Origin of the sequence: Flexivirga oryzae (genome assembly GCF_014190805.1) — a bacterium.
Classification (GTDB): Bacteria; Actinomycetota; Actinomycetes; order Actinomycetales; family Dermatophilaceae; genus Flexivirga; species Flexivirga oryzae.
Genome location: NZ_JACHVQ010000003.1, coordinates 1 through 57671, shown reverse-complemented (window position 1 = coordinate 57671; position 57671 = coordinate 1). Strand labels below are relative to the sequence as shown.

Here is a 57671-nt window from a genome sequence, read left to right as displayed (position 1 = left end):
AGGTGTCGTTCGCCGACCGGTCGATGCAGTACTGCGCGACCTGCCAGACCGGCGGGAAGCCGCTGGCCGACCGGCGGATGTCGCGGCTGCTCAAGTGACGGCGCCACGCCTCTCTGCATTGACCGGATACCGGCCGCGCCCCCAGATTGACCGGCATACCCCGGCATCGAGCGGCGCACTGATTTCGTCCAATTTGATACGCCGGTCAATGCATGGGTATGCCGCTCGATCACGAAGCTTGCGGCATGGGCGAGGATGGACCCATGAGTGACACCACCACCCCCGAGCAGTTGGCCGATGACGCGGTCGTGGTCGACGTCCGCGAGCAGGACGAATGGGACGCCGGGCACGCGCCGGGCGCCATACACATCCCGCTGGGTGAGCTGCCTGCGCGGCTCGACGAGTTGCCCGAAGCCGACGAGCGCGACCCGCTGCCGATCATCTGCCGCTCCGGCAACCGGTCCGGCAAGGCGGTCGCCTGGCTGACCCAGCAGGGTTTCGACGCCGCGAACGTCGAGGGCGGCATGAAGCAGTGGGCGTTCGCCGGCAAGCCCGTCGTCACCGACTCCGGCGCCGACCCCCAGGTCATCTGACGCCCCTCTCACCTCCCGCGGGTGCCGGCTCGCCGGCCGTCACCCGGCGGTCGGGGTCGCCGCCAGCCCGGTGAGGAGTATGGCGAGCTGACGCTCGAAACGCGTGTCGCCCGCCTCGAAGATCACCCGCCCGGCCTCCCGGGTGAGCGGCGCGTCGGCGAGGGCGGCGTCGCGCTCGGCCAGTGAGTAGCGCTGCTCGCTGGACTGCGCCCGCTCCTGTTCCTCGATCACGAAGCCGACCACGAAGTTGGTGATCAGCTGCGCGGCGGTCACCATCTGCTCCAGCGTCAACCCGGCGTCCATGCCGGCCTGCAGCCACGGCTCCTGCGCGGTCAGCAGCGCCGGATCGGTCAGCCGCGTGCCGCTGAAGGTCCGCGCGCCGTCCCGGTGCCGGCTGTACTCCTCGCGCACCACCTGCGCGAACTCGCGCAGACTCCACGGCCAATCCTGTGCGCTGCCAGTGAAATCCAGCCGCCGGCTGATGCGGCGTTGGATCTCGGTGCCCATCTCGTCGAGCAGATCCTGCTTGCCCTTGACATGCCAGTAGAGCGCCGGCGGCTTGACGCCGAGGACGTCGGCGACGGCGCGCACCGTCAGCCCGTCGATGCCGCGCTCGTCGAGCACCTGGAGTGCCGCTTCGACCAGGTTCGCCCGGGATACACCTTTACTCATCACTTGACAGCTTAACGGCATTAAGGGAGTCTTTGGACATTCCTAATTTAACGTCGTTAAGGAGATCGACATGAAGGCGGCACTCGTGACCGAGCCCGGCGCTACGCCGGTGTGCGGCGACTTCCCTGATCCCGAACCCTTCGAGGGCTCCGCCGAGTTCGAGCTCGTCGGCGCCGGCATCCACCAGGTGGTGCGGTCGCTCGCCGCCGGGCGGCACTACGGCAGCGCCGGCAGCTACCCGCAGGTGGTCGGGGTCGACGCGGTGGCGCGGCGGGCCGACGGCGCGCTCGTCTACACGGGTTTCACCCGCGCGCCGTGGGGCACCATGGCCGAGCGGCTGGCAACACCCGGCGGGTTCGAGCTGCCGGACGGGGCGGACCCGCTGGCGGTGGCCGCCGGCGCCAATCCCGGCATGGCCGGCTACCTGCCGCTGCGGGCACGTCGCGCGGAGCTGGGGGCGTTGGGCACCGTGCTGGTGCTCGGCGCCACCGGTATGTCGGGTCGTATGGCGGTGCAGGCCGCGCGTCAGCTCGGCGCAGCCCGGGTGGTCGGCGTCGGTCGTGACCGGGAGCGGCTGGAGCAGGTGGCGTCGTACGGCGCGGTCCCGGTCGTGCTCGGCGACGACCCGGCGGGCGCGATCAGGGCCGGACTGGACGGCGCGGCACCGGACCTGGTGCTCGACTTCGTGTGGGGCGGTGTCGCCGAGGCGGCGTTCGACGCGCTCGGTCGCACCGGCCTGGACGAGGACAGCGCCGACATCACCTACACCCAGATCGGCGCGCTTGCCGGCCCGGACGCCGCCGTGCCGTCAACCCTGTTGCGCAGCAGGCGGATCCGCATCGTCGGCAGCGGCGCAGGTTCGGCCACCCAAGAAGCGATCATGACGGCATTGCCGGAGGTGATCGGCCTCATCGCGTCCGGTGTGCTGACGGTGCCCTACCGCAGCTTCTCCCTCGGTGAGGTCGACCGGGCCTGGGCGCACGCGGGCGGCGAGCGTGCGGTGGTGGTGCCCGGCTGAACCGTTGACTCGGCTGGTTGTCGCCTTCGTGTGCGGGGGCTGGCGCCATACACTGCCGCGGTGAACATTCTGTCGATTCAGTCCTCCGTTGCCTACGGTCACGCGGGCAACAGCTCGGCGGTGTTCCCGTTGCAGCGCCTCGGTTTCGAGGTGTGGCCGGTCTACACGGTGTACTTCTCCAACCACACCGGGTATGGCGAATGGCGTGGCCCGGTGTTCGAGCCGGAGACCGTCGCCGACGTGATCACCGGTATCGAGGAGCGCGGCGTGCTCGGCGAGTGCGATGCGGTGCTGTCCGGGTATCAGGGCGGCGAGCAGGTCGGTGCGGTCATCCTGGACGCGGTCGCCCGGGTGAAGGCGGCGAACCCGAAGGCGATCTATTGCGCGGACCCGGTGATGGGCGACGTGGAGCGCGGCTTCTTCGTGCGGCCGGGCATCCCGGAATTCATGCGTGACAAGGTGATTCCCGCCGCGGACATCGTCACGCCCAACCAGTTCGAGCTGGACTACCTGAGCGGAACCGAGGTGCGCACGGTCGACGGGCTGCTCGAGGCGGTCGACGCGCTGCGCGCTCGCGGCCCGCGCACCGTGCTGGTCACGTCGGTACAGACCGACCAGACCCCGGCCGACTCAGTGCAGCTCGCGGTCGTGACCGACGACGGTGCGTGGCTGGTGACGACACCGCTGCTGCCGATGTACGTGTCAGGTGCGGGTGACGCGACCGCGGCCATCTTCCTGGCCCGCTGGCTCACCGAGGACCCGGCCAAAGCCCTTGCCGACACGGCGGATTCGGTGTTCTCGATCATGGAACGCACCCACCAGGCGGGGAGCCGGGAGATCCAGCTGATCCAGTCGCAGGACGCGATCGCGCACCCGCAGGACCGCTTCGAGGTCGTGCGCCTGCGCTGACCCGCGCTTGGCCCATGCCAGAGGTGAGCCATGGCGCACCTCTGGCATGGGACGGTGACGACGTCAGTGGGTGTGGCGCAACATCTGCCAGGTCGACGCGACCGCGACGACGATGATCAGCGTGGCGAAGCTGACGACCAGGGTGACTGTCGGCACCCAGCTGAGCAGCACGCCGCAGGCGATGACCGGCAGGGTGATGCCTGCGTATGCCGCGAGGAACATCCCCGCGACCGTCTCGCCGCGGGCGGCCGGGTCCGCCATGCGGTTGGCGGCGGCGATGCTGGACGCGAAGATCAGCCCGATGCCGGCCCCGGCGATCACGCCGCCGACGGTGAAGACGGCCAGCGACGCGGCCACCGCACCGACCGCCACCAGGACCAGCCCGGCGACGATGAGGACGATGCCGGTCTGCAGCTTGGGGCGTGGGCGCAGCCCGTACAGCGCTACCTGGGAGACCGACGACGCACCCATGGCGCCGAAGACGACCGCGCCGGTGACGAACCGCGAGTCCTGGCGCATCACCTCCCCGAGCACGCTGCCGGTCAGCGAGGTGAAGAACCCCAGCACGGCGAACGACCCTGCCGCCGCCAGCCCAGTCGCGATGAATTCGCTTCGTACCTCTGGCGATACGCTCACGCGTTGCGGTCGGTATGCCGGCCGTGGCGTGGGCGAGTCAACGGTCTCCGGGGCAACGAACGCGATCGCGGCCACCAGCGCCAGCGCGACCAGGAAGGCGACGAACGGCAGCGTCAGCGGATCCGGCAGCCACTGGGTGAGTATGCCGCCGACCAGCGGTCCCAGTGCCAGTCCGCCGGTGTTGACCGCGCTCGCGACCAGGCTCGCGCGGCCACCGTCCTCGCCCGGAGCACCGATTCCGCGCAGCTCGGCGAGGTGTGCGGTCGCCGTCGACGTCAGTGCGCCGATGCCGGCACCACAGATGAATCGCGCGGTCAGCAGGCTGCCGACGTCCTTGAAGAACACGAAGATCAGACAGGAGACGAGCTCGGTGAGCACCGCGCCCAGCAGCACGCGGCGGCGCCCGAGGTAGTCCGAGACGTGCCCGCCGAAGTAGAGCCCTGCCATGACGCCGAAGCCGTAGGCCGCGAAGATCACTGTGATCATCAGGGTCGGGAAACCGTCGCGGGCCTGGTAGAGCCCGTACATCGGTGTCGGCACGGTTGTGAAGGACATGGTGGCCGCGAAGGCGACGGCGATCAGCCAGAACGCGCGCCGGTGACGGGCGCGGCCTCCCGGGGTGAGCGCAGTGTCGGGAGCGGCTGTCGTCATACCTCCATCGTGGTCTGCCAACGGGTTGAAGCTTTCAGCGGCCCGAGCGGTAGCCGCCCTGGAAGCCGTCCTCGCCCTCGTCGAGGATCTGTTTGGCCGAGCCGACGACCTTGGGGTCGGGGTAGCCGATCACGGCGCGATCCTTGCCCGGGTAGGGGAGGGTGTCGAGCACGTACCGGATCGCCTCGATGCGACCGCGCTTCTTGTCGTTGGACTTGATCACGGTCCACGGTGCCCACGCGGTGTCGGTGTGCTCGAACATCGCCTCCTTGGCCTGGGTGTAGGCGTTCCACTTGTCCAGGCTGGCGAGGTCGGTCGGGCTGAGTTTCCACTGTTTGACCGGGTCGGTGGCGCGGCGGTCGAACCGGGTGATCTGCTCCTGGCGGCCGACGGAGAACCAGAACTTGATCAGCCGGATGCCGCTGTTGACCCACATCTGCTCCAGGTGCGGGCAGGAGCGCATGAATTCGTCGTACTGACTGTTGGTGCAGTAGCCCATGACGCGCTCGACGCCGGCCCGGTTGTACCAGGAGCGGTCGAAGAAGACGATCTCACCGGCTGACGGCAGGTGGGTGACGTACCGCTGGAAGTACCACGCGGACTGCTCGCGTTCGGTGGGCTTTTCGAGCGCGACGACCGTGGCACCGCGAGGGTTGAGGTGCTCGGTGAAGCGTTTGATCGCGCCGCCCTTGCCGGCCGCGTCACGTCCCTCGAAGACGACGACGACCTTCTGACCGGTCTCCTTCACCCACGCCTGCATCTTGAGCAGCTCGATCTGCAGATCGCGTTTGAGCCGCTCGTACTCCTTGCGGGTCATCTTGGTGTCGTAGGGGTAGCCAGCCTTCCACGCATCGCCGCGCACAGCCGGCAGCTCGATCTCGGTTTCGCTCACCGGAAGAGTCTGGCAAATGAACGAGTATGCCGCGAGCGCCGCCCGCGAAGTTCACCTGCCGGTTACCTCCGCCCACCGCGCCGGCCAAGTCGAAACCCTGCGGGTCGAGCGGGGGAGTCCTGCGGGTCGAGTAGGGAAGCCCGCGGGTCGAGTAGGGCGAGCTTGCGAGCCGGTATCGAGACCCAGCCACCCGCGCGTCGATGCCCGCTTCTACCGCTGTCTAGTGTGAACGCCAGAACGCGACATACACACCGATGGAGGAGCTGCAATGCGTGGAGTGGTGCTGCACGGCCCGGGCGACGTGCGGGTCGAGGATCGCGACGACCCGACGATCGAACTGCCGACGGACGCGATCATCCGGCTCGCGGCGACGTGCGTGTGCGGGTCGGACCTGTGGTCCTACCGGGGTGTCAACGACATCAAGCGCCCGATCCCGATGGGCCATGAGTATGTCGGCGTGGTCGAGGAAGTCGGTGACGAGGTGTCGACGGTCGCGCCGGGCGACTTCGTGATCGGCTCGTTCATGGCGTCCGACGGGACGTGCGAGATCTGCCAGGCGGGATACCAATCCCGTTGTGTGCACGTGAAATCGGTGGGCGCGATCGGCACGCAGGCGGAGCGCGCTCGCATCCCGTGGGCCGACGGCACGCTCGTTGCCACACCCGGTGTGCCGGACCCGGATCTCGTCCCGTCGCTGCTCGCGGCGTCCGATGTGCTGGGCACCGGCTGGTTCGGGGCGGACGCGGCGGCGGTGGGGCCGGGCAAGACGGTCGCGGTCGTCGGTGACGGTGCGGTCGGGCTGCTCGGCATCCTGGCCGCCCGGGAGCTGGGCGCCGAGCGGATCATCGCGATGAGCCGGCACGAGCCGCGCCAGGCGCTCGCGAAGGAGTTCGGTGCGACCGACATCGTCGTCGAGCGCGGCGACGAGGGCGTCGGACGCATCAAGGAGCTCACGAACGGGTACGGAGCCCATTCGGTGATCGAAGCCGTCGGCACCCAGGAGTCGATGATGCAGGCGATCCGGTCGACCCGGCACGGCGGGCACGTCGGCTTCGTGGGTGTCTCGCACGGGGTGTCCCTGCCGGGCCAGGACCTGTTCTATTCCACCGTGCACCTGCACGGCGGCCCGGCGCCGGTGCGGCGCTACCTGCCGGACCTCATCGACCGCATCTGGAGCCGGAAGATCAACCCCGGCAAGGTTTTCGACCTCACCCTGCCGCTGGACGAGGCCGCCGAGGGGTATGCCGCGATGGACGAGCGGCGCGCCATCAAGACCCTCCTGACAGTCTGACCAACCGAAACGAGACTTCCCGCGGTGGTTGAGCGTGCCCTGAGTAGTCCGAGGCGCTAGCCGAGGACGTATCGAAGGGTAGGCCGGGGGAGCGAAGCGGAGGAGGACGTATCGAAAACCCCGCGGCCCACTCCGTGCAGCGTAACGAGATCCAGTCCGGGACAACGGAAGGAGCAAATCAATGACAACCGTCACACGCTTCGCGGACGCAACGACGATGCCCTGGCTCGGCGGTGGCGGCATTACCCACGAGCTGGCGCGCCACCCGGAGCACGGCGATTTCGGCTGGCGGCTGAGCGTCGCGGAGGTGCAGCAGGACGGCGCGTTCTCCCGGCTGGATGGCGTCGACCGGGTGATCGTGCTGTGCTCACCGCGCCGGATGACGTTGCACACCCCGGAAACGGTGGAGCTGGAACGCTTTTCGCCATACAGCTTCGACGGCGGACTCCAGGTCAGCTGCACAGTGCCGGACGGTCCGACGCAGGACTTCAACGTGATGACGCGCCGCGGTGTGTATGTCGCCGACGTCCGGACCATCGTCGCGGATCGATCGGAGGTGACCGCACCGACCGGAGCGCAGCTGTTCGTGGTGTGCCTCGACGGCAGGGTGCGCTGTGGTGACGAGCTGGGTGCCTTCGACCTGGCGCGACTCGAGGAGGGCGAGCCGGTGACGGTCGACGCCACCGAGGGCGCGGCTGCGCTCATCACCCTGAAGGCGATACCGGTCGGGTAACCGAAGGCTCAGCGGAGCGGCTTGCCCGCGATGAGGTTCGCGAGCGTGGTTGCAACACGCTGTTCCCGGGTCTCCGGCCGCTTCGCGCTGTTGATCCAGGTCACGTATTCGTTCTGCTTCGTGTACGAGAGAGTCGCGAAATAGCGTCCGGCTTCGGGGTGTTCGGCGAGTCCGGCTGCGACTTCGGGCGGAAGTTCAACCTCGCGCGGCGCTGTGTCGAGCGCAAGCTGCACGGTGAGCCGGTCGCCGGCGTGCACTCCCGCCTCGGCGCGGTGCGCCTTGTTGATGCCGAAGAGGAACTGGCCGCCCATCCGCGCGATCGACGTGCGGTAGGTGTAGCCGTTCAGGGTGACCACGACTTTCGGCCGTTTGCCACCGCCGAGCGCCTCCACGATGTCGTCGGGCACCGTGATGCCGAGGTTGTCCTTGCCGTGCAGTTCGACGGTGGCTGCAAACTCCATGCTCGATCCTTCGGTTCGCGAGGCTGTTCCGGCGATCCTGCCAGGTATGACGGACCGCTGTGCGAACTCGATGCGACACGCTAACGATGTATCGGACAATCCCTAGATTCCCGCATACAGTCCTCGCGTGGACCCGATACGCAACCCTTACGCGCCCGGTGCCGGGCAGCGCCCACCGGAGCTCGCCGGCCGTGACGACGAGCTGCGCACGTTCGACGTGGTGCTGGAGCGCATCGCCCGCGGTCGCCCGGAGCGCTCGATCGTACTCACCGGGCTGCGCGGCGTCGGCAAGACGGTGCTGCTGAATGCGTTGCGGTCTGCGGCTGTTCGGGCGAAGTGGGGCACCGGCAAACTGGAGGCGCGTCCGGACCAGCGGCTGCGCCGGCCGCTGTCGTCCGCGCTGCACCAGGCGGTGCGCGAGCTCGGGCACTCCCAGCAGGGCGATGTCGACCAGGTGCTCGGAGTTATCAAGTCGTTCGCGCAGCGGGACGCGGGGGCCAATGCGAAGCTGCGGGACCGGTGGAACCCGGGCATCGACGCACCGGCGGTCACCGGTCGTGCCGACTCGGGTGACATCGAGATCGACCTGGTCGAGTTGCTGTCGGACGCAGGCGGATTGGCTGCGGACATGGGTCGCGGCATCGCGATCTTCATCGACGAGATGCAGGACCTGGACCCCGAGGACGTGTCGGCGCTGTGCGCGGCATGCCACGAGATCAGCCAGGCGTCGCTGCCGGTGATCGTGGTCGGCGCCGGCCTGCCGCACCTGCCGGCGGTGCTGTCAGCGTCGAAGTCGTACAGCGAGCGCCTCTTTCGCTATGCCCGCATCGACCGCCTCCCGCGGGAGGCGGCGGACCGGGCACTGCAGTCGCCGGCGCAGGAGGAGGACGCGGAGTTCGACACGGCCGCGCTCGATGCCATGTATGCCGCCACGGGCGGCTATCCCTACTTCATCCAGGCCTACGGCAAGGTCGCGTGGGATGTCGCGCCCGGCACTCCGGTGACGGCCGCCGACATCGACGTCGCCGCCCCCGCAGCCGAGGCAGAGCTCGCCGTCGGCTTCTTCGGATCCCGTTACGAGAGAGCCACTCCCGGCGAACGCGAGTACCTGCGGGCCATGGCGGACGCCGCGAGCGGCATACCCGACGAGGAGCGGGACGACGTCGAGTCCGTCCCCACTGCAGCAGTGGCCAAGGTGCTCGACCGCAAGCCTCAGTCGCTCTCTCCCGCGCGCGACGCACTGTTGAAGAAGGGGCTGATCTACTCCGGCGAGCGTGGCCGCATCGCCTTCACTGTTCCCCACTTCGGGAAGTATTTGCGCAGCGTCAGTTGAGGCTCGCTAGCTAACGAGTCGCTGTCGCCGCGGGCCCCGACCGATCCTGCTATGTCGAAGTCGAGACCGAAAAGCACTCGCTCAGCGTCGACCGGCTGTGGGCCATCGCGGACGCACTCGGAGTGACCACGTCGGACCTCGTCTCGACTCGCAGTTCGTCGGAATTGTCCGCCCAGGGCAGACGGAGTTGGTACAACGTGACGGGCTGAATGGACTTCGGTCATCCTCGGCCACGGTCGTGAGGTTAGATGTGGACAAGCGGCCGTCGGCATCGCTGGAATGGAGGAGGCTCGTGGGACCAGATCGTGAATCATCGGCACTCGACATCTTTGTCGACGCTTTGGAGGCGAAGAGTGATCAGGAGTACTTCCGCCAACTTGTGACGAGGACTGACGTTCCTGAGGGCCTTGTCGTGGTCTCGCGTCCTCTTGGGTCGGCAGGTCCGGAGGAGAGCTTGCCGGGTGGTCCCGATTACTTTCCCGGTCTTGGCGGCAGCTTCCACAGCTGGTACGTCGGTCCAGGCGACGAGGCGGTGTTTCGGCTGGGTGGCGCCGAACGGGTTGTTGCCAGCCCGGACCGATGACCTATGTGGTGAACCGTCCAAGGACTATGGATACCCGAGCAGATGCCAGCGGTGCTGACCGGTGAACCACATGCCGGTGCGGCGTGATTTGCGGTACTGACCAAGCCATCCGAATGGCCGGACTATGACATCGACTCGCCAAGAGCGCGTGGTCGCTGGCAGCGTCTCACCACCATGCACGAGGTCGGCGTACCACCCGGGGTATTGGCTCGTGATGATGGTCGCGGTGGCCGGATTCGAAGTGGAGTCGATGATCCATCGCGGAGGCTCAGTGGACCGCCCTCCAAGGAAGTCGGGCAGCACAGGCACGGCCGCGTGAAGGGATGAATGGAAGGGGTCCGATCCACCGAGGCAATGCTTCTGGATCCACGGGTGCTCTTCGAGCGTTGTGTTGCGCCGAAGTTGCTGGAAGGGCTGCGACGGCAGGCCGCAGGCTTCGGTCACTTGCTTGTCGAGGTGGTAGAAGGCTGAGCAGTCGGGGTGTCCGGCCCATGTCGTGATGAGTGCGATGTCTTCGCCCCACCAATCGTCGAAGAGCGCGAGTATCGGGTGATCTGTTGGGCGACCGAGCTCGATCCATGCAGCCAGTCCGATGTCTGGCCGGCGCCACCCGAGGCCAAAGATCGCGAGTTCCAAGACGCTGACAACAGCAGCTGCCTGCTCGATGTGGCCCGCCGTCTCCCGAAGACGGGCGCTCCAACGTGGGTATTCTCCGTCCGGGTCTGCCAGCGAACGCCAGGCGGCACTGTTCCAACGGACCCATTCCTCATCACGACCGAGAAAGGCAGCCTGCGAAGGCTGCGTGCAGCCGCGGTCAGCTGGGTTGACTGCCATCAGACTGCCCTCACGCCCGGTGCCAGACAAGGCGCCACGGTCATACCTCCATGCCGTCGATCAGATACGACGCGTCGTCGTCGAGGTCGTCCAGCACGGAAGCCACATCACCGGCTGTTGATGAGGTGTACGGATCCGTGTCCTCGAACGTCACCGACAGGAGTAGCTCTCGCAGTACGGCACCGGTCACCACGGACTTCATCTCCGCAACGTTGTACCGCGTGGGTGTCATCTTGCCCTCCTGAGCAAGCTGGAACGTCCCGTAGAGGAGGTCCGTCGCCGGACCCGTCAGGCCGTTGTGGAATGACAGCAGCCTGTCGCCCTCGGCGGTCTCGACGTAGAAATCGACAGTTGTCACAGTGTGTTGCCCTCCCTGGTGTCCGCAGCATCTCGGAGTATGCCGCAACGTCTCACGGCCCGTCGCCAAGATGATGCTGACCGGTTCGGTGTCTTGCCGGGCGGTGCCGATGGCCACCGACTAACCTCACGAGGGTGTCAGGAGTCGAGGGTTTCAGCGACAAGGTTTCGTTCATCTGGTCCGTGGCGGACCTGCTGCGTGGGGACATCCGCCAGCACGAGTACGGCCAGTTCATCTTGCCGTTCGTGGTGTTGCGCCGGCTGGATTGCGCGTTGGAGGCGACCAAGCCGGAGGTGATCGCGAAGGCGAAGGCGCTGGCCGGGAAGGTCGACAACGTCGACCCGATCCTGGAGCGGGTCACCAATCAGCCCTACTACAACATCTCCCCGCTGACCTTCACTGAGCTGTTGAATGACCCGCCCAACGTGGGCAAGAACCTGCGCTCGTATGTCGCGGGCTTCTCCCGGGACGCGGCGGATGTGCTGGAGAAGTACCGGCTCGCGGAGCGGATCGACACCCTGGACAAGGCGGGCCTGCTCTATCAGGTGGTGGCGAAATTCGCCGACATCAACCTGCACCCGAAGCTGGTCCCGAACGAGGCAATGGGTTACATCTTCGAGGAGTTGTTGCGGCGTTTCTCGGAGATGCAGAACGAGACCGCCGGTGAGCACTTCACCCCGCGTGAGGTGATCAAGCTGATGGTCAACATCCTCTTCAGCGAGGATGAGGAGGCGTTGTCCGGGCCGGCGCCGGTGCGGATGATGCTCGACCCGGCCTGCGGCACCGGCGGCATGCTGTCCACCGCCCAGGAGCACCTGAAGACCCTGAACCCAGACGCACACCTGGAGGTCTACGGGCAGGAGCTGAACCCGGAGACGTGGGCGATCTGCCGATCCGACATGCTCATCAAGGGCGAGGACCCGGACAACATCGTGCTGGGCAATAGCTTCACCGCCGACGGGTTCCCCACGACACGGTTTGACTACCTGTTGGCGAACCCGCCGTTCGGGGTGGACTGGAAGAAGTATGCCGACCCGATTGTCGCCGAGGCCGAGAACGAAGGCGTGGACGGGCGTTTCGGTGCCGGACTGCCGCGGGTGAGTGACGGGTCGTTCCTGTTCCTGCAGCACATGATCGGGCACATGAAACCGGTCGTCGGCTCCGGCGGCGGATCCCGGCTGGCGATCGTCTTCTCCGGCAGCCCGCTGTTCTCCGGGGCGGCCGGGTCGGGTGAGTCGAACATCCGGCGCTGGATCATCGAGAACGACTGGCTCGAAGCCATCATCGCGCTACCGGACCAGCTGTTCTACAACACTGGCATCTCGACGTATTTCTGGGTGTTGACCAACCGCAAGAGCGCCGACCGGAAAGGCAAGATCGCCCTGATCGACGCCCGTGGCGCTGCGTCGAAGATGCGCAAGAGTCTTGGCAACAAACGCCATTACCTCACCGACGAGACAATCGCCGAGCTGACTCGATTGTATGCCGACGCGCCCCAACTGGCCGACTCCGACGACGAACCGCGGGTGAAGGTGCTCCCGAACGAAGCCTTCGGGTTCCAGCGCATCGCCGTCGAGCAACCACTCCGTCGCCGCTGGCAGATCACCGACGAAGTCCTCGAAGCTCTGGCTGAGTCCAAGCAATGGCAGAAGCATGTTGCCGGTCGACCAAGCGAACCTGGCGCTGGCCGAGTAGGCGGAGGAGCGCAGCGGGGGAGCCGTATCGAGGTCGCGCCTCCCACGTCCACCGCCGCGGCAGAGCTATCCCCAGCGGCGGTTGAGCGACCTCCGGCGGTTGAGCTTGTCGAAACCCTCGCCGCCTACCTCGGCAAGGACTACGCATCCGAGAAGGACCTCATCGCCGAGCTCAGCCCGGTCATCTCCGCACCCGTCGCCAAGCACCTCGCCAAGCTCGCCGCGGTCCCCGACCCGGATGCGCCGATCATCACCGACCGCAAGGGCAACCCGCTGCCCGACCCGGACCTCCGTGACTACGAGAACGTGCCACTCGGCGAAGACGTCGACCTCTATCTGAAGCGCGAGGTGCACCCGTACGCTCCCGAAGCCTGGATCGACCACAGCAAGACCAAGATCGGCTACGAGATACCGCTTACCCGGCACTTTTACGCCTACACCCCGCCGCGGCCAGTTGCCGAGATCGACAAGGAGATCTCCGAACGTGAAACGCGGATCCGGGAGCTGCTTCGAGGACTCGCATGACCGAAATAGTCGCGTTGCGTCGAGTTGCTGACATTGTCGCGGGTCAGTCTGCACCCTCCGACGCCGTAACCGACCTGTCCGGTGGTCTGCCGTTCCTGCAGGGAAACGCAGAGTTCGGCAGGGAGTACCCGACGCCGAAGTACGAGTGCGCAACAGCGCCGAAGAGGTGTCAACGTGGCGACCTGCTTCTGTCGGTCCGAGCACCGGTTGGGGCAATGAACTTCGCAGACCGCGCCTATGGGATAGGCCGTGGCCTGGCTGCACTGCGGGCTCGGACGGGCGATTCGAGATACTTGCATTACGCGCTAACAGCCAGTAGTCAGGAACTCCGCGCCGCATCCTCGGGAAGCACGTTTGACGCAGTAACTGGCGACGACCTACGAGAGCTCTCTATCTGCTGGCAGCCAGATGCACTACAGCGGCGCATCGCAGATTTCCTGGACGACCAGGTCGCCCGTATCGACGAGATCATCCGCCTCCGCGAGGACCAGATCCCTGCGTTGGAGCGTCGCAGATTTGGTTTGCGCGGAGAGATCTTTTCGAAGGGTGTCTCGTTGGCGGAGCAGGTTCAGAGTCATCCGATTCTCGGGCCGTTGCCGGGCGGTACGCGTGTCATGGCCGTTAAGCGGGTGGTGCGCGATGTTGGGGTCGGTGTGGTTGTGAATCCCTCAAGCTACGTAAGCGAAACGGGACGCCCGTTTCTTCTTGGTCGAAACGTGCGAGATGGATGGATCGAGACTGTTGATGTGAATCGGATCTCGGACGAAAACAACCGATGCCTACCAGCGTCGCGTCTCAAGGCTGGTGATGTCGTGATGATGAGAGTCGGTTACCCCGGGCGATCTGCCGTCGTCCCGCCTGAATTGGATGGTGCGAACTGTGCATCGATCCTCATATTCAAGAGTCCGTACGGCGTTAGATCGGACTACCTGTGTGAGTTTTTCAATGGCCCGCAGGGGCGCGCGCAAATTAGTCTCGCCGCCTATGGCGCGGCTCAGGCTGCGGTGAACGTCGGCGACGTTGTTGAGTTCCTGCTTCCGGTGCCACCGTTGGAAGAGCAAGCGGAAGCAATGCGGATATTTCGCGCTAAGACGGACGGTATTGATCAGGTGAGCATCGAGATCGTCCGAGAAGTGGAGCTCCTGCACGAGCGGAAGCGGTCGCTGATCACTGCAGCGGTGACGGGTGAGTTCGACGTGACGACGGTATCGGGGAGAGGGGTGGCGTAATCGTGGTGGGGAAGCACTCGGAGGAGGCGTTCGAAGAGTCGATTGAGCGGCATCTGTTGGAGCGCGGCTGGCACCAGGGGCAGGCTTCGTCGTACCGGACGGATCTGGGCTTCGACGGGTTCGAGCTGATCTCCTTCGTCCAGGCGTCGCAGCCGGACGCCTGGGAGAAGCTGGAAAACCATTACGGGTCAACGGATGCCGCACAGACTGCGCTCTACAAGCGGATCAGCGACGAGATCGATGCTCGCGGCACGCTGGACGTGCTGCGGAGCGGGGTTGAGGTCAACTGGGTCAGTTTCGATCTGGCGTATTGGCGGCCGGCGCACCGGATCACTCCGGAGTTGTGGGACCTGTATGCGTTGAACCGGTGCACGGTGACCCGGCAGGTGCATCACAGCGAGTCGAACCCGCACGACAGCATCGACATGATGCTGTCGATCAACGGGATCCCGGTCGCGACCGCGGAGTTGAAGAACCAGGTGACCGGGCAGGGGGTGCAGCAGGCGCAGCACCAGTACGAGAACGACCGCAACCCGGCGGACCTGCTCTTCCGGGCACGGTCGATCGTGCATTTCGCGGTGGACCAGGATGTGGTGTCGATGACCACCCGGTTGGCGCGGGAGCAGACTCGGTGGTTGCCGTTCAACCAGGGTTCCGGTGGTCCCGGTCAGCAGGGTGGCGAGGGGAACCCAGTGAACCCGGGCGGGTACAAGACGGCGTATCTGTGGGAGCAAGTCTGGGACCGTGACGCTTGGCTGGAGCTGTTCGGGTCGTTTGTGTCCGAAGACACCACGGGTGCGAAGAAGTCGGCGAAGGTCAAGGCGCACGAGCGGCGTTGGTTGTTCCCGCGGTTCCATCAGTGGCACGCGGTGCACACCGTGACCGCGCACGCTCGGTCGTACGGGCCGGGTCACAACTATCTGCTGCAGCACTCGACAGGGTCGGGGAAGTCGAACACGATCGCATGGCTCGCGTCGGCGTTGGCGACGTTGCATACCCCGTCCGACGACGCAGACCTGGGCAAGGGAGCCCAAACGGTCGGATTGAGCACGGATCAGCCGGTGTTCTCCAGAGTGATCATCGTGACCGACCGGGTAGTGCTGGATCGGCAGTTGCAGGACACGGTGACCGGGTTCGAGCACACGCCGGGCACGATCCAGAAGATCGACGAGAACTCTGCCCAGTTGCGGGCGGCGTTGGAGTCGGCCAAGGCGCGGATCATCATCACCACGCTGCAGAAGTTCCCCGTCGTTGCTGAGCACGCCACCCAGCTTGCCGGGGCACGGTTCGCGGTGATCGCTGATGAGGCGCACTCCTCGCAGACCGGTGAAGCCGCAACTGATCTCAAGGCCGTGCTCACCGGCAAGAAGGGCGAGGACGCCCTGAAGGCAGCCGAGTCCGCGGAGGCTGCGGATGACGCGAAGTCGGATGGGCAGGACAAGCTGGCGGCCCGGGCCGCGGCGCGGGGGAAGCAGCCGAACCTGTCGTTCTTCGCGTTCACCGCGACCCCGAAGCAGAAGACGTTGGAGACCTTCGGAGAACGCATCCCGGACACCACGGCCCCGGAGGGGTTCCGGTTGGTGCCGTTCCACTTGTATTCGATGCGGCAGGCGATCGAGGAGGGGTTCGTCCTCGATGTCTTGAAGAATTACCTGACCTACTCGGTGTACTACCGGCTGGCCAATGGCCTGTCCAGTGATGACCCGGAGCTGCCGAAGGGCAAGGCCGCGGCAGCGTTGGCACGGTTTGCGTCGTTGCACCCGTCGGCGTTCAGTCAGAAGGCCGAGATCATCGTCGAACACTTCCGCGCTCACACGGCGGCGAAGATCGGCGGCCACGCCAAAGCGATGGTGGTCACCCGGTCGCGATTGCACGCGGTGCGGATGAAGCAGGCGATCGACGCCTACATCACCTCGAAGAAGTACACAGACATCGCGGCGCTGGTCGCGTTCTCCGGGACCGTGACCGACCCGGATGTGCCAGAGGTGCAGTTCACCGAGCCGACAATGAACGGCTTCTCCGAAGGACAGTTGCCGAAGAAGTTCAAAACCGACGACTACCAGGTGCTGATCGTCGCGGAGAAGTACCAGACCGGGTTCGACGAGCCGTTGCTGCACACGATGTATGTCGACAAGAAGCTCGAAAACGTTCGAGCGGTGCAGACCTTGTCGCGGTTGAACCGGATCGCGCCGGGCAAGACCGACACGTTCGTGCTGGACTTCGTCAACGACGCCGACGACATACAGGCTGCGTTCGCGCCGTTCTTCGAACGCACCTGGGCCCAACCCACGGACCCGAACATCCTGTCCAACCTGAAGACCCGGCTCTGGCAAGCTGGTGTGCTGGACGGTGACGAGGTCGACACGTTGGTTGACGCGCTGCTTGCGCAGACCGGTGAGACCAACGAAGCGCTGTACGCGCAAACCGATCTGGCCCTAGCCCGGTATCTGGCGTTGCCGGAGGACGAGCGGGAAGAGTTCCGCACCGCGCTACGCGACTTCACCCGGCTCTACGCCTTCCTCGCGCATGTTGTCCCGGTCGGGTCACCCGACATGGAACGAATCTACCTCTACGGCCGCGTGCTGTTGCCGCGGCTACCCGGCGAGGACGAGGACGGCATCGTCGACCTGTCCGGTGCCGCAGTCCTGACTCACTTGCGGATCGAGAATTCCGCCTTCACCGACGCATCGCTGACCACGGTCACGGATGAGGAGTCCGAACAGACCGGGCACAAAGGCACCGGTCAGGGCAAACAGCACGACGACCCACGGGAGCGGTTGTCGTCGATCATCGGCCTGCTCAACGAACGCTTCGGCACCAACCTCACCGAAACGGACCAGCTGTTCTTCGAACAGGCACAAGCGGATCTGGCTGACAACGAGCACGTGACCGCGGTCGCGCAACACAACGACGAAGACCAGTTCATGTCCGTCTTCGACGACTACCTCGAAGGCGCCATGATCGACCGCCACGACATCAACAGCGGCCTGTTGCAAGCGTTCCTCGACAAACCCGACTTCCGACAAGCCCTCACCCAGATGATCGGCCGGGAGTTCTACAAGACGATTCGTGACGCAGGTGAGAGCGCATGACCTCGGACGTGCATGACGAGTTCCGTGCCAGACGCGTGGCACCTGCTGCCACTGATGAGCGCTGGTCGCCGTTTGTGGCCAGCCAGTTATCGACCTCTCTGGAGGGGGCTGTCTCGATCTCGATTAGCGAGTCGTGCGCTGTGGCGCTAGATCGTTTGGTGTCGGCCGAATTCGACCAGGCGCCAGTCCATTCCGGAGGTGAGACCATTGGATGGGTGCACCTTCGAGACCTCAAGATGGGCGAAGGCACGGTGGAGGAGTGCTTGACTCCGCTGAGTCGGACCCCGATCGTCGCCGCGACGACATCCCTATCGCATGTGCTGCCCGCAGTGCGGAGTGGCTTCGTGTTTACAGTCCACGGTGCCGGATTGAGTGGGTTCGTCGTGCCCAGCGATTTGGATCGGCACGCAGTGCGTGGGCACTTCTACCTCACGATCGCCGAGATCGAGATGTGCTTGTCCGACCTTGTTGGCGCTGGTGTACCCGATGCGAATATTGAAGCGCTCGTCTGTCACTCAGCTGGGGCTGGTCGCTTCAAGAGGGCACGCAAGGAGGGCAAGGACACCAGGATTGTCGAGTACCTCGATTTGAGAGATCTACTCAATGTGTATGCCAACCGGGTGGATCTGGAAGTGCCCGAGCGCGTCTCAGCGACGATGGATGAACTCCCTGAATTCCGGAACGTGATTATGCACGCCACCAAGCCACTGGTCGTCGAGTACCCACCACAGCGTCTCGCCGACCTCGATGCGCGGATACGTGAGCTTCGTGACTACGTGTGCAAGGCAGCCGAACACGTCGCGCCGAGGGGATGGTTTGGTGTCTGATCTGAAGCTCTTCCGCATCACGAATGGCGCGGCGGAGGAACTGTCCAGCTCCTCGGTAGCGCTGGAACGATCCCTTCAGGTGGTGATCGAACGGAACATGGAGACCCTGTTCGGTGTGCGTCTCCTAGCCTCGGAGTACTCCACTGGCGCGAAGCACGGTGGTCGGATGGACTCTCTGGGCATCGACGAGAACTACAGCCCGGTGATCTTCGAGTACAAGCGCGCCGTCAACGAGAACGTCATCAACCAGGGCTTGTTCTACCTGGACTGGCTGATGGACCACCGTGGAGACTTCAAGCTGCTGGTCCTCGATCGCCTCGGAACAGAAGCAGCGGACGCGATCGACTGGCGCAATCCACGACTGATCTGTGTCGCGGGCGGCTTCACCCGATACGACGAGCACGCGGTGCAACAGATGAACCGCAGCATCGAACTCGTGCGCTACCGCGATTTCGACGGCGAGTTGCTGGCCCTGGAACTAATGAGTGGGACGAAGGTCGACGCCACGGGCACCGAGGGCGCGCCGGCAACTCCTGGACCTAGGACGGGCAGCGTTGCCGCGACGAAGACCGTCACCGAGTACCTGGCGCAGTCTCCAACGGAATTGCAGGACCAGTACGAGGCGCTCGAAGCCTTCTGCGTCGCACTGGGTGACGATGTCACCAAGAAGACTTTGAAGTACTACTTCGCCTTCCGCCGCTTGAAGAATTTCGCCTGCGTCGAAGTGCATCCGCAGACACGGAACCTGCTGCTCTACCTCAAAGTCGACCCTGACTCGCTCACGCTGGAAGAAGGATTCAGCCGCGATGTCAGATCCATCGGCCACTTCGGGACCGGAGATCTTGAGTTGCGGCTACGCGGGCCGGAGGACCTGCAGCGCGCTCAGCCATTGATCGAGCGCTCCTACGACGAGAGCTGAGTAGGTGTTTGGCGCAGGCTCGCACACGTCACCGAAGGCGCCCAGATGCAGCGCAGATTACAGCTTGGCTACGCTCGGGGATGATACGTTCCGTATCAGCAGTGGAGGTGATGTGACCGTGGTCGAGGCTTCGCGCGAGAGCATTGAGGTGGCAGGCGTCGAACGTGGTGCTCTGGTCCGGCGGGCGCAGGAGCGGCTGGTCCGGATCGAGGACATCCGCGCGGCGTCTCGGCTGCGGCGCGGTGGTCGGACGCAGCGACAGATCGCAGAGATCCTGCACGTCACCCAGCCGCGGGTGCACCGCATGCTCATCGCGGCCGAGGCGATCGGGGATGGCGTCACCCCGGAAGAAGTGATCCTGCGGGCGACCGTGGACGGCGCCGACCGTGGCACGTTGGTGCAGACCCTGGCCGGGCTGACCTACACCTTCACCGAGTACGCCCCCGGGGTGATGGACGGGTCGCGGCCGGGGACCTGGTTGCAGGTGGAGGTGGCGGCCGCAAGTGGCCTGCTTACCGAGGACGAATTCGACCGGGTCCGCGCTGTCGTGCAGCCACCGGCTCCCTGACAAGCCAGCCCGCTGCCGGGTCCGGGGTGGACATCGGGGTCGCCCTTGCGCCGATAAGGCGCACGTATGTCAGGTGGGGTACGTCAATTCGCCAGCTTGCAACTCGCTGACCTGCAGCGAGGCGCTCTGGGCCAGTCAAAATCGAGTGAGTGGACGACTCAGGTCGGCGCGCCCCTACGCCGCATTCCGCGTGCCAAGGGACGGCTGATGACCGCGCGTGACCTACGTACCCGTCGCGGCGGCGGCTGCCGTCGCGTTGCAAAGCGCGCAGTGACACGAATCGGCGACGGTTTGCTGGGGACTACAACTCACCGATCAGCAGTGTCGGCGCCGGCTCCGCGTTGCTCCCCGCCCAGTGGACTGACCGACCGCTCCAGCGAGTCGACGAGGGTTCCAAGCTGAACAGTCCATGTCGCAGTTTCTGAGGACACGATTGAACCCAAGTCCTCTGCGACTGATCGCAGGATGGAGAGGCGTGCCCCTACGTCGGATTGACCGGTCGACGCCAGACACTCCTGTGCCCAGTCGAACACGAATTGGGTATGCAGTGCTCTGATTTGCTCGTGGGCCGCGAGATCTCGCATCCAGGCCAGAGACAGACCGAAGAAGCGGTCGAAGGCGATGCTCGCACCCGCTGCCGCGAGGAAGGCGTACCCCCAACTCGGGCTCGACGAGGTGGACGAAGCCGAGATGGCCAACGGCCAGATGCTTCCCAGAGCGGTGAGCAAGATCGCGAAGGCGCGCAACGTTCGCGATGCAACTCGCTTGCGTCGCTTATCTGAAAGATACCAACGGTCGACCTCCTCGATTTTCGAGACAACCGCACCGTGCAACTCGTTGAGCGCTCGCTCGACGTCACCGGTTGTTTGCGTGAGCCCGCCACCTAGCAGGCCCACATCCTGTCGACGTCCGTGCCCGAACATGTTTGCTCCTTGGTGCTGCGTGACTTGTCACAGGCTCAATGACATCATCGTGAACATGTCATTGACCACGAACGTTAACGGGTTGGCCCTCCGCGGAGGGCCCTGGCACGTGGCGCGCTGGCACCGTTCGTGAGCAACAAGTCGACCGATTGTCCTGAGCTACTGGTCCACCAGCGGCTCACCATGCTGGCACGGCGATCACGGGGGAGGCACCCCCTCGACTTGGCGGACGACAATCCAGATCTCCTTGATGTCAATCGCCGGTCTCCCGGCAAGCCGCACATGTCGCCGGTCTTTCGACCCGAACTACACCCCTTGGACGCCGAGTGGTACTTCACAGCCGACACCAGTTCGGCGCTTGCCGAGCGCTTGGGGTCCGGCCCGGTCTGCCTGTTTGGCGCGCCGACTGTGGCTTGCGCGATGAAGCACGAGAGGTACGAACTGGTTGACACGAGTCCGTTTCTGGCCCAACGATTTCCTGATATTAAATTGTCGAATATATCCTCACTCGACCTTGACCGCGAGCACCCAAGTGGCACCTTCCGGGCGGTTCTACTTGATCCCCCGTGGTATCACCCATCGATGGAGCGGTGGGTATGGAACGCACTGGCGTGTATGGAAAACGGCGGAAGGATATTTATGCCACTTCTTGGAGAGGGCACACGTCCGACAGCGGCTGCGGAGCGCGCCAACTTGGTGGCCCATCTGCGAACCTTTGGCGACCTCAAGGTGATACGTGAGGATGTTGAGTACGACATCCCACTCTTCGAAGAGCGTGCGTTGCTGGCCCGGAACATAACCCTGACCCAGCCATGGCGTATCGCCGACCTCGCCGTTCTCACGGTGTCGTCAGCCCCCCAGCGCAGGAAGCCGACACGCTCCTTAGGAACTTTGCAAAAGTCCGCATGGGAGACGTTCTTAGTTGGCGGCCAAGTCATCAAGCTGCGCCGAGATATCGACCGAGAACGAATCGATGGCCAACTTCTTTCGGAGGTAGACGGCGTCGCCGAATACAACCTTGATTCTGTCAGCGCCCGAGACTCGCGACTTCGCAAAATTGATATTTGGACGTCACGTAACCGTGTTGCCCGGGTGGTCGATAGAGCTGAAATTCGCCAGCAGCTTCACTTTCTGGCAGCTTCTGGGGGCTTGTATCTAAGTAATGCTGACCGCCCCCACGATATAGCGCCTGAGTTAGCCGATTTCCTGGAGCTTAATGATGCCTAACACCATGATTCTACGATTTAGGGACTTCGAAGCGGACACGATCAGTGTCCATCGCGCCGTCCTTGAATCTCAAAGCGGAGTCTGGTGGGCATGGTGGAAGAAGGACTCCGAGCAAGGTCATGAACCAGAGATTGAGGCGCTGTCTCATCAGCTTCCCATTCAGATTGGTCTGATTAATCGACAGAGCGACACTCGATTCGTAGCTACGTGTACCAGGACCGCTGTAGGCCCAGGTAATTCGCGTCTCAAAAGCCCAGAACCCTCGCGAACACCTGCCTATTACCGAGACGCGGCATTTCCGGCTTGGTTCATGTTGACGTCAATCGATCAGATCACGAATAGTGAATGGGACCGGCGATTCGGTGCCGTCCCAGTGGGCGAACCAACGCTCTTTATCGTTCCAGAGAATTCACCTCAGGCGGCGCGACAGGCGCTCTATGACACGGTGAAGCGCAACCCCGTACCTGTGCGCAGCCCTGTAATTTTGCACCTTTCGGACCTGCATTTTGGGTCCGACTACGCGTTCCCCCTCGTCTCTCGCACAGTCCCAACTCAGAAAACTCCGTTGGACGAAGCCATTGTGGACGGACTGAAATCTGCGCAGGTTGATCCCATTGGCCTAGTCCTGGTGTCCGGCGATATCACCACGCACGGGGATGGATTCAATGATGCTCAGGTGTTCCTTGAGAGCCTGCTGGACCGATTGGGCTTGTCACCGGACCAAATGGTGATGGTTCCTGGAAACCACGACATTGAACTTGATAGCACAAAGACGACGCGTAGCTATGCTGCCGAGCTTCCCTTTCGAAACTTTGCGACCGTTGTTCACGGAGAAGCTGGGCGCAATCGAGAACTGAATCACCTTTCGTGGTTTAGCGTCGATGGTGCGCGTGAGATGCTGGTCCTCGGATTAAATTCTGTGAGGCCACGCAGTTCCGGAACGATGGATTATGGGTACGTCGGACGAGATCTTTATGGCCCCCTTCTTGAAGAGGCGCGAGAATTGCGCTCGGCGATTCTGGCCGAAGAGGGGACACCACCGCTGTGCATCGGCATGTTGCATCACCACGTGCTCCCAACGCCGCTGGTTGAGGATCCTGACGAGAAGCGTAAGGTGAGCCTTACTCTCGATGCGGGTCAGTTGATCGAGGATCTTCAGCGTGCGGGTTTTGATGCGATTCTGCACGGACATCAACATATTCCGTTCATAGGAAGTACGTCTCGATCATGGTGCGACGAGCAAACAGGAAAATGGGTCGTTCCACGGCCGATTCATGTGATAGGTGGGGGTAGCTGCGGTGCGAGAGTAGATCGTCTCTGGAATCAGATGCGGCAGAACGCAATCGGGGTCTACTCAGTTGGTGATGATCTGCTGAATGTTCGAATGTTTCAGTTCGCACCTGGTGCTCGGTTTAGTCAGTTTTTGCACGTGCCGCTGGCTATCCCATCGCGCTGATCTGGGTGGCATTGGTCCACTACTGTTCACGCTGGACCTGTTGCCGGGTAGTCGAAGGCACCCACCGTGCGTCCGACGGGCCGATCTTGGCGGTTGCACGGAGGACGGATCGACGCCAGTCTCATTTTCGTCGTTCAGGGGCAGTCTCAGAATCGGCGTTCGCCCAGGTTGGAAGTCTCAAAATCGCTGAGGCCGGACACGTTCCGAGCCCACCCAGTTTGACCACTCCGAGAGCCGATTCCGCAGTCGCAAATTCGTCACACGACTCAAGCATCACCAGCTCGTCGGATCAATGGGCAGAGTCGGTGCCTGCGGTGACAACGCAGCCATGGAAAGCTTCTTCGCCCTACTGCAAAAGGACGTCCTGAACACCCGCCGCTGGGCGACCCGTGAGGACCTGCGCATCCCGATCGTGACCTGGATCGAACGCACCTACCACCGACGCCGCCGCCAAGACCGCCTCGGCCGATTGACCCCGATCGAATACGAGACCAGCATGACCACACCAGCCAATCAGGCTGCGTAACTACAAACTGTCACCAAAACGTGCAGCAGTCCCGTCCGACGCGTTCGCCCGTCAGGATTGCTACCCGCGTTGGCAGCTATTGCCGTGGCGGCTGGCGAGCCACCGTACATTCGAGAATTCTGGAGGACCGCAGCACCGTGGACCGGTGCCTTTGTTGCTCGTGAGTCGGTTCTCTGGGCAATGAGCACCGTCGCGAAAGTCTGTCCACAGACGACCTGCGCGCGATTTTCAACGCCGCCAACAACACCTACGAAGGCGAGGACCCCCGCGAAGCGCTCAGCGTTTTGCCAATCGTCACTCGCGCCGCTTACGAGCAGTTCCCGCACCAAGAGTCAATTTTCAAAGAGGTCACACGTACTCACGCATTGCTTATTGATGGCACCGACGACCTTAAGGCAGAGGTGGTCAGCGACGCCGCGTGGCGGCAACTGTTCGACGCGCCCCTCGGTCGAGTCGTCGGCGCGACATTTTTCCTGCACACTGCAGCCACAGTCAACAACGGTTGGTACGACGACGCCTGGCTGGACCGCCCCGATCTCGAACCACTCTTCGCCGTCTGCCCTCGGGAAGTGATCACGCGCCGAGCCCAACAGCCGGCATGCTGGCACGGGACCAGTGACGGGCCTAAGAAGTGGACGGCAGTGACCGAAGCATCCGCGAGGCGCGTCGTTCAACGAATTCGATGCTCTGGCACCGATATTCGATGTAGCTGGCAACGTCTGTCGGGACGTGCGGTGCGGTGAAGTCGTCGAAGGGCAGCCAGAATCGGACGGCGGAGCAGTCATCGTTCACTAGGTCATGGAGGAGCCAGAAGGTCACGTAGCCCGGGAAGTCTTCGAACAGGTCGAAGAAGTCGGAGTAGCGGGCGAGCGTGGCCGCGAGGGGACTGGTCTCACCGATGTAATGGCGGCGGATGCATTCGAGCGTGAGGTCCATTCGGTCAGAGATGCGCCGTGTGCACCCGCGGGCCTGGTTGATCGTCCACTTGCCGCCGATGCGGTTGCCCGGCCACAGCATGAACCCGCCAATTGTGTAGCTGATGCGTAAAAACTCTGCATTCATCGCGTCAGGCAGCTGGCCGACGATAGAAGCCATTGCAGGCCACCGGGTGAAGGTCGCGATCACGCCGTCGCTGGACAGTGAGAACTCCCCGAGGGGAGATTGGTGGTGAAGGTAGTGGTCCCGTACCGAGCGGTCGAGTGTGAAGGTGGAGCCGCCGGGGAGGGGTTTGCTCCATAGGAGTTGGTGGTACTTGCGGAGGGTCGGGCTCGCGAAATCGGGATCCTTGCCGTTGGCGTCGGTTCGTAGATCGAACGCGGTATCGATCAGTTTGCCCTCGGTCATGTGTTTAGCCTACGAACCGGAGCCACAGCTTGGTGCCGGTTGCGCCGGCCTTGCGCGACGTGCCTGGGTATGGCGGTTCGTGGCCGGTCTCATTTTCGTCGTTCAGGCGCAGTCTCAGAATTGACGTCCACGCAGGTCGGAAGTCTCAGAATCGCTGACACCGGGCCGCCGGGCTGGGCGGCCTGCGTGCAAGTGCGGTGGCATGGTCCGTCGGTGCCCTCGGGGCGAGTGGGTCAGGGTGTGGCACGGGTCCAGAGTCGGTCGATGGGCATGACGTGGAGGCGGTCGGCGTACGTGTAGGAGCGTGTGCCGGTGGTGAGGATGATCCCGCCCGCGAAGCGTTGCCCGAGGGCGTCGCGGAGCTGGGCAAGGCCGCGGAAGTCGGAGCCGGGAGCTCGTTCGTTGGCTTTGACCTCGAAGGCGAGGACAGTGCCATCCTCGTGCTCGATCACCAGATCGACCTCCACCCCGTCGCTGGTGCGCCAGTGACCCAGGGTGACGGGCTCCTCCAACCAGGAGGTCTGCTTGCGGATCTCCCCGACGACGAAGGTCTCGAGCAGGTGACCGAAGTCGGCCAGGGCTGCCGGGTCCAGCCCGGTGAGCTTTTCCGGCGCGAGCCGCAATAGCCGAGCCGCCAGACCGGAGTCGACAACGTGAACCTTGGGCTTGACGCTCACGCGTGAACGCAACGTCTTGCCCCATGCCGGCAGACGCACGACGAGGAAGAGGTCCTCGAGCAGCCGCAGATGGCTCTCGACCGTGGCCCGACTGACGCCGAGCCTGTCCGCGGCCGCCGACACATTGAGCAGTTGTCCGGTCTGCGCGGCAAGCAGGCCGAGCAGATCAGTCATGGCCCGCCGCTCACGGATCCGGCCCAGCTCCAGAGCGTCCCGCTCGACCGAGGCACGCACGAAGTCGTCGAACCACCGCCCTCGAGAAGCGCCCGAGCGGCGCAGGGCCAAGGGAAGGCCACCGGCACAGACGCGGTCCACGTAGTCCGCGCGGCTGGTCGCGGAGGTGGAGATCTGATTGACGGTGCCTTCGGGGTCGGCCCGCAAGGCCCCTAGCAGGTCCTCCCGGACGCCGGCGATCTCCCCCTGGGACAGTGGCCAGATGGTCAGCGCGTGCAACCTCCCGGTCAGCGTCTGCGCGGTAGCGGGTAGTGCGTCCTGTCGGGTCGAGCCGGTGATGACGGCAGTTCCAGGAAGGCTGCCCTCACGGTTCAGCCGAGCCTTGAGCACATCCAGGATGTCGGGCACGCGCTGGTATTCGTCGACGCAGAGCGGTGCCCGGCCAGCAGCCACCGCGGTCAGATTTCCCAGGACCGCCTCGCGCACTTCGATGTCGTCCAAGTCGAGAACCGATCCACCTGCCTGGGCAGCGAACCCGCGCAGCACCGTCGACTTGCCCACCGACCGTGGGCCATGGAGCGCGATAACCGGCTCGACCGTCACCAGGTCCGTCAGCAGTCCGCTGACCCGTCGGGGCACCAACGAGTCAAGGACCATGGCCTCAACCTAGCAGACGTGATCGAATAAACTATGCAAATGTGATCATGCCAACTTTGCAAAGTTGCGCCTCGCCGCGCGTCGAGCTTTGGTCGGTCGCGGAGTCGCGTCGTGAGAACCGTGTTCAAGAGCAACACGCCTTGCCGCGCCCATCGCTGCGCCGGGTCGTCAGGAAGGAGGATGAAGTGCTGCGCCGGGGTGGTCACCACCGGCCGTCGAGGGCGCGGATGGCGAGGGTTTCGTTGTGCTCGAGGTGTATGTCGAGGGCGGTGGCGGCGGTCTCGGGGTCGCGGGTGCGGAATTTCTTGACGAGGAGTTGGTGGGCCTCGCGGCGGCGGTCGTGTTCGTGGGGGTCGGGGTCGAGCAGGCCGAAGGCGATGCGGATGTAGCGTTCGCCGGCGCGCCAGAGTTGCATCAGGATCCGCGCGTCCCAACTGGACGCGGCCGGGGCCAGCAGCGCCAGGTGGAAGGCGCGGTGGTCGTCGTAGATGTCGTCCATGCTGCGCTCGGGTCGGCCCAGATCGGCGGCGACGTCGTGCAACCGGTCGAGTTCGGCGTCCGACAGTCCGGTCACTGCCCGCCGGGCCAGCTCGGGCTCCAGTAGGCGGCGGAGGCGGTAGATGGCGGCGAATTCCTCGGAGTCGAGCGGTGCGACGGTGGCACTGCGGCTCGGCGGGTTGACGATGAGTCCTTCGTTGTGCAGATTCTTGATCGCGTCCCGCACCGGAATGATGCTCACGCCCAGTCGGTCGGCGAGTTTGCGCAACGACAGGCTCTCCCCGGGGGCCAGTGCCCCGGACAGGATCGAGCGGCGGATCTCGTCGGTCACCTGATCGGCGACGGAGCGGGCGTCGATGCGCCGGAGGCCGGGGTCGTCTTCGGTGGCCAGCGTCATCACACGTCCCCAATCAGTGGAATCTCGCTATCAATGATAACGCACACCTCTACGGGGGTTGCTGTTATCACATATCAATGCTAGCGTGTGAGCACGATCACACAAGGTGGTCGTATGACGAAGGGCGGCAGCTCGTGCGCATGGGAACCCTGTCCGACCGGGTCGCGCTGATCACCGGCGACACGGCGAGCGACCTGGCAACGGCCAGCGACGGCAAGTTCGGCCCGGCGCCGCTGGACGTCCTCGACCACTGGGACGAGGTGCGCGGCTGGGCAGCGGAGAACACCGAAGTGCTCGCCGAGCACGCCCGCCCGTTCGACGAGGCCCAGCTCGGCGCGCCGGTGCCGCTGCCGCGGCAGGTGTTCGCCATCGGGCTCAACTACCGCGACCACGCCGCCGAGGCCGACATGGCCACCCCGGAATCCGATCCGCTCGTCTTCACCAAGTTCCCGACCTCGGTGGCCGGCCCCTACGCGAGTGTCGAGCTTCCTTCTGCCAACGTCGATTTCGAGGCCGAGTTGGTCGTGGTCATCGGGGCACGAGCGCACCGGGTGTCCCGCGCGGACGGCTGGCAGTATGTCGCCGGGCTGACCGTCGGGCAGGACATCTCCGAGCGCGTCGTCCAGTTCCGCGGGCCGACACCGCAATTCAACCTCGGCAAGTCCTACCCGGGGTTCTCCCCGATCGGGCCGGTGCTCGTCACCCCCGACGAGTTCGCCGACCGCGACGACGTCGAGCTGGGCTGCAGCCTGGCCGGTCAGCGCATGCAACAGGGACATACCCGCAACCTGATCTTCACCATCCCGGCGCTGATCGAGTCGATCTCCGCCATCGTCCCGCTGCTGCCCGGCGACCTCATCTTCACCGGCACCCCGGCCGGCATCGGCTGGGCCCGGGATCCGAAGGTTCTCCTCCGGCCCGGCCAGGAGCTGCGCACGTATGCCGAGGGCATCGGCGAGATCCGCACCACGTTCACCGCTTCCGACAACAACTGACCCATCCCGACAAGGAGCACCGAATGTCCAAGCCCAAGTTCGCCCACGTGGTCTTCCACACCGCGCAAGCCAAGGAGATGACCGACTGGTACTGCACGGTCCTGGACGGTCATGTCGTCTACTCCGACGACGCGCTGAGCTTCATCACCTTCGACGAGGAGCACCACCGCGTCGCGCTGATCCACCCGCCGGGGGAGAAGCTGGAGCGCAAGACGCCGGCGACGGCCGCGATGCACCACACCGCATACACCTTCGACGACCTGGACGACCTGCTCGACCGGTTCCAGATGCTGCGCGATCGTGGCATCGAGCCCGCGGTGTGCATCGCACACGGCGTGACCACGTCGATGTACTACCAGGACCCGGACGGCAACTTCGCCGAGCTGCAGATCGACAACTTCGAGCAGCCGGACGACGCGACGGCATACATGAACGGCCCTGAATACGCAGGGGACTCGGTCGGACCCGCCTTCGACCCGCAGGCCATGGCCGACGCCCGACGCGCCGGCGCCTCCGTCGACGAACTCATCAACCGGGCCTGGGCGCTACAGGCCGACCTGCCCAACCCGATGGGCGTCCTGATGGGAAGCCAGTGAGATGTCCGACACGAGTGAGGCCGTGACGCGCCCAGGCGTCCAAGCCGACCGATTCCGGGACCTGATGGCCGCCGTGTGCGCGCCCGTCACGGTCGTGACCACGACCACGCCGGAGGGGCCACATGGGGCGACCGTCAGCTCCTTCGCGTCGTTGTCACTGGATCCGCCGCTGGTGTCGGTGGCCTTCGACAACAACTCGTCGATGCTGGCCCGGATCCTCAGCAGCAACCGGTTCGGAGTGAACCTCCTCAGCAACGGCCAGCAAGACATCGCAACGACGTTCGCCAGCCGTAGCGAGGACCGATTCGCCGGTGTCCGTTGGCATTTCGAGCATGGTCTGCCCCGCCTCGACGGCGCGGCCGGGTGGGTCGAATGCGATCTCGACCGGGCCGTGGAGGCCGGTGACCACACCCTGCTGTTCGGACTGGTCGTCGCCACATCGCGCATCGAGACCGCACCCCTGATCTACGTGCACCGCACCTTCGGCACCCACTCCCGCTTCAACGAGCGACCACGCGCGTTGATCGTGGACCAGATCGCCGCCTGCGCTTCCTGACACAAGCCCAACCCCCTGAGGAGTATCCAGATGTCCATCGCAACCCCTGCCAACCCCAGCACCACCGTTCCCACCTCCGAAGAGCTCGTCGCCCGCATCCGGGAGCTCCAGCCGTTGATCGCGGGTCACTCCGCGGAGGGTGAACAGAACCGCCGCGTCGTCGAGGAGAGCATCGCCGCGCTCACCGACGCGGGAGTCTTCAAGGTCGCCACCCCGAAACGGTACGGCGGCTACGAAAGCTCGATGCGCACCATGCTCGACGTCTCCTCGGCGGTGGCCGAAGCCGACGGCGGCACGGCGTGGGTCGTCACCTTGTGCAACGTGTGCGCCTGGATGACCGGCGTGTTCCCCGAGCGGGCACAGGACGACGTCTGGGGTGACAACCCCGACGCCAAGGTCTCCGGTGTCCTCTCCCCGACAGCAGAGTCCGTCAAGGTCGACGGCGGTTACCGGGTCACCGGTCGCTGGTTCTACAACTCCGGGTCCTGGCACGCCGACTGGGCCGTGCTGGGGATCCCGGTCGTGGACGAGAAGGGCGAACCGGTCGACCAGGCGCTCGCGCTGATCCCCCGCTCGGACCTCGACTTCCAGGAGACCTGGTTCGTCGCCGGGATGAAGTCATCGGGCAGCAACTGCCTGATCGCGGAGGACGTGTTCGTGCCGGGGCACCGGCTCGTCTCGGTGCCGGCCGCCATCGACGGCAACTACCCCACGGAGCACACCGACGAGACGCTCTATCGGTCGGCGTTCGTGCCGCTGCTGTCGCTGGTGCTGGCCGGACCGCAGCTGGGCATGGGTCGCAAGGCGCTGGAGATCGTGACCCAGAAGGCAGCCACCAAGGCGATCTCCTACACCTTCTACACCGCACAGGCCGACTCCGTGGCCTTCCAGCTGCAGATCGCCGAGGCCGCGCAACGCATCGACACAGCACACCTGCACGCCTACCGCGCCGCCGACATCATCGACCGGGCGGCCGCAGCCGGCACCTACCCCGATGTCCTCGAGCGCAGCCGGGTCCGTGCCGACACCGCCTGGGTGCTCGACAACGTCACCCGCGCCATCGACATCCTGCTGTTCGCGCACGGTGCCGGCAGCTTCGCCGAGGTCAACCCGCTGCAGCGGATCTGGCGCGACTCCGCCGTGGCAGCTCGCCACGCCGTCACGCTGCCCGCCGTCAACTACGAGGTGTACGGCAAGGCCCTCCTGGGCCGCGACGACCAGATCACTCCGCTGATCTGACCCTCCTCGCCCCACGTCACGAGACACGGAAGAGATCCATGAAAACGAACACTGACGATCGCCCCTGCCTGATCTGCTCGCTGGAGGACGCGCCCGAGTCTGCGCGCGTCTTCCGGGACGAGCTCTGGGCGGCCGAGACGGTTGCCGGGTATGACGTGCCGGGCTGGTTCTTCCTGCGCGCTCGCCGACATGCCGAGCAGATCACTGCACTGGAGCCTGCCGAGCTGGCCGCGTTCGGTCAGCGCGCCCGTGACCTGAGCGCCGCGATGCGGGAGGCGACCGGTGCGCCGGCGGTGTATCTGTTGCACTTCGGCGAGAACTACGGTCATTTCCACGCCGTGATGGCCGCGCGTGGGTCGGATGTCCCGCCGCAGTTGCGCGGCGGCAAGCTGCTCCAACTGGCACCGGACGCCCTGGACACCGAGGCGTCGCTGGCGCTGGTGCCGGTCGTGCGTACGGCATACGAACAGCTCGCGGCACAGCCGACGGGCGGTGCGCGATGACCGCCACGACGGCACACCCGACCGTCCCGCAGAGCGGAGCCGACCTGCCGGTGCTGCAGCAGATAGCGACCCGGGTGCGGTGGCTGTCAGCGGCGATCATCGACGCGGCCAACGCCGGACGCCCGAACGACACCGGGGTCAAGGTCGGCGGGCACCAGGCGTCCAGCGCATCCATCGTCGAGATCATGGTCGCGTTGTGGTTCGCCGAACTCGCCGTCGAGGACCGGGTCTCGGTCAAACCGCACGCCTCGCCGGTGCTGCACGCGATCAACTACCTGCTCGGTGACCTCGGCGAGGAGTATCTGCCGACACTGCGCGCCAGGGGTGGGTTGCAGTCCTACCCCTCCCGGCTGAAGGATCCCGACACCGTCGACTTCTCCACGGGGTCGGTCGGCATCGGCGCGACCGCGCCGGTGTGGGCCGCGATGGCGCACCGATACCTGGCCTCCCAGTTCGCGTCCACCCCTTCCGCCGGACGGTTCATCAGCCTGGTCGGCGACGCGGAGCTGGACGAGGGCGCCATCTGGGAGGCGGTGGCCGACCCGGCGATCGCCAAGCTCGGCGAGCTGCTCTGGGTCATCGACCTGAACAGGCAGTCGCTGGACCGCGTCGTGCCCGACATACAGATAGGGAAGCTGCAGGGCATGTTCGCAGCGGCCGGCTGGCAGGTCGTCACCCTCAAATGGGGCCGGCTGATCAGCGAGCTCTTCCAGCGCCCTGGTGGCCAGCAGTTGCGGCAGCGGCTGGAGTCGATGCCCAACGAGGAGTACCAGCGGATGTTGCGCGCGGACGCGTCACAGACCGCTGAGCGCATCCTCGCCGGCTCCGAGGACGAGCAACTGCGCGCATTGCTGGCGTCCCTCACCACCACCGAACTCGCAACAGCGGTGCGGGATCTCGGCGGTCACGACCTGGGGTTGCTGGTCGACACCTTCGGCACCATCGACAGCCACCGGCCCACGGCGGTCTTCGCATACACGGTCAAGGGTCGTGGCCTGCCGACCGAGGGTCATCCCAACAACCACTCGGCGCTGCTGACGGCCGATCAGATGGACGCGCTCGCGGCCGACTCGGGTATGACACGCGAAAACCCCTGGCAGCGCTTCGATCCCGGCACTGCTCCGGGACGCCTCTGTGCGGATCGCGGCGCGGAGCTGCGCCGCGCACCGGTCGGCGCCCCCGCGCAGGTCGATGTCCCGACATCGCTCGGCCACGGGCACCGCAAGGCCATCTCGACCCAGGCCGGCCTCGGTCGGCTGCTGGCCGATCTCACCCGGGACGCCCCGGAGACCGCCGCGCGGGTCGTCACCTGCAGCCCGGACGTGGCCTCGTCGACCAACCTCGGCGGCTGGATCAACAAGACCGGTGTCTGGTCGGTCGACGACCGGCGCGACTGGTTCGCCGACGACGCCGAGCGCGTGCTGCGCTGGTCCGAGGTCAGCAACGGACGGCACATCGAGCTGGGCATCGCCGAGGTCAACCTGGTCTCACTGCTCGGTGAACTCGGCGCGACCTGGTCACGGTGGGGCGAGCGACTGATCCCGATCGCCACCATCTACGACCCGTTCGTGTCCCGTGCCTTGGAGCCGTGGTCATACGGCATGTATGCCGGCGGCCAGTCGATCCTGGTCGGCACGCCCTCCGGGGTGACCCTGGCGCCGGAAGGCGGTGCACACCAGTCGATCACCACACCGTCCATCGGCCTGGAACAACCGAACTGCATCGCCTGGGAGCCGGCGTTCGCGCAGGATCTGGAGTGGTGCTTCCTGCACGCCATGGGCAAGGTCGGGGTGCCGGGCGGCTGTTCGTCATACTTCCGGCTGTCCACACGGCCCATCGACCCGGCGCTCGCGCAACTGCCCGACGACCCGCACCTGCTGGAGCACCGGCGCCGGCAGGCTGTCGCCGGCGGCTACCGGCTGCCCGCCACCCACGACCCGGTCGATGAGCAGGTCACACTGGTCGGCACCGGCGCGATCGTTCCCGAGGTGATCGCGGCCGCGAACACGTTGCGGGAGCAGGGAATCAACGCGGGCGTCGTGTGCCTGACCAGTGCCGATCTGGTCTTCCGTTCGATGCAGCAGCGCGGCCACCGGGCCGCGGGCACGGGCGGCAACATCATCGACGACCTGTTCCCCGCGGCGAGCCCGGCGCCGCTGATCACGGTGCACGACGGGCACCCGCACACTCTCTCGTTCCTGGCGGGTGCGCGGGGCGACCGCATACGGTGCCTCGGCGTCACCGACTTCGGCCAGTCCTCGGGCGTTGACGACGCGTACCGGATGCACCGCATCGACACGGCCTCCATCGTCGATGCTGCGCTGTCCGTGCTCGGGCGATAGGAGGCGGCACCGATGAGATCGCTTCGAGTGCTCGCGCGACTGATGACCGGTACCACCTACGCCATCCTGGGGGCGGACGCAGCGCGTGAGCCCGGCGCTCGGGTAGCGCAAGCGGCACCGCTGCTGGACACGCTGCGCTCTTTCGGCGCACCGCTGCCCCAGGACAACACGGTGGTCGTTCGCCTGAACGGGGCTGCACAGGCGGCCGCAGGTGCCGCGTTGGCCGCCGGCGTTCTCCGCCGGCCGGCTGCGGCTGTGCTGCTGTGCTCGCTCATCCCCACAACCGTTGCAGGGCATGCCTTTTGGGCTGTCGAAGATCCGACCGCTCGCAAGCTGCAGGGCGTCCAATTCCTCAAGAACGTGGCCATGGCCGGGGGTCTGTTGTTCGCTGTGCTGGACAGTCCCTCGCGGAGCGGAGTCACGTGCTGAGGCCGAAGGTGGCGAGCTTGCGGTAGAGGGTCGCCCTGGAGATGCCGAGCTCCTGGCGACCTCGGTGCCGGTATGACGGGACGATCGATCCGGGGACGCCCCGGGATTCGGTGCCTCGTCGACTTGAACGTACTGGACGGCGTGAAGGAGTTCCTCCTTCCTGTCCGGGTTCGGCCGAGCGCTTGGCCGGCGCGGGGTGTCCGTGTTGTTCGTGGACAACCTGGGGGATCTTCTCACCCAACTCCATCACGGTGCTCCCGCTGTCCCGCGCTCGCGGGCGCAGTCAGCGACATGAAGGGCGGCTCCGCCGACCCGACAGCGTTCAGTTCGTTGTTGCTCACGTCGGTCGCGACCTGCCTGATCGGCGGGATCAGCTTGTACGGTGGCAAGGTTGACACCGCGTACGTGTTCTTCGGCGTGCTCGTGCTCTCGGTGCTCACCGCCGGTGCAGCCGCCGAAGGTGCGCAGTCGTACGTCACCGATCTGTTCACCGGAGCGCTGCTCTTCGTGGTCCTGGCCCTCGACTTCGTGATGCTCACCCTGGCGGCTCGGAACAAGCTGCGCAGGCGCATCCTGTCGGCCCGATCGTCGGACTTTGCGTTGCGGTGAGGGCGCGAGGCGGGTGGGCGCGGCCGGGGTGCTCAACGCCAGGAGCCTTGACCTTCAGGACGCCTGCCTCGCCCAGCTCAGCGAGACCATCCAGGCCACGCACGACGCGGCCGAGATACAGCACAGCCGAAAAGTTGTATGGACGCGCTCCGACCATCTTCTCGTTGAAATGGCATGTGGGACAGCGTGATCGGGATGTGTGCTGCGCCGTTCCGCGCCTAGCCCGGCGCAATGACGCACTCCGTCGCGTTCCGGATCACTTGCGGCGGAATGACGTGCTTCGTGGAGGGCTCGTTTGAAATCGAGAGCTCAGGCGACCTGGACTCGCTCGTCACCGATCACGAATTCGATTGCCATGCCGCCACCGACAGCTTCGAGGTAGCTGCGGATCGTGCCGATCTTCGCGCTGTCGAGGTCACCGTTTTCAATTTTGGAGACCTGCCGTTGCCCGACTCCGATGCGCTCGGCCAGCTGGGCCTGGGTGAGACCGGCGGCTTCGCGCAGCTCACGCAAGCGATAAGCGCGCACTTCGGCGAGCATCCGCTTCTTGTGCGCCTCGACCCGGTCGCGGTCGACCGGGTTGTCAGCCAGAAACTCCCTCAGAGTCATGTTCATCGCTCTCGCTCTCCTTTCAAGGTCTGCAGGTGCTGGTCGAATAGATCGTCAGCTATTGGAATGTTCTTCTTGTACCAGCGTGTCCAGTTCCCCGATTTGTCACCCGCAACGAGCAGGATCGCCTTGCGTCGCGGATCGAAAGCGAACATGATCCGCAGCTGCGATCTGCCCGCAGAGCCCGGTCGCAACTCCTTCATGTTCCGATGACGCGATGCGGTCACCGTGTCCACCAGGGGCCGGCCCAGGTGCGGGCCGTGCTCCTGCAACAACTCGATAGCAGCCACGACCTGCTCTCGTGAACCGGCGTCCAGGGCCGTGAGCCACCTCGATGTCCACCGCCCACATCACCACAGTGTAGACCCTACAAGGTCTGGGCAAAGTTCAAGTCGGTCAGCCGCTGCACTCCCACCAGCGCTCGCTGGTCGAATTCGTCGCATAGTTCGGGCAGTGCTGACTCGCGGCGGTATGACGCTCCGCACACACCCGCCAACGCGCCAAGTCTCATCGCGGTTCATCGATTGCTGCGTGAGCAGGCACAACGGTGCACGATGAGCGACGGGACGGCTCCTGCGGGCCTCATCAGATGCCCACGGCGGCGACGGGAACGTGTTCTCGCCTGTCAGGAGAACCCGATGGGCAGGGGGAGCAGGGGACCTATGACCCTGGTGACCCGCGGCGTTCTCGATCGCGACGACGGGCCGCTACTGGCGTGGCGGTCCGGGTCAGTCTTCGTCGGTGAGGATCTGTAGTGCTGTTTCGGCGTCGGTGCGTTGTTGACCGTTCAGGACGGTCCACGAGATGTGGTCGGGTGGCAGGCGTGTGCGCAGCGTTTGGAGTCGGGATCGGTCGGAGCCGGTGAAGCCGTCACGTTCGGCGAACGGGTCGTCGATGCAGGCGAGTAGGGCCACGGCATCGCGCAAGTGGCGGTCGGGGTCGCGGGAGTCGGTCTTGTAGGCGGCGGCTTTGAGGATGAGTGCGCCGAACGCGCCGGGCACCGAGATCGTGGTGATGGTTCCGGGCACGATCTGCAACCGTGCATTGATAGTGCGTCGTAGCGCCTGTGTGCCGCCCTCGATGCGGACCATCGCGCGTCCGGCGAGCCGTTGGGTGACCTTCGGGGCGTGGTGGTCGGCGACCAAGACATCGACTACCTCCTGCGGTTCCTCGGCGGGGTGGTCGGTGACCACGTCGATCTTGCTCGTGCCGCGGTAGAAGCGGTGTGCGGTGTTGTGGCGCGGATCAACAGCCGGGCGCAGGTCGTACCCAAGAGAGTGCAGCGCCCTCTGGGTTTGGCCGGCGACGCCGCGGGATGTCTCGACGTGCAGCACGATGTCGACATCGTTGGTCGGGCGCACCACGCCCAGGCCGTGGTGGATGGAGTGCAATTGGGTCATCAGGCCGCCGACCAGGGTCCACTTGTCGGCCGGGAGGACCCCGGCGATCTCGGCGACGTTTGGCCACGGGTCCGGCCAGCCGCCTGTGGCGGCGGCGATGTCGATGACGGGGCGCTGGATGCGCGGGTGCTTACGGGCTGACATTCTCGCGGAACGACTCCAACCGGCGGACTAGGACCTGCTCGCCCACGCCGCGTTCGCGAGGGTCGAGTGAGGTGACTGCGTCGACTGCGGCGAGTGTTTCGTTGAGGGTTGCCAAATATCTGATGAAGTGGATGTCCATGGTGGTGTCGCGCAGGGTTACGACGCCGTTGGTGTCCTCGCGTAACCGATGCCGGCGCACGAGGTCCGCGATACGGTCGGCCTCGAGGTAGCCGTCGACGATCGTGTCGTTGTCGACGAGCCCGAGACGTCGGCGGTCGGGCGCGATCAACTCCTTGCGGACGCGCGTGATGACTGAGCGGTGGCCGGACCAGGTGGTGACTCTCGCGCGGTCGCGCAACCTGATGGCCAGTTCATGCGGATCGGTGATCTCGCGCAGGGTAGCGCGCAGCCGGTAGGTCTGGACGTCTCCGAGATGTAGCGGGGTCGCACCCGAAAGCATTGCGACGGCTCCCCATGCGGTGTGCTCGGCCCAGGTGCGGGTCCGGCCCGAGCCATGCCCGACGCGGTAACGCTCTACCGACGTCCGGTCGAAGACTCCGCGGGCGACACGGGCGATGTACCCCGTCTCGGCCAGGGCGCGGACCTGGCGCGGTGCTACACCCAGGAGGTCGGATACCTCGTGGGTCGTCAGGAAGTCGCCCTGGATCGCCATAACAGAATACTGCCTCTTTCGGCAGTTATCTGTAAAGCTCGGGGCGTAAACAGTGCGGCGCTTCCGGCGCGATGTGCGCTCAGGTCGCACGGAGGTTGGTTTCAACGACGCGGAGACGACTAACGATGCGCATAGAGTCCTCATCAACAAGGGCGCGGCTGCTTCATCACGTCCGAACATCGGCCAGCCGAAAAGTTACATGGACGCGCTCGGACCATATGGTTGTTGAAATGGCATGTGGGACAGCATGATTGGGATGTGGGCTGTGCCGTTCCGCGGATAGCCCGGCTCAATCACGCACTCCGTCGCGTTCCGGATCACTTGCGGCGGTATGACGCGGGCCCTGCGTGCGCGCTCCGGGTCATGTGAGAATCTGCCATGCCCAAGATCGCCGGGACGGTTGAGCTGTCCGAGGTTATGCATTGCCTTGTCAGACAGCGACCCGTCTTCCACAGCGAGGCCGACTTCCAATTTGCCTTTGCGCAGGCTGTGGTGGCGATTGATCCAGCCATCCGATGCAGACTTGAGGTTCCGGTGGTCGAGGGTGCGTCAGGGAGAAGGGAGTACCTCGACCTTCTGTGTATCGGATCGGCGGCGCAGAATCCGATGAGTTCAAGTACTTCGCGCGCCGGTGGAGCGGGGACGTGTTCGATGCGCACGTAGTAGTCCCGCCCGAGGCGGATCCTGTTCGCCCACCCCACCGTGGGTGGCACCGGCGGCAACGCCAGCATCGCAGCCTTGTCCGCGGACAACAGGTCGGCCGGCTTGGCCCGGGTCGTGCGCACGACCCGCGCGTTCGCCGTCGTGAGCCAGTCGGACAGGTGGGTGTTGAAGTCCGCTGGTGAGCTGAACGTGTGACCGGGCAGGAACGACGTTTCGAAGTACCCGTTCCGGCGTTCCACGACCCCCTTGGATTCAGGGTCGTAGGGCTTGAGTCGTTGCACCGTGGTGGCGAAGGGTGCCGGCGAACGCGGCGACCCCGTCGGCGTCGCGCTTCCCGCGGCCGATGCCGGACTCGTTGTCCCAGACCAGCCGCCGTGGCACCGCACCCAGTTGTGACAGCTAGGGCCTGTTACGAAAGTGGTTGGTGTGGTGTCGGCGTGTCCTCACACATGAGGTGAGGCCTCCCGAGTAACGCAGTTGGTGTCAAAGCAAATCCGTCACTGCGGGAGGCCTCGTGTCCACCATAAGCGCGACAGCACGTCATGACCTGACCAATGCGCAGTGGCAGGTGCTGCAGCCGCTGTTACCGGCAGCGCCCCGTCGAGGTCGCCCACGCGCGTATCCGCTGCGAGCACTGGTGGACGGCGTTCGGTACCGAACTCGGGTCGGCTGTCCCTGGCGAGACGTGCCCGATTCGTACGGGCCGTGGTGGCGGGTCTACGCACTGTTCGCGTGCTGGCAACTGCTGGGCGTGTGGGAACGCATCGAGACCGCGCTGTTGCAGCAAGCCGAGCAGGCCAACAAGCTGTCCTGGCAGGTCAGTGTGGACTCCACCACTGCTCGGGCGCACGTGCATGCCGCCGGCGCCCGCCGAGACAGCCCGCAACGTGTTGCGGGAGAACCGGATCACCACTGTTTGGGCACGTCCCGGGGAGGCTGGTCGACCAAGACGCACGTGGCGATCGATCGGCATCGTGGCGTGATGGCGTTCGTGCTGACTCCCGGCCAACACGGGGACAGTCCGCAGATGATCACCGTGCTGAACCAGATCCGGGTACCCCGGCCCGGGTGCGGGCGCCCGCGGACCCGCCCCGACTGGGTACTGGCCGACAAGGCGTACTCCTCCCGTGCCAACCGGTCCTGGCTGACCAGCCATCACATCCGAGCCACCATCCCGGTGCCCGGTGATCAAGCCGGCCACCGGCGCCGCAAAGGAGCCCGCGGCGGCAGACCACCGGCATTCGACAAGGCCAAGTACAAAGACCGCCACGCCGTCGAGTGCGGCATCAACATCCTCAAGCACCATCGGGCATTCGCCACTCGATACGACAAACTCGCCGTCCGCTACGCCGCCACCGTCCGCGTCACCGTCATCGATCACTGGCTCCGACGACTTTCGTAACAGGCCCTAGGTCCCACACGCCCAGCAGCAGATCCTGCGTGTGCCGAGTCGGGTTCATCCTCACGAGCATGAACCGCGAATGCGCGCACGTCATCACCAGCACCGGAGGGGACTTGAACACTTCGTCGACCACCCGAAGATTCGGATTCCGCCGATTTCCGGGCATTTCGTGCTCTCCGGGTAGTCGAACGTGAGCGTCAAAGGGTGACGTTCCTCGACGACGCGGTGAGTGGCGTGACCTTTCCCGGCGCTCGGCTCTAGCGCCGTTTGAATCCAAGCTCCGCGGGCAAATGACCGTCGGTGTCGGTGCTAACGGGCATGCTATTTGCGTGTCTCAGGGTTACGGGGTATCGCAGTTCCTGCAGGCTAGCTGTGATGTCGTCACAACCGGATACCGTCTGGCGTATCGGGGTCGGACAGGGGTGCCGGAGGAGCTCGTCCCGGTATGGACGTGGTTCGTCGGCAGCGTGGTGACCACAGTCGGCCTGAGTGTTCTGGGATTCCTGCTGTACTACCTCTGTCTCGGCCTGCGGCGCCGGGCCAAACGGGCGATTCGTCGGGCGACCCGAGGCTTGGATCTGGAGGCCACGGAACGCTTGGTCGCGAATTATGTGAAATTCGACCGGTGGGCAAGCGCGGCCCAATCCCGTTCCGGGGTGGGTACGTCGCCGACTCCTGCGGGCAGCCCGTCGCCATTCACCAAGAGTGGGCCAGGTTCTCGCCGTGCCCGGCTACTGTTTCGTTTGTTAGGCGCGCTGCGCTGGCCGGTCTTGGTCGTGAAGTACCTGCTGACGTCGCTGTGGGGAGTCCTCACGCTCGCGGCGACTTGGTGGGCCATGGGAGCTCCTGGTGCAGACAGCCTGGACGGCTGGATCCGGCGCCTTCTAACAGATCACGAGAACTGGCTGAGTTTGTCCGCGGTACCCGTTATCGCGGCTGGCGTGGCGGTGTTGACGTTCTCATTCAGCCGGTTACGCGGCGCGCGTGCCATCGGCCACCAATCGTGGCGCAGGAACGAAGCGATGCTCGCCTCGGCCAGCCTTGCCGACCGACAAATCGAGATAGCGATTGCGCTCGACGAGTTGGACGATCTGCTCGACCGCGCCCACCGCAGGTGGTACGTGGCACTGGTTGATGCGCAATCGGATGCCGAGCGGCAATCCCGGTGCGAGGAGATAAAACTGCGTCGGGTGCTGGGTATGCCTGCCGACTTTCGCTCCGCCCGGCCGATGTGGAACCACCGCACAAGGATCGGAACTTCCAATGCGACGGATGACGTGCCGCTCGCAAGACTGCGAGCGCATTTGGATTCGACGTCGGTTCGGGACGAGACCCGGATCGCTCGCGCGGCTCCCTGGCGAGTGGTACGCGTGGCATCACGGCGGCGGATTCGGTGGACGCTGGCGGATATTGATCCGCTCCTAGCGGATCCAGCGTCGCGCGTCGCGATCAGTCTGACGGATGTGGATCTGATCGCCCGGGTCGGGATTCAACAACGCATTGGACGCATTGATCTGAATGACTTGTCCGATTTCGATTCGGAGCAACTCTCTCCCGAGGAGAGAGAGTCGATTGTTCAGGACGCTAAGGAGCGGTGGACAGCCGAGATCCGTCAAGCGTCCGACCGAGGGACCGATCTCGCGCATCGCGTGCTGATCGACGGGTTGATCGGGGTCGCCGAATTGGCTGTTGCCTCAGACACCATTTTCCGGTACGTCCACCCAACCGGACCGCTGACTCAGCTCCTCGAACGGATCTGGCCCGCTTGAAACCGATCGAAGTCGGCTCAGCGCCGTCCTGCCACAGTTGTGCGGTGACCGACTCTATGTTCGCTGGATGAGCAATATTTTGCGTGTAGTTGTCGGCGCGAATGGCAAGCAGGCGATGGACGCATGAAACGGCAAGGCGGGTTGTTTTGTCGTCTCGCCGAATCGGAGCTTGATGTGCCGCGTAACCAACATGTCAGGCGCGGACCAAGATCTCGCTGCCATCGCATGCGTTCTTAACGCGTGCCAGGTCACCCTGCCCCGAGGCGTTCAGCGAATGTTGGGAAGATCGACTGCAAGGACAGACTAGGACGCCTACATCCCTGTCGCGAAGCGTTCAACATTGCGCGGCCAGGCACTGAGGCTTTGTAGGAACTGCTCGGAGACGGGGGAGTCGACGTACTCCAGTAGCGATCCGACGTTTTTCTCGAGTTCGGCCTTCACCTCTGCAGGTGTGGCGAAGAAGAATTCTCGGCGCAGGTTGACATTGTTGAGCTTGCGGTCCGCGAACGCCTGATGCAGTTGCGTCTCGAGGGTGACGGCGTCGTCGGAGAAGTACAGGATGTGCACGTCGAACGGGAAGGGCACGGATGCGTCGCCGAGTTCACGGACCCGGTCCATTGGTTCGAGACGCCTGGTCAGGCCGATTTTGACGACGTTGGTTCCGAACGCACCGACATTGCTGATGACGTAAACGAATCCGGCGCGGATGTTCGCGGCCCGGTAGTCGTTGTGTTCGATGGCGGCGCCGATGGCGGTGATGCGTTCGCGGATCTGTTCGGCTTCTTCGGTGCGTCCTTGGGCGATGAGCTCTTGGTAGACGTTGCTGTAGTGGCTGTGTTCCTTGTTGAGGCGTTCCCGCTCGGCGGCCAGTTCTTTCTCGGCGAGTCGTTCTTCGCGCAGCCGGGCACGTTCGTCGCGTTCTGCTTCCTTCTCCTGCTGGACCTTCATCAGGTAGTCCGAGGTGAGTTCGAGCTCGGTTTTGCGGAGGGTGAGGTAGGAGTCGGCGACACGTATCTCCATCAGCCGGCCAAGCCGGGCGATCGCATCGGCGGACCGCTGCAAGCGTGCTTGCGCGTTCTCCAGTCCGCCGGCTCGCAGTGATCGCACGGCGGCGTCCGCTTCGGCGTTGAAGGCTCGCAACACCAGTTTCGCGTAGTCGGCGACCATCTTGCGGCCTTGGGCCAGGGAGTTGTTGAAGACGAACGAGTCGGAGGCGATGACTGCGTCGCCCTGTTTGATGGCGTCCTTGATCTGTTCACGAAGTTCGTCCAGGGCTTGTTTGTACTGGGGGGAGTTGTCCAGCGGGTGCCGGTAGTAATAGACGCCGACGCGTTGCAGCATCAGTTGGTCATCGAATTCGACGAGTTCTGTTCTGCGCTTGGCGATTTCGGCCTCAAGTGCGCGGAGCTCTGAACCGGCTGAACCGAGGTCGGTGGTTGCGGGTTCAGGCGGAGCCTGTGGCGTGGCCACTGGATGCGCGCCTGCGGTGGTGGCGCTGGCAAGTTCCTGTGTCGCCCGCCGGATCTGTTTCTCGAGACCTTTGAGGCGGATGGTCCGGTCGCGGATCTCCGCTTCCAACTCCACCAGTTGATCCTGCGCCGAGACCATTTCTGAGGTCGAGTGCGCGATCGATTCTTCCGCGTCAGGTGCCTCTGCCGCGGTGTCCACAGGTGCTTGTGCCGGGACGGTTGGAGTCCATAGCTTCCAGCCTGGTGGCGGCGGTGGCCATGCGGGATTTGGTTGCCATCCCGCGGGAGGAGCCCAGCCGGGTGGGGGAGTGGGCCACCCAGGTGGCGGGTTGAACACGTGTGCGGTCATAGCATCAGCGGCCGACGGTGCGGACGCCGCCGGCAGTGGGTGCGGGTCGCATATCCAGCGGTGATTTCGACATGACTGCTCCGAGGTGTTTGAGCATCGCCTCCGGGTCGACTCGTGTCAGTTCGAGCTGGCTGAACCGTTCGCGGTCTGTGGCGACCGCCACCAGAGTGATGGTGGTGTCCTGGCCGGTGGCGGGGTCGATTCCTTCGATGACGCCGCGGTAGGAGATGGACGCAATGTGTCGTGCTGTGTCGTGGGTGAAGACCTCGGCGATGGTGCGGGCAGCAGCCGACGCAATGAATCCGCGGTAGAGCCGCTTGCGTTCCGTGACAGGCAGTTTCGTTGACGCGATCTCGTCCGTGGTCGGCCGGTACTTGTACTCACGCACGGCCGGAACAACATCCGGCGACGGCAGAGTGTGGACGATCATGAGTTCCTGATCGTCCGCCGCGTAGTCGATCTCCATCTGGTCATCGGGCATGAAATCTGGCCAGGACGACAATCCCAGGCAGACCTCGATGAGGTCGCGGACCGCCGCCGGATGGCCCTGGTCGTAGGCGTCGAGCATCTCGTCGGCGTGCCGGTTGGTCTCCTCCACCTGTGCGACCCGCTGCTCACACTCCGACTGGTACTTCATCCGGTCAAAGTTCAGCCGCTGCTTCCGCGCGGCCTCGGCTTGTTCGTGCTCGGCCATGCGGTGCGCGTGCTCACCTAGCAATGCCGACCGCTGCTGGTCCCAATTCGCGTGGATGGTGTTGTGCAACGCCTGAAGTCGTGCGACCTCTTCGGCGTGCTTCTTCGCCCCGCCGAACCGGGCGCTCATGCCCTGCGGCGGTGGGGGCGGTGTGAATCTTGGCTCGGGCGGCAGTTGCGGTGCCGGGGGCGGAGCGACGATCCGGTCATGCTTCGACGCAAACGGTGGATGGGCTGGCTCGACATGGAACCGGGACCGGTCCACCGGTGCCAGGTGTTCGATCCTCGTGGAGAAGAGGCCTTCGATTGAGTTCGTTCGCTCTGCCAGTTCGCGATTGCGGGCCGCAGTTTCGTCCTGTTGCTCCTGCTGATGCCGACGTTTTTCCTCGGCAGCGAGTTGCCGCACCAGCGACTCGTGCGCACGCGCGTTCTGCCGCGCCTGGCGCTCTGCCTCCCGGGCCGCCTGCTGTTGCAGGCGCAGATTCTGGGCGCGCATTCGCGCAGCGTGCACCTCAGCCTGTCGCCGTTGCCTCTCAGCCTGCGCCGACTGCCGCTGCAGTTCTGCGAAGAACCCTCTCCTCTTGGCCATCAGACCCTCCCTAAACGTCTCGCCGCCAGGCTAGGACGCCACCGCACGATGTGAGGCTGATTCCGCTGAAACGCTTCGGCCGTAGGATGGGCTCGCTCCACCGACCCATCGGGGACAGAACGCCTCCGCGCAGCATGGGGAGCACGGGCCATCACCCGCGGCGGAAAGACGCGCCCGACGGCGGCCGGGGTAGATCAATGGCCGCTCGGCAGCCTGGGGTTTGTCGGCGACAGTGTTCACGCTTGCTTGGCTGCGAGGCCGACGCAGTTGGACCACGGTGGTACATCTTCGCCGCCGCCAGAGCACGGACATCATGCCTTGGATCTCAATAGCCGCTTGCGCGTGGTTGTCGGTGACCGTCCGTAGATTCGGTGTGTGAGTGATCCGGCTGAGGGGGCGACTGATGTTCGAACGCGATGCGTGGTACCGGATGGCCAATGGGGGTCACGACGACGTAGGGCTGAGGGCTGCATGATGTCCTCAGGTCCGGTACGGACTATGGCCGGACTACGTGGAGTCTTCCCGGGCCAAGGTGGCCGGCGAGGACGACGCGGACTGGGCATACGACACGACCGCGATGATTTCAACACGGCGCGTTTCGCCAACAGACGCACGGAATCGGTGGCAATGTGTGGCTCGTATCGTCGGTTCGTTTGGCATTCGGGAGGGGCGACCGTGGGGCTGCCTGCGCTACAGGGGGACTACTTGCCGCATGGACGCTGGGCATGCAGCCCGGCGGAGGTGGAGGCGGCGTTCGTGGCCGGGCGCGGTCCGGAGCGCGCCGCGATTTGGCGCGACTGGCTCAAGGCGTTGTCGCTGCTCAAGCAGCTGGTCGGCACCGTTCCTGCTGCCTGGCTGTCGGGCAGTTTCCTCTCGTCAAAGCTCGTGCCAGGTGATATCGACTCAGTGTTCGTGGTGGAGGCGGCCGATTTGCAAGCGGTGCGCCAGCGGCCACAGGACTGGTCGATTGTTGAGTTGTTGGCAGGCGGTAACGGCGCGAAGGACTCGCTCGGGCTGAACGTGGACTCGTACATCTTGCGCTGGTGCCCTTCGTCCGGAGCAAACCCAGAACCCGGAACGGACTACTACGCTTTGCGTGGTTACTGGGATGATCTATGGGTACGGGCTAAGGACTCCGACGCCCGGCGGGAGTCGATTCCACGACGCGGCTACGTGGAGGTGATGATTGATGGCTACAAGTGACAACCTGCCAGACGTCACTGGCCTTCTTGCGAGCCTCCGGCAGCGCTTCACGGAAGAACATCCAGCCGTACGCTACGAACCTGAGGACTTGTCAAGGCTGGGCGTCGAAGCGATCGTTCGGCGCGAGGCCGGCACCGCGCGCACGTTGCACTCGTCCGGCGTTCTCCGCTTCACTGGCTCTGCTGTCGTTGGGAACAGCGCCAACCTTGACGACGTGGGTAGCCTGTCGAGCGCCTGGCAGAAGGCGGTCACGGCGACCGGCGCCGCCCTAGAAGACGTCAAGTCAGTTCGGGGCAAGTTCTCCGCGTCGGTCGTCCTCCGAACGCAGCTCATGCTCACCGCGTCACCGCAGCCGGGATCAGTCGTGTTTGTCGTCGAGCCGAAGCAATCGCCTATGGACGAGGCGGAGCCACACGGGCAAACAACTACTGAGGAACTGGCGCAGCGTCCGCTCGCTGACCGCGCCTCGGAGCGCCTGGTGGAGTTTCTGGCGGCCGGAGTCGACCAAGGCGCAGAGACAGGCGACGCGATTGCTCGGCAGTTGCGCGAGCTCGGGCCAAGGGTCGGTGGCGCGGTAAATGCGCTGGCTCTGGCAATTGACAAGAGCAATGTCACTCTCGACGTCAGTTGGCGCGAACCGGCCAAACCGACTCGACGCGCGAGCGTGGACCCGTCCAAGGCGAAGTTCATCCGGGAGGTCGTGGAGGGACGTGGCCTGGACGCAGAGCCGGAGACGCTGATTGGTCCGCTCCAGACGATCAGCAGTCGCCAGCGCTGGGCCATCGAGACTGCGGACGGACTGGTTCAGTTTGACGCTTCGGAGTTGCCTCCCGCCGACCTTCACCGCTGGAAGGTGGACGACTGGGTTGAAGTTGCGGCGACAGTGGCTGTTCGCGAGCGTGGTGACGGACGGATGGATCGGAAGTTCACCGCGACCGGCATCCGCGAAGCTGAACCGGGAACGCTTCCCGGCCCCGGCCTGGATGCAGACTAGCCAGCTGCGTCCGCATCATCGACTGCGGTGAAGCTGTCGCGATGCAGCGCCCAGCCGGCCGAGTTGTTACTGGGTCGCCCAATGGGTCGCCCACGTGCTTGAGCGGGTGGCCCAGGTGCCGCGTCATTCTGGGCGGAGTGACGCTAGGACTTGACCGATTCGCACCCGCCGTCAACGAAGCGCGTACGAGCCGATCAGCTGTCCGATTGTCCGGATGTCAACCTTGCCCTTGAACTCGAGCCGCACCTTGCCGAGTCCGCTGAACCAAAGTTCCAGTTCCGAGTCGAGGTCGAGTTTGCCTGCAGTCTCCACGGGCCAGGCCTGGACTTTCGCCCACGGCAAGGAGGTGTAGGCCCGCTTCTTTCCAGTGATGCCCTGAACATTCACCGCGTTGAGTCGGCGGTCGGTGAACACGACATAGTCACGCACCGGAAGGCGTGAAGGACAGCCTCTGACTCGATGAGGAGCGGGCCGAGGTCGTCGAGTACATCCGTTGGGCTGATCTCGCCCAGCTTCATCACGGACGCGTTCTAGAAGTCGATCATGACCGGACGGTAGAGCAGCGCGCATCGCTGACATGCTGCAGGTACGTCCAGCTCAGGATCGGTACGTCGTGGCGATCCGCTCGACCGCGGCCGTGAGCATCTCCGCCGAGCACGCGAGGTTGAGCCGGACGTGCCCGACGCCCGGGGCGCCGAAGTCCGGTCCGGGGGTCAGCGCGACCTTCGCGTCCGTGAGGATCCGAGCGGCGGGGTTCGGGTCGTCGGCCAGCGCTCGCAGATCGAGCCAGGCGAGGTAGCTGGCGGTGGGTTCGCGGTAGTCGACTTCCGGCAGGTGCTCTGCCAGCAGGCTGGTCAACAGCCGCCGACTCTCGACCATGGCGGCGATGGTCGCGTCGAGCCACTCCGCACCATGCGTGAATGCCGCTGCGGATGCGTGCATTCCGAGGATGCTGGTGCGCCACAGCACCTCCTCACTCATCCGGTCGAGGCGCGCGTTCACGGCCGGGTCGTCGGCGACGATCATCGCGCACTTGAAGCCGGCGATGTTCCAGCCCTTCGACGCGGACGTGACACAGACGCCGACCTCGCGAGCGGCCGCGCACGTGTCGAGGAACGGCACGAAGTGACCGTCCGGGTGCGTCAGCGGCCCGTGGATCTCGTCGCTGACGACGAACGCCCCGTGCTCCCGGGCGAGTTCGGCGAGCGCCCGCAGGTCATCCGCCGGATGAGGTACGCCGATCGGGTTGTGGGGATGGCACAGGAGCACAGCCTTCACACCGTCCACGAACGCCGCTTCGACCCCGGCGAGGTCGATCCGCCGGTCCACCAGTGGAACCTCGTAGGTCGTGTGCCCTGCCTCCGGGACGAGTCCGAAGAAGGGCGGATACACCGGCGGCATGATCGCCACCCGTGACCCCGGCTCCAGCAACACGCGCAGCACCTCGACGATCGCGACACTGACGTCGGTGGTGCACCGCACGAGCGAGGGGTCGAGGGCCCAGTCCCAGCGGCGCCCCGCGAACCCGGCAAAGGCCCGGGCCGCAGGGGATGCGTCGCTCACGTAACCGGTGTCGGACGCTCGGACCCGGTCGATGACCGCCTCCGCCACCACCGGCGCGATCGGGTAGTCGGTCTCCGCGACGAACAGGGGCAGCACGTCGTCGGGGTACGTCACCCATTTCTCGCTCGTGCGAGCGCGCAGCAACTCGATCGGGTCGGCTTTCACACCTGGCATTTTTCGCCCTTCGGGTGAGGGACCACCTGCGCGGTCGGGTCCCGGAGTCGTCGCTACGCCTTGGTCGCCGTACACAGGAAGATCCCGAACTCGCGCTCGTTCTTGGTGATGGTCGTGGCGTCGACGAAGACCACCTCGGTGAAGCCGGCACGCGTCAATCGCCCGGCGAGATCCGGCCGGGCGAATCCGTGATGTCCGTCGAAGTCGGGTTTGTCGGCATGCAGGGCGCCGTCAGGGTCCTCGTCGAGATCGGCGATGGCGATCCGTCCGCCGTCAGCCAAAAGCCCTGCCACGGACCGCAACAGCGCATCCACGTCGTGCACGTGGTGCAGCGCCATCGAGCTCCACGCCACGTCATACCGACCGTCGAGGTGACCGGTCGACAGGTCCGCCCGCACCGCGTGCAACCGGTCACCGAGGTGTGCCGCCTCGATCCGCTGCTGCGCGACCTGCACCATCCCGGCCGACGGATCCGTGACCACCACGGAGCCGACCCGATCGGCGAGCAGGATGCTCAGCCGCCCGGTGCCGCCGCCGATATCCAGGGCGCGCATCCCCGGGTCGAGGTCCACCGCGTCCTCGATGGCCCGGGCCACCGCGACCTGCCGCCTCTCATGGTCGGCGTCGTCGTCCCACGTCGCCGCTTCGTCGTCGAATCGCGTGTGTTCCTGCACGATCCCAAATCTAGTGCGGCCGCGCCGCCCCGGCTCGCCATGCCACCATGAGCGGATGGAGGGCGCACGCGAACTGCTGGAGGCCGAGCGGCAACAGGCGTCGCAGCGGCTCGCCGCGCTGACCGACGACTTCGACAACGTCGTCGAGGCCTCCCGGGACTCCAACGCCGACGACGAGCACGACCCGGAGGGCGCCACCATCGCGTTCGAGCGCGCGCAGGTCTCGGCGCTCGCACAGCAGGCCCGTGAGCACCTGGCCGAGATCGACGCTGCCCTCGAGCGACTGGCCGACGGCAGCTACGGGAGCTGCGCCCGCTGCGGGCAGCCGATCGCGGCGGGCCGGCTGCAGGCGCGACCGACCGCCCGGACCTGCATCGCCTGCGCCGCCGCGCATCTCACCCACTGAGACGTTCGCCGAAACCGTTGACGAACCCCCTCTAAAGGTTCTTTAGTTCCTTTACTAAAGAACCTTTAGGAGAAGAGATGACAGGCCGTGCAGGGGTCTCCGACCCGACCGCACGTGTCCGCCGGTCCTGGGCGAAGGCCGAGATCGGGGACACGCGTCGGCACAACCGCGCGCTGTTGCTCGACACGCTCTTCCACGACGGCGCGATGAGCCGCGCCGAGCTGGCCCGCCGCACCGCGCTCACCGCGCCGACGGTGTCCGCCGTGATCAGCGACCTGCAGGCCGAGTACCTCGTGGTCGATGTCGGGGAAGCCGTTCCCGCCCGACGCGGCAAACCCGGCAGCCTCGTGAAGGTCAACGACAGCGACGCCGTCGTGGTCGTCGGAGACCTCTCCGACAGCTCCGGGGTGGTCGCCGGCATCACCACGCTGTCCGGGAAGCTGCTCAATTCCGGTCGCCTCCCGCTCGCTCCCGGCAGGGAGCAGACGCCGGTCGAAGACGTGCTCGCGTTCGTCGAGCAGGTGGCGCGCGAGGCCGACGACACCTACCACGTCGTCGGCGTCGCGCTCGCGGTCCCCGGGGTCATCGACGCCGACGGCACCGTGGTCCGTGCCTCTCACCTCGGCTGGGCCGACGTGCCACTGGCCGCGTTGCTGTCCGAGCGCCTCGACCGGCAGGTCCACGTCGGCAACGACGTGAACGCCGCCACCATCGCCGCCCGACAACTGCACGGCATCGAGGCACACAACCTGATGCTCGTGTATGTCGAACACGGCGTCGGCGCCGGCCTGGTCATCGGCGACCAGTTGCTGGAAGGCGAGACCTTCGCAGCCGGCGAGATCGGGCACCTGTCGGTCGATCCCGACGGACCCGAGTGCACCTGCGGCCGACGCGGCTGCCTGCAGGCCTACCTCGACCCGCACAACCTGCGACCCCGCGTCGAGGCGCGCGGCGACGACGCGCTCGCCGAGGCCGGCGCCGCCCTCGGCCTCGCGCTGTCCGGCGTGATCAGCGCCCTGAACCTCACCCAAGTCGTCGTCGCAGGCTCCGCCGACCTCGTCGGATCGGACGCCTTCCTCGATGCGGCCACCTCCACCGTGCTGGAACGAACGCTGGCCGGCATCAACGCCGAACCTCAGATATCCGCCCTCGCCGACACCGACGAACTCATCCTCCAAGGAGCGCTCTGCCTGATCCTCGCTGATCTTGGAATTCGCTGAACCACCAACACTTCTCGCAAGATACACCTCACCTCTCAGGAGACACCCATGCCCAAACGCAGGTACCTCTATGCCCTCAGCGCCGGCCTGGTCGCAACCCTCGGCCTCACCGCCTGCTCCGGCGGCAGCAGCCAGGGAGCGGACTCACCGCAGTCGGTGCCCAGCGCGTCCAACGCTGCAGGCAAGAAGATCACCGTCTGGGTGATGCAGGACGACTACACCGACAAGACGCTCAACGCGATCAATGCCCAGTTCACCAAGCAGACCGGCGCCAAGGTCGACGTCCAGGTCCAGCAGTGGGACGGCATCACCACGAAGATCACCACGGCACTGAGCACCTCGACCCCGCCGGACGTCCTGGACATCGGCAACACCCAGGTCGCGAGCTTCGCCGCCACCGGCGGGCTGGCGGACCTGACGTCATACAAGAAGGACCTGCAGCAGGGCCAGACCTGGCTCGGCGGACTGGTCGAGCCCGCCACGGTCGACGGAAAGCTCTACGCGGTGCCGGGATTCGCCGGTGCCCGCGCGGTGATCTACAACAAGACCATGTGGAAGAAGGCCGGCGTCACCTCCGCGCCCACGACCATGAGTGAGCTGGAGAGCGACCTCGCAAAGGTCAAGGCCGCCCAGTCGGGCAGCGACTTCTCGCCGTTCTACCTGCCGGGTCAGGACTGGTACGTCGGCATGCAGTTCGTCTGGTCGGCCGGCGGCGACCTCGCCACGAAGTCCGGTGACACGTGGACCGCCGGGCTGAGCACACCCCAGGCGCAGAAAGGCCTGACGGCGTTCAAGAAGTTCCAGAACGCGTACTCCTCCACCGCGTCTCAGACCCTCTTCACCGACACACCCGACCAGAACCAGGTCTTCGCCGACGGCAAGACCAGCGCGATCGTCGCGACCAACGGCGCAATCGCCAATATTCAGAAGGCGAATCCAGCGCTGAAGGACTCGGACCTGGGCACCTTCGCCATGCCGGCGGCCGATGGCACGCAGCCGGTGATGCTGGGCGGCTCCGACTGGGGCATCGCCGCCAAGAGCAAGAACCAGCAGTTGGCGCTGCAGTGGACGAAGATCGCCGCGAGCCCGCAGATGCAGCAGAAGTGGGTCTTCGGGAACGACGGCTGGATCCCGAACTCCACGCAGGCGACCAAGGCGGCCACCGCCGACGTGCCGGCGATCACCAAGGGCTTCTTCACCGCTGCACTCATCTCCAAGGCGACGCCTGCCAGCCCGCAGTGGGCGACGATCGAAGGCACCAAGGACGTGAACAACCTCTTCTCCTCGATCGCCTCGGGCAAGCAGTCCGTCGCGAACGCCGCGAAGTCGTTCGACGGCAAGCTCAACAAGACCCTCAACGCCGGCTGACCCGTCGTGAGCCTGCTGACCAAAGACAGCCGTCCCGGGCTGGCCGCGCCCGGGACGGCGCCCGCGGCCCCGCGTGCTGGCCAACGCGCACCGTGGCTGATGGTGAGCCCGTCGCTGGTCGTCATCGGCGTTGTGACGCTGGTGCCGATCGTGCTGCTGGCATTCGTGTCGTTCACGGACTACGACCAGCGGTCTTTGTTCACAGGTGTTTTCGGCTGGACCGGCGTCGACCAGTACACGCAGTTGTTCCAGGACAGTGCGTTCTGGTCGGCGACCGCACGAACCTTCCTGTTCACCGCCGCACTGGTCGTCGGCAGCGTGCTGATCGGCGCGTTCTTCGCCTACCTGCTCACCCGCCTGGGCACCGCGGTGCGCACCGTCTTCACCGTCTCGCTGGTCCTCGCCTGGGCCATGCCGACGGTCGCGTCCTCGGTCGTCTGGAACTGGCTCTTCCAGCCCGGATACGGCGTCGCCAACTGGATCCTCACGAAACTGCACGTCTTCGGTGACCTGACGAACACCGACTGGGCCAACGACAAGTGGCTGGCGTTCCTGGTCATCTGGTTGCTGATCGTCTGGCAGGCGGTGCCGTTCATCGCCCTGACCCTGTATGCCGCACTGACCCAGATCCCGGGAGAGCTGACCGAGGCCGCACGCATCGACGGGGCCGGCGAATGGCGCACCTGGTGGTCGATCACCATGCCCATCCTCAAGCCCACGTTCCTGCTGGTCACCATCCTGTCGGTGATCTGGGACTTCAATGTTTTCAACCAGATCTGGCTGGTGTCCGGTGGCGGGCCGGGCGACAGCACCAGCACCCTGGGCGTCTACGCCTACAAGACCGCGTTCGTCGGTTTCCACGTGGGGCAGGGGGCAGCCATCGCACTGGTCACCACGGCCCTGTTGGCCGCGGTCAGCTGGTTGTACGTCCGGCAGTTGGTGCGTTCGGGGGAGTCGTTGTGAGCAGCAGGAACAAGGTCGGCCGCAAGGGCGGGCTGCTGGTCAACTCCCTGGCGATCTGCTGGGTGTTCCCGGTCTACTGGATGCTGAACACCGCGCTGAAGCCGCGCAAGGACGTCATGTCCGCGACGCCGAAGTTCTTCCCCAGCCCGCCGTCGTTCGACAACTTCCGGACCGCGTTGACGCAGACCAACTTCGCCGAAGACCTGCGCAACAGTGTGATCGTCGTCGGAGCCACCGTGCTGATCGCCCTCGCGCTCGGGCTCTTCGCGGCGGCCGCGTTGACCCGCTTCAAGTTCCGGGGGCGGCGCACGATCATGATCTCGGTCCTGATCGTCCAGATGGTCCCGCCGTCCGCACTACTGATCCCGACCTTCCTGGTGTTCAACAAGATCGGCCTGCTGGGCACCTACCTCGGGCTCATCCTGGCGTATCTCGCGCTGGTCCTGCCGTTCTCGATCTGGGTGATGCGGGGCTTCTTCCTGGCGGTCCCGGTCGAGGTCGAGGAGGCCGGTCGGCTGGACGGCGCCTCCCAGTGGCAGATCCTCACCAAGATCCTGTTCCCGCTGGTCGCGCCCGGCGCGGTCGCCACGAGCATCTTCACCTTCATCACCGCGTGGAACGACTACCTCATCGCCTACACGTTCATGCAGGACCAGAGCCGCTACACCCTTCCGGTCTGGCTGGCATCGTTCAGCACCCCCGACAAGGGCACCGACTTCGCCGGTCAGATGGCCGCATCGGTGCTGTTCTCCCTGCCCGTCGTGATCTTCTTCCTCTTCCTCCAGCGGCGCCTCGTTTCGGGGATGTCCGCCGGGGCCGTGAAAGGCTGACCCAGTTGCCCGACATCATCCCGCGTCCGCGCCGTCTCGTGGTGGGAGGCGGCACGCTCACGCTCACCGCGGACGCCACCATCTCCGCCGACGCGACCCTGTGGCCGGCCGTGCGGAGACTGCGCCGACAGCTGCAGGACAGCACCGGCTTCGAGCTGCCGACCGCCACCGACCCGGCGGTCGCGACGTTCCACCTCCGGGCGACGGAAACCCTTCCCGCAGAGGCGTACCGGCTCACCGTCGACGGATCGCAGGTCCGCATCGAGGCAGCGGATGCGAGCGGCGCGCTGCACGCCATACACACCCTGCTGCAGCTGATGCCGCCGCAGGTGCACCGCCGCGCCGTGGTCCAGGACGTCGACTGGCGGATCACCCAGGTCGTCATCGAGGACGAGCCGGCGTTCGTATGGCGGGGCGTCATGCTCGACGTCGCACGGCACTTCCTGCCCAAGCACGACGTGCTGCGCTTCATCGACCTGGCGGCGCTGCACCGGCTCAACACGTTCCACTGGCACCTGACCGACGACCAGGGCTGGCGCGTGCAGATCCACCGCTATCCCCGGCTGACCGAGATCGCGTCGTGGCGCGCCGAGAGCATCGTCGGCTCCGAGCTGACCGGTGCACCCGACGGCCGACCGCACGGCGGGTTCTACACCCAGGACGACATCCGGGAAGTCGTCGCGTACGCCGCCGAGCGCGGCATCACGATCGTGCCGGAGATCGACCTGCCGGGCCACAGCCAGGCCGCGATCACGGCATACCCGCAACTCGGCCTGCACCCGGACCGACCGAGCCAGGTGCTCACCGGCTGGGGAGTCAGCAGTGACGTCCTCAACCTGGAGGAGGACACGGTTTCGTTCTTCTGCAACGTTTTCGACGAACTGCTCGAGCTGTTCCCCGGCCCGTACATCGGCGTCGGCGGCGACGAGTGCCCGAAGGAGCCGTGGCGGCAGCACCCGCGGACCCAGCAACTGATGCGCGAGCGCGGGCTGGCGGACGAGGTGCAGGCGCAGGCGTGGTTCATGGGCCGGATCGTCGAGCACCTGGCCGGCCGCGGCCGCAAGGCGTTCGGTTGGGACGAGCTGCTGGAGGGCTCGGTGCCGGACGGCACGCTGGTCGCGTCGTGGCGCGGTATGACGGGCGCGCTCGCGGCGGTCCGCAGAGGGCTCGACGTCGTGTCCTGTCCGGACACCCCGGCGTACCTGGACTACCGGCAGTCCGACGACCCGGCCGAGCCGATCCCGGTCGGGGTCGTGAACGACCTGCAGCGGGTCTACGCATTCCGGCCGGTGCCCGCTGCGGCCACTCCGGAGCAGGCGCGCCGGGTGCGTGGCGGGCAGGGCAACATCTGGACCGAGCACATCGACTCGGCCCGGGTGGTCGACTACTTCGCGTTCCCACGGCTCGCCGCGCTGGCCGAGGTGCTCTGGAGCGGCCCGGGCGGCGACTTCGACGATTTCACCGGCCGGCTCGAGGTCCACCTGCGTCGGCTGGACGAGTTCGGTGTGGAATACCGGCGCAGCGACGGTCCCCGGCCGTGGGAGCGCCGCCCCGGCATACCCGGCAGGCCCGAAAGTGATGCCGAACGCGCCGCCATCATCGACGACCTGGTCGCATCGATCGGTGGTGGCGACTGACCGGTCCGCGGCCTGCACCCGGGAGTGAGGAACCGGCCGGCGCCCGGGGACGTCCGTTCCACGGCCACCGGCAACTGGAGGAAGCTGCACGTCGGCACCGCCCCGAAGGCACGAGGGCCGTGGAAGGTGTCGAAGAAGCGGTTGCTGACGACCCGGCCGAAGTGGATGTCCACGAACAAGAAGGCGTCGGTCTGGGCGCCGTCCCTCATCCGCGGTGACAACGGCAAGTTCGTCGTCTACTACTCCGGCGTGGTCAAAGGCACCAAGGGTCGTCGCTGCATCGGTTCGGCGACCGGCAACTCCGCAACCCACGCATTCCACCCGGACAGCCGGCCCATCGCCTGCTGGAAGGGTTCCGGCACCAGCCCGAAGGACAAGATCAAGAGCGAGGGCGCCGGGTTCTCGCTGATCGACCCGACCCCCGCGAGGATCGGCAACACGACGGTGCTGACCTACAAGACGCAGTTCCGCGCACACGGCAAGTGGCACACCACGATCCGCATGGTGAAGCTCAACTCGGCGAGCCCGAACCACGTCGTGGCGAATCCGGTCCACGCCAACGGTCAGAGCATCCGGTTGACCAACTCCTGGAGCAAGTACATCGAGGAGAACCCGGTGCTGGTCAAGCACGGCAAGCGGTACACGCTCTTCACCTCGTTCGGCTGGTTCGGCCGTTGCAACTACGTCACCCGTTACCGGCAGAACACCAGCCTGTGGACCGGCTGGAAGCACAAGAAGGCGGCCAACCTGAAGTTCCCGGCCAACACCAACACCTGCGGCAGGGGCAACGCGCAGGTGATGCGCGGGACCAAGAGCGGCACCTGGCGGATCTTCTTCAACGGACACCCGGACGGCCCCGAGCCCGGGCACGGACCGAAGGGTTTGTATGTCGGCTCGGTGGCCTGGCACCACGGCCGTCCGTCGGTGACGGCGATCCTCTGACGCGACTGCTGCCTCAGCGGGTCGGGGCCGCCATCGCGCGACAGCGTGGGGCCGCCTACTCGGTGAAGCAGGAGCCGAGCCCGAGCCGCCGCAGACCTTCGCGGTCGCCCGGGCCGAACGTGGTCCGCCCGGTGGTGTCGGCATACATCAGCTCGGATCGGGCCGGCACGTGCCGGAGCCCGACGAGGTGGCCGAACTCGTGCATGACGACCGCGCGGGCGGCCTGCCACCCGCCGTCGCGCCGCAGCGCGCCGGCCAGTTGGGGGCCGTCGAGGTCGACCGACCCGCTCACCCAATGCTGTTGGTCCGCGTCGATGTATGGCGCCCCGTCCGGCCCGGCCAGACCCGCGACCGGGCCCTTCAGCTGCGGCACGGTGCCGGGGTCGGTCCACGCCACGAGCACCGGCGACCACCGGTCGCCGTACCGGGCCCGGTCCTCCGCGGCCCGGTCCGCGGACGGCGTCTCGGAGGTCGTGCCGTCGAAGACGAACCGCAGCCCGGTCGCCGCGCTGACCTGCGCGACGGCCTCGTGCAGCAGCTTGCTGCCGTGCGGCGGCGCGTCCGAGTCGTTGACGACCAGGTGGATCGGCCGGCACGGGTCCCAGGCGACGGGTCGACCGTCATCGATGCCGTCGATGGTCGCGATGAACGCGTAGTCGTGGGACGACGACGCCTTGGCCGGCGGGGTCCCCAGCGGGTGCGTCCGGGCGTCCGCCGGGACCGGCGGCCACGACCCGGGTATGCCGTCGACGCTGCCGTTCGTGGAGTGCGTGGTGTGCGCGCCGATGACCAGATCCGTGCCCGGGATGTGCACCCCGCCGACCACTCCGTCCCCGGAGCCGCCCAACAGGACCGACCGGGCATAGAGCAGTCCCGAGGCCACGGCCACCAGCACCACGACCGTCATGATCCGGCCCGGCCAGCGTCGGCGCTTGCGGGTGCGGGGCGCACGCGCCTTCGTCGGTTCGCGC

At 65.6% G+C, this 57671-nt stretch carries 54 protein-coding genes and 2 pseudogenes (1 of these 56 running past the window's edge); 36 read left to right on the top strand and 20 right to left on the bottom strand.

Features of this window, described 5'->3' with window-relative positions; genetic code table 11:
• Together FHU39_RS17235 and FHU39_RS17230 are read left to right on the top strand one after the other, a co-directional pair.
• Positions 1-98 carry the 3' portion of a DNA-formamidopyrimidine glycosylase family protein gene (locus FHU39_RS17235; RefSeq protein ID WP_183321900.1) on the top strand. It extends 757 nt beyond the left edge of the window, so 98 of the gene's 855 nt are visible here — the last part of the coding sequence; its start codon lies beyond the left edge, outside the window; the stop codon is at positions 96-98.
• Positions 99-263: 165 nt separating this feature from the next.
• Entirely contained in the window at positions 264-593 is a 330-nt protein-coding gene (locus FHU39_RS17230; RefSeq protein ID WP_183321898.1) for a rhodanese-like domain-containing protein, read from the top strand.
• Positions 594-632: 39 nt separating this feature from the next.
• On the opposite strand, the gene FHU39_RS17225 is transcribed toward FHU39_RS17230, so the two are convergent.
• The gene (locus FHU39_RS17225) at positions 633-1265 is read right to left on the bottom strand and encodes a TetR/AcrR family transcriptional regulator C-terminal domain-containing protein (RefSeq protein WP_183321896.1); all 633 of its coding nucleotides are present in this window, start codon (positions 1263-1265) and stop codon (positions 633-635) included.
• A gap of 70 nt (positions 1266-1335) precedes the next feature.
• On the opposite strand from FHU39_RS17225, the gene FHU39_RS17220 reads away from it, so the two are divergent.
• Together FHU39_RS17220 and pdxY are read left to right on the top strand one after the other, a co-directional pair.
• The gene (locus tag FHU39_RS17220) at positions 1336-2283 is read left to right on the top strand and encodes a quinone oxidoreductase family protein (RefSeq protein ID WP_183321894.1); all 948 of its coding nucleotides are present in this window, start codon (positions 1336-1338) and stop codon (positions 2281-2283) included.
• Between the two features lie 60 nt (positions 2284-2343).
• Positions 2344-3192: a pyridoxal kinase PdxY gene (pdxY, locus tag FHU39_RS17215; protein WP_183321893.1), complete on the top strand. Its 849-nt coding sequence runs from the start codon at positions 2344-2346 to the stop codon at positions 3190-3192.
• 63 nt (positions 3193-3255) lie between these two features.
• Here the strand turns inward: pdxY and FHU39_RS17210 are convergent, their stop codons facing one another.
• Both FHU39_RS17210 and ppk2 read right to left on the bottom strand, forming a co-directional pair.
• The gene (locus tag FHU39_RS17210; protein WP_183321891.1) at positions 3256-4479 is read right to left on the bottom strand and encodes an MFS transporter; all 1224 of its coding nucleotides are present in this window, start codon (positions 4477-4479) and stop codon (positions 3256-3258) included.
• Between the two features lie 34 nt (positions 4480-4513).
• Positions 4514-5371, bottom strand: a complete 858-nt coding sequence (ppk2, locus tag FHU39_RS17205; protein WP_343065961.1) for a polyphosphate kinase 2 — start codon at positions 5369-5371, stop codon at positions 4514-4516.
• 268 nt (positions 5372-5639) lie between these two features.
• On the opposite strand from ppk2, the gene FHU39_RS17200 reads away from it, so the two are divergent.
• Both FHU39_RS17200 and FHU39_RS17195 read left to right on the top strand, forming a co-directional pair.
• A complete protein-coding gene (locus FHU39_RS17200; RefSeq protein ID WP_183321889.1) occupies positions 5640-6662 on the top strand; it encodes a zinc-dependent alcohol dehydrogenase family protein in 1023 nt (340 codons plus the stop codon).
• A 181-nt stretch (positions 6663-6843) separates the two neighbouring features.
• Positions 6844-7395, top strand: coding sequence for a HutD/Ves family protein (locus tag FHU39_RS17195; protein WP_183321887.1), 552 nt, complete (start codon positions 6844-6846; stop codon positions 7393-7395).
• A gap of 8 nt (positions 7396-7403) precedes the next feature.
• On the opposite strand, the gene FHU39_RS17190 is transcribed toward FHU39_RS17195, so the two are convergent.
• Positions 7404-7856, bottom strand: coding sequence for a YdeI/OmpD-associated family protein (locus tag FHU39_RS17190; protein WP_183321884.1), 453 nt, complete (start codon positions 7854-7856; stop codon positions 7404-7406).
• 127 nt (positions 7857-7983) lie between these two features.
• Here FHU39_RS17190 and FHU39_RS17185 point away from each other — a divergent pair, with 127 nt between their 5' ends.
• Positions 7984-9189 carry an AAA family ATPase gene (locus FHU39_RS17185; RefSeq protein WP_183321883.1) on the top strand — a complete coding sequence of 402 codons (1206 nt, stop codon included), beginning with the start codon at positions 7984-7986 and terminating at the stop codon, positions 9187-9189.
• Between the two features lie 607 nt (positions 9190-9796).
• Here FHU39_RS17185 and FHU39_RS17180 read toward each other — a convergent pair.
• Together FHU39_RS17180 and FHU39_RS17175 are read right to left on the bottom strand one after the other, a co-directional pair.
• On the bottom strand, positions 9797-10606 hold the full coding sequence (locus FHU39_RS17180; RefSeq protein WP_183321881.1) for a hypothetical protein: 810 nt from the start codon (positions 10604-10606) through the stop codon (positions 9797-9799).
• Between the two features lie 40 nt (positions 10607-10646).
• On the bottom strand, positions 10647-11081 hold the full coding sequence (locus FHU39_RS17175) for a hypothetical protein (protein WP_183321879.1): 435 nt from the start codon (positions 11079-11081) through the stop codon (positions 10647-10649).
• 17 nt (positions 11082-11098) lie between these two features.
• Between FHU39_RS17175 and FHU39_RS17170 the strand changes: the two genes are divergently transcribed.
• The 6 genes from FHU39_RS17170 to FHU39_RS17145 all read left to right on the top strand — a co-directional run bounded on the left by FHU39_RS17170 (position 11099) and on the right by FHU39_RS17145 (position 19818).
• Entirely contained in the window at positions 11099-13183 is a 2085-nt protein-coding gene (locus tag FHU39_RS17170; RefSeq protein WP_183321877.1) for an N-6 DNA methylase, read from the top strand.
• On the top strand, positions 13180-14412 hold the full coding sequence (locus FHU39_RS17165) for a restriction endonuclease subunit S (protein WP_183321875.1): 1233 nt from the start codon (positions 13180-13182) through the stop codon (positions 14410-14412). Before FHU39_RS17170 ends, FHU39_RS17165 begins: the two co-directional genes overlap by 4 nt.
• A 2-nt stretch (positions 14413-14414) precedes the next feature.
• Positions 14415-17504 (top strand): type I restriction endonuclease subunit R, encoded by a 3090-nt coding sequence (locus tag FHU39_RS17160; RefSeq protein WP_343065960.1) that lies wholly within the window; start codon positions 14415-14417, stop codon positions 17502-17504.
• Positions 17501-18331: a CBS domain-containing protein gene (locus FHU39_RS17155; protein ID WP_183321873.1), complete on the top strand. Its 831-nt coding sequence runs from the start codon at positions 17501-17503 to the stop codon at positions 18329-18331. The genes FHU39_RS17160 and FHU39_RS17155 overlap by 4 nt, the downstream gene beginning before the upstream one ends.
• Positions 18324-19250: a DUF5655 domain-containing protein gene (locus FHU39_RS17150; RefSeq protein ID WP_183321871.1), complete on the top strand. Its 927-nt coding sequence runs from the start codon at positions 18324-18326 to the stop codon at positions 19248-19250. The genes FHU39_RS17155 and FHU39_RS17150 overlap by 8 nt, the downstream gene beginning before the upstream one ends.
• 118 nt (positions 19251-19368) lie before the next feature.
• A complete protein-coding gene (locus FHU39_RS17145; protein WP_183321869.1) occupies positions 19369-19818 on the top strand; it encodes a helix-turn-helix domain-containing protein in 450 nt (149 codons plus the stop codon).
• 308 nt (positions 19819-20126) lie between these two features.
• Here the strand turns inward: FHU39_RS17145 and FHU39_RS17140 are convergent, their stop codons facing one another.
• Complete coding sequence (locus tag FHU39_RS17140) at positions 20127-20741, bottom strand: SLATT domain-containing protein (RefSeq protein ID WP_183321867.1); 615 nt, start codon at positions 20739-20741, stop codon at positions 20127-20129.
• Between the two features lie 222 nt (positions 20742-20963).
• Here FHU39_RS17140 and FHU39_RS17135 point away from each other — a divergent pair, with 222 nt between their 5' ends.
• From FHU39_RS17135 to FHU39_RS17125, 3 genes and pseudogenes are all read left to right on the top strand, one after another.
• Entirely contained in the window at positions 20964-21968 is a 1005-nt protein-coding gene (locus tag FHU39_RS17135) for a hypothetical protein (RefSeq protein WP_183321865.1), read from the top strand.
• Entirely contained in the window at positions 21958-23424 is a 1467-nt protein-coding gene (locus tag FHU39_RS17130) for an anti-phage phosphoesterase (RefSeq protein ID WP_425484791.1), read from the top strand. The genes FHU39_RS17135 and FHU39_RS17130 overlap by 11 nt, the downstream gene beginning before the upstream one ends.
• 223 nt (positions 23425-23647) lie before the next feature.
• A pseudogene (locus FHU39_RS17125) lies at positions 23648-23950 on the top strand (integrase core domain-containing protein); the annotation flags it as partial.
• Between the two features lie 624 nt (positions 23951-24574).
• Here FHU39_RS17125 and FHU39_RS17120 read toward each other — a convergent pair.
• The 3 genes from FHU39_RS17120 to FHU39_RS17110 all read right to left on the bottom strand — a co-directional run bounded on the left by FHU39_RS17120 (position 24575) and on the right by FHU39_RS17110 (position 27697).
• Positions 24575-25294, bottom strand: a complete 720-nt coding sequence (locus FHU39_RS17120) for a DUF6994 family protein (protein WP_183321861.1) — start codon at positions 25292-25294, stop codon at positions 24575-24577.
• A 233-nt stretch (positions 25295-25527) separates the two neighbouring features.
• The gene (locus FHU39_RS17115) at positions 25528-26802 is read right to left on the bottom strand and encodes an ATP-binding protein (RefSeq protein ID WP_183321859.1); all 1275 of its coding nucleotides are present in this window, start codon (positions 26800-26802) and stop codon (positions 25528-25530) included.
• 202 nt (positions 26803-27004) lie between these two features.
• On the bottom strand, positions 27005-27697 hold the full coding sequence (locus FHU39_RS17110; RefSeq protein WP_221185652.1) for a GntR family transcriptional regulator: 693 nt from the start codon (positions 27695-27697) through the stop codon (positions 27005-27007).
• Between the two features lie 140 nt (positions 27698-27837).
• On the opposite strand from FHU39_RS17110, the gene FHU39_RS17105 reads away from it, so the two are divergent.
• From FHU39_RS17105 to FHU39_RS17070, 8 genes are all read left to right on the top strand, one after another.
• Positions 27838-28692 carry a fumarylacetoacetate hydrolase family protein gene (locus FHU39_RS17105; protein ID WP_221185651.1) on the top strand — a complete coding sequence of 285 codons (855 nt, stop codon included), beginning with the start codon at positions 27838-27840 and terminating at the stop codon, positions 28690-28692.
• 23 nt (positions 28693-28715) lie between these two features.
• Positions 28716-29288 carry a VOC family protein gene (locus tag FHU39_RS17100; RefSeq protein ID WP_183321855.1) on the top strand — a complete coding sequence of 191 codons (573 nt, stop codon included), beginning with the start codon at positions 28716-28718 and terminating at the stop codon, positions 29286-29288.
• 22 nt (positions 29289-29310) lie between these two features.
• Positions 29311-29844, top strand: a complete 534-nt coding sequence (locus tag FHU39_RS17095; RefSeq protein WP_343065958.1) for a flavin reductase family protein — start codon at positions 29311-29313, stop codon at positions 29842-29844.
• A gap of 30 nt (positions 29845-29874) precedes the next feature.
• Positions 29875-31083, top strand: a complete 1209-nt coding sequence (locus FHU39_RS17090; RefSeq protein WP_183321851.1) for an acyl-CoA dehydrogenase family protein — start codon at positions 29875-29877, stop codon at positions 31081-31083.
• 38 nt (positions 31084-31121) lie between these two features.
• Positions 31122-31586, top strand: a complete 465-nt coding sequence (locus tag FHU39_RS17085) for an HIT family protein (RefSeq protein ID WP_221185650.1) — start codon at positions 31122-31124, stop codon at positions 31584-31586.
• On the top strand, positions 31583-33928 hold the full coding sequence (locus tag FHU39_RS17080) for a transketolase-like TK C-terminal-containing protein (RefSeq protein ID WP_183321850.1): 2346 nt from the start codon (positions 31583-31585) through the stop codon (positions 33926-33928). Before FHU39_RS17085 ends, FHU39_RS17080 begins: the two co-directional genes overlap by 4 nt.
• A 12-nt stretch (positions 33929-33940) precedes the next feature.
• A complete protein-coding gene (locus FHU39_RS17075) occupies positions 33941-34357 on the top strand; it encodes a DoxX family membrane protein (protein WP_183321848.1) in 417 nt (138 codons plus the stop codon).
• Between the two features lie 291 nt (positions 34358-34648).
• Positions 34649-34966: an ABC transporter permease gene (locus FHU39_RS17070; RefSeq protein WP_183321846.1), complete on the top strand. Its 318-nt coding sequence runs from the start codon at positions 34649-34651 to the stop codon at positions 34964-34966.
• A gap of 309 nt (positions 34967-35275) precedes the next feature.
• On the opposite strand, the gene FHU39_RS17065 is transcribed toward FHU39_RS17070, so the two are convergent.
• The 4 genes and pseudogenes from FHU39_RS17065 to FHU39_RS17050 all read right to left on the bottom strand — a co-directional run bounded on the left by FHU39_RS17065 (position 35276) and on the right by FHU39_RS17050 (position 37792).
• Positions 35276-35581 carry a helix-turn-helix domain-containing protein gene (locus FHU39_RS17065; protein ID WP_183321844.1) on the bottom strand — a complete coding sequence of 102 codons (306 nt, stop codon included), beginning with the start codon at positions 35579-35581 and terminating at the stop codon, positions 35276-35278.
• Positions 35578-35895, bottom strand: a pseudogene (locus tag FHU39_RS17060) (type II toxin-antitoxin system RelE/ParE family toxin); the annotation flags it as partial. The gene FHU39_RS17065 and the pseudogene FHU39_RS17060, both read right to left, overlap by 4 nt.
• A 408-nt stretch (positions 35896-36303) precedes the next feature.
• Positions 36304-37119 (bottom strand): hypothetical protein, encoded by an 816-nt coding sequence (locus FHU39_RS17055; protein ID WP_183321842.1) that lies wholly within the window; start codon positions 37117-37119, stop codon positions 36304-36306.
• A complete protein-coding gene (locus FHU39_RS17050; protein ID WP_183321840.1) occupies positions 37106-37792 on the bottom strand; it encodes a type IV toxin-antitoxin system AbiEi family antitoxin domain-containing protein in 687 nt (228 codons plus the stop codon). Before FHU39_RS17050 ends, FHU39_RS17055 begins: the two co-directional genes overlap by 14 nt.
• 930 nt (positions 37793-38722) lie before the next feature.
• On the opposite strand from FHU39_RS17050, the gene FHU39_RS24770 reads away from it, so the two are divergent.
• The 3 genes from FHU39_RS24770 to FHU39_RS17040 all read left to right on the top strand — a co-directional run bounded on the left by FHU39_RS24770 (position 38723) and on the right by FHU39_RS17040 (position 41626).
• Entirely contained in the window at positions 38723-38851 is a 129-nt protein-coding gene (locus FHU39_RS24770; protein ID WP_281379780.1) for a hypothetical protein, read from the top strand.
• Between the two features lie 118 nt (positions 38852-38969).
• Entirely contained in the window at positions 38970-39857 is an 888-nt protein-coding gene (locus FHU39_RS17045; protein WP_183321702.1) for an IS5 family transposase, read from the top strand.
• 422 nt (positions 39858-40279) lie between these two features.
• The gene (locus FHU39_RS17040; protein ID WP_183321838.1) at positions 40280-41626 is read left to right on the top strand and encodes a hypothetical protein; all 1347 of its coding nucleotides are present in this window, start codon (positions 40280-40282) and stop codon (positions 41624-41626) included.
• 312 nt (positions 41627-41938) lie between these two features.
• Here FHU39_RS17040 and FHU39_RS25050 read toward each other — a convergent pair whose 3' ends face one another.
• Together FHU39_RS25050 and FHU39_RS17030 are read right to left on the bottom strand one after the other, a co-directional pair.
• Entirely contained in the window at positions 41939-43294 is a 1356-nt protein-coding gene (locus tag FHU39_RS25050; protein WP_343065956.1) for an SNIPE associated domain-containing protein, read from the bottom strand.
• A 154-nt stretch (positions 43295-43448) separates the two neighbouring features.
• The gene (locus FHU39_RS17030; protein ID WP_183321836.1) at positions 43449-44543 is read right to left on the bottom strand and encodes a hypothetical protein; all 1095 of its coding nucleotides are present in this window, start codon (positions 44541-44543) and stop codon (positions 43449-43451) included.
• 858 nt (positions 44544-45401) lie between these two features.
• Between FHU39_RS17030 and FHU39_RS17025 the strand changes: the two genes are divergently transcribed.
• Complete coding sequence (locus FHU39_RS17025; RefSeq protein ID WP_183321835.1) at positions 45402-45929, top strand: DUF6932 family protein; 528 nt, start codon at positions 45402-45404, stop codon at positions 45927-45929.
• On the top strand, positions 45916-46923 hold the full coding sequence (locus FHU39_RS17020; RefSeq protein WP_183321833.1) for a hypothetical protein: 1008 nt from the start codon (positions 45916-45918) through the stop codon (positions 46921-46923). The genes FHU39_RS17025 and FHU39_RS17020 overlap by 14 nt, the downstream gene beginning before the upstream one ends.
• A 171-nt stretch (positions 46924-47094) precedes the next feature.
• Here the strand turns inward: FHU39_RS17020 and FHU39_RS25045 are convergent, their stop codons facing one another.
• From FHU39_RS25045 to FHU39_RS17005, 3 genes are all read right to left on the bottom strand, one after another.
• The gene (locus FHU39_RS25045; protein ID WP_343065955.1) at positions 47095-47352 is read right to left on the bottom strand and encodes a PH domain-containing protein; all 258 of its coding nucleotides are present in this window, start codon (positions 47350-47352) and stop codon (positions 47095-47097) included.
• A 168-nt stretch (positions 47353-47520) separates the two neighbouring features.
• On the bottom strand, positions 47521-48660 hold the full coding sequence (locus FHU39_RS17010) for a MalY/PatB family protein (protein WP_183321831.1): 1140 nt from the start codon (positions 48658-48660) through the stop codon (positions 47521-47523).
• 53 nt (positions 48661-48713) lie between these two features.
• Positions 48714-49334 (bottom strand): methyltransferase domain-containing protein, encoded by a 621-nt coding sequence (locus FHU39_RS17005; RefSeq protein ID WP_183321829.1) that lies wholly within the window; start codon positions 49332-49334, stop codon positions 48714-48716.
• Positions 49335-49389: 55 nt separating this feature from the next.
• On the opposite strand from FHU39_RS17005, the gene FHU39_RS17000 reads away from it, so the two are divergent.
• From FHU39_RS17000 to FHU39_RS16970, 7 genes are all read left to right on the top strand, one after another.
• The gene (locus tag FHU39_RS17000) at positions 49390-49740 is read left to right on the top strand and encodes a TraR/DksA family transcriptional regulator (protein ID WP_183321827.1); all 351 of its coding nucleotides are present in this window, start codon (positions 49390-49392) and stop codon (positions 49738-49740) included.
• 77 nt (positions 49741-49817) lie between these two features.
• Positions 49818-50960 carry an ROK family transcriptional regulator gene (locus FHU39_RS16995; RefSeq protein WP_183321826.1) on the top strand — a complete coding sequence of 381 codons (1143 nt, stop codon included), beginning with the start codon at positions 49818-49820 and terminating at the stop codon, positions 50958-50960.
• A gap of 48 nt (positions 50961-51008) precedes the next feature.
• The gene (locus tag FHU39_RS16990) at positions 51009-52328 is read left to right on the top strand and encodes a sugar ABC transporter substrate-binding protein (protein WP_183321824.1); all 1320 of its coding nucleotides are present in this window, start codon (positions 51009-51011) and stop codon (positions 52326-52328) included.
• 6 nt (positions 52329-52334) lie between these two features.
• Positions 52335-53291, top strand: a complete 957-nt coding sequence (locus tag FHU39_RS16985; RefSeq protein WP_221185649.1) for an ABC transporter permease subunit — start codon at positions 52335-52337, stop codon at positions 53289-53291.
• Positions 53288-54121 (top strand): ABC transporter permease subunit, encoded by an 834-nt coding sequence (locus tag FHU39_RS16980; protein ID WP_221185648.1) that lies wholly within the window; start codon positions 53288-53290, stop codon positions 54119-54121. The genes FHU39_RS16985 and FHU39_RS16980 overlap by 4 nt, the downstream gene beginning before the upstream one ends.
• 5 nt (positions 54122-54126) lie before the next feature.
• Positions 54127-55758 (top strand): beta-N-acetylhexosaminidase, encoded by a 1632-nt coding sequence (locus FHU39_RS16975; RefSeq protein WP_221185647.1) that lies wholly within the window; start codon positions 54127-54129, stop codon positions 55756-55758.
• A 24-nt stretch (positions 55759-55782) separates the two neighbouring features.
• Positions 55783-56700 (top strand): glycoside hydrolase family protein, encoded by a 918-nt coding sequence (locus FHU39_RS16970; protein WP_183321822.1) that lies wholly within the window; start codon positions 55783-55785, stop codon positions 56698-56700.
• 55 nt (positions 56701-56755) lie between these two features.
• Here the strand turns inward: FHU39_RS16970 and FHU39_RS16965 are convergent.
• On the bottom strand, positions 56756-57671 hold a 916-nt coding region (locus tag FHU39_RS16965), incomplete at its 5' end, for a matrixin family metalloprotease (RefSeq protein WP_183321820.1).

Excerpts from the sequence above, each read along its gene's own strand:
- FHU39_RS17120 (WP_183321861.1), bottom strand. The coding sequence starts at position 25,294 with ATGACCGAGGGCAAACTGATCGATACCGCGTTCGATCTACGAACCGAC.
- FHU39_RS17100 (WP_183321855.1), top strand. The coding sequence starts at position 28,716 with ATGTCCAAGCCCAAGTTCGCCCACGTGGTCTTCCACACCGCGCAAGCC.
- FHU39_RS17155 (WP_183321873.1), top strand. The coding sequence starts at position 17,501 with ATGACCTCGGACGTGCATGACGAGTTCCGTGCCAGACGCGTGGCACCT.
- FHU39_RS17085 (WP_221185650.1), top strand. The coding sequence starts at position 31,122 with ATGAAAACGAACACTGACGATCGCCCCTGCCTGATCTGCTCGCTGGAG.
- FHU39_RS17050 (WP_183321840.1), bottom strand. The coding sequence starts at position 37,792 with ATGGCGATCCAGGGCGACTTCCTGACGACCCACGAGGTATCCGACCTC.
- FHU39_RS17010 (WP_183321831.1), bottom strand. The coding sequence starts at position 48,660 with ATGCCAGGTGTGAAAGCCGACCCGATCGAGTTGCTGCGCGCTCGCACG.
- FHU39_RS17055 (WP_183321842.1), bottom strand. The coding sequence starts at position 37,119 with ATGTCAGCCCGTAAGCACCCGCGCATCCAGCGCCCCGTCATCGACATC.
- FHU39_RS17140 (WP_183321867.1), bottom strand. The coding sequence starts at position 20,741 with ATGTTCGGGCACGGACGTCGACAGGATGTGGGCCTGCTAGGTGGCGGG.
- FHU39_RS17080 (WP_183321850.1), top strand. The coding sequence starts at position 31,583 with ATGACCGCCACGACGGCACACCCGACCGTCCCGCAGAGCGGAGCCGAC.
- FHU39_RS17165 (WP_183321875.1), top strand. The coding sequence starts at position 13,180 with ATGACCGAAATAGTCGCGTTGCGTCGAGTTGCTGACATTGTCGCGGGT.
- FHU39_RS17105 (WP_221185651.1), top strand. The coding sequence starts at position 27,838 with ATGGGAACCCTGTCCGACCGGGTCGCGCTGATCACCGGCGACACGGCG.
- FHU39_RS16995 (WP_183321826.1), top strand. The coding sequence starts at position 49,818 with ATGACAGGCCGTGCAGGGGTCTCCGACCCGACCGCACGTGTCCGCCGG.
- FHU39_RS17020 (WP_183321833.1), top strand. The coding sequence starts at position 45,916 with ATGGCTACAAGTGACAACCTGCCAGACGTCACTGGCCTTCTTGCGAGC.
- FHU39_RS17000 (WP_183321827.1), top strand. The coding sequence starts at position 49,390 with ATGGAGGGCGCACGCGAACTGCTGGAGGCCGAGCGGCAACAGGCGTCG.
- FHU39_RS17210 (WP_183321891.1), bottom strand. The coding sequence starts at position 4,479 with ATGACGACAGCCGCTCCCGACACTGCGCTCACCCCGGGAGGCCGCGCC.
- FHU39_RS17195 (WP_183321887.1), top strand. The coding sequence starts at position 6,844 with ATGACAACCGTCACACGCTTCGCGGACGCAACGACGATGCCCTGGCTC.
- FHU39_RS17115 (WP_183321859.1), bottom strand. The coding sequence starts at position 26,802 with ATGGTCCTTGACTCGTTGGTGCCCCGACGGGTCAGCGGACTGCTGACG.
- FHU39_RS17130 (WP_425484791.1), top strand. The coding sequence starts at position 21,958 with ATGATGCCTAACACCATGATTCTACGATTTAGGGACTTCGAAGCGGAC.
- FHU39_RS17225 (WP_183321896.1), bottom strand. The coding sequence starts at position 1,265 with ATGAGTAAAGGTGTATCCCGGGCGAACCTGGTCGAAGCGGCACTCCAG.
- FHU39_RS17190 (WP_183321884.1), bottom strand. The coding sequence starts at position 7,856 with ATGGAGTTTGCAGCCACCGTCGAACTGCACGGCAAGGACAACCTCGGC.
- FHU39_RS17090 (WP_183321851.1), top strand. The coding sequence starts at position 29,875 with ATGTCCATCGCAACCCCTGCCAACCCCAGCACCACCGTTCCCACCTCC.
- FHU39_RS17075 (WP_183321848.1), top strand. The coding sequence starts at position 33,941 with ATGAGATCGCTTCGAGTGCTCGCGCGACTGATGACCGGTACCACCTAC.
- FHU39_RS17070 (WP_183321846.1), top strand. The coding sequence starts at position 34,649 with ATGAAGGGCGGCTCCGCCGACCCGACAGCGTTCAGTTCGTTGTTGCTC.
- FHU39_RS17200 (WP_183321889.1), top strand. The coding sequence starts at position 5,640 with ATGCGTGGAGTGGTGCTGCACGGCCCGGGCGACGTGCGGGTCGAGGAT.
- FHU39_RS17180 (WP_183321881.1), bottom strand. The coding sequence starts at position 10,606 with ATGGCAGTCAACCCAGCTGACCGCGGCTGCACGCAGCCTTCGCAGGCT.
- FHU39_RS17230 (WP_183321898.1), top strand. The coding sequence starts at position 264 with ATGAGTGACACCACCACCCCCGAGCAGTTGGCCGATGACGCGGTCGTG.
- FHU39_RS17220 (WP_183321894.1), top strand. The coding sequence starts at position 1,336 with ATGAAGGCGGCACTCGTGACCGAGCCCGGCGCTACGCCGGTGTGCGGC.
- FHU39_RS17065 (WP_183321844.1), bottom strand. The coding sequence starts at position 35,581 with ATGAACATGACTCTGAGGGAGTTTCTGGCTGACAACCCGGTCGACCGC.
- FHU39_RS16990 (WP_183321824.1), top strand. The coding sequence starts at position 51,009 with ATGCCCAAACGCAGGTACCTCTATGCCCTCAGCGCCGGCCTGGTCGCA.
- FHU39_RS17110 (WP_221185652.1), bottom strand. The coding sequence starts at position 27,697 with ATGACGCTGGCCACCGAAGACGACCCCGGCCTCCGGCGCATCGACGCC.